The organism is Rothia koreensis, assembly GCF_004136575.1.
GTDB lineage: Bacteria > Actinomycetota > Actinomycetes > Actinomycetales > Micrococcaceae > Rothia > Rothia koreensis.
Genome location: NZ_NOIQ01000014.1, coordinates 1 through 55213, shown reverse-complemented (window position 1 = coordinate 55213; position 55213 = coordinate 1). Strand labels below are relative to the sequence as shown.

Annotated in this window: 58 protein-coding genes (1 of these 58 cut by a window edge); 25 read left to right on the top strand and 33 right to left on the bottom strand. The window is 63.2% G+C overall.

Annotated features, from left to right (window positions below; translation table 11 throughout):
* The 3 genes in view from EWU68_RS09715 to EWU68_RS09710 are tightly spaced (at most 9 nt apart) and all read right to left on the bottom strand, a layout consistent with a single transcriptional unit that may run on beyond the window.
* Positions 1-537, bottom strand: partial view of an anthranilate synthase component II gene (locus EWU68_RS09715; protein WP_129315934.1) — the 5' portion only. 102 nt of this gene lie to the left of the window's left edge; 537 of the gene's 639 nt are visible here — the first part of the coding sequence; the start codon lies at positions 535-537; its stop codon lies off the left edge, out of view.
* 9 nt (positions 538-546) lie between these two features.
* The gene (locus tag EWU68_RS13055; RefSeq protein WP_165162135.1) at positions 547-708 is read right to left on the bottom strand and encodes a hypothetical protein; all 162 of its coding nucleotides are present in this window, start codon (positions 706-708) and stop codon (positions 547-549) included.
* Positions 709-1410: a class E sortase gene (locus tag EWU68_RS09710; RefSeq protein ID WP_420852880.1), complete on the bottom strand. Its 702-nt coding sequence runs from the start codon at positions 1408-1410 to the stop codon at positions 709-711. It abuts the gene before it with no gap.
* A gap of 252 nt (positions 1411-1662) precedes the next feature.
* On the opposite strand from EWU68_RS09710, the gene EWU68_RS09705 reads away from it, so the two are divergent.
* Complete coding sequence (locus EWU68_RS09705; protein ID WP_129315932.1) at positions 1663-2163, top strand: cell division protein CrgA; 501 nt, start codon at positions 1663-1665, stop codon at positions 2161-2163.
* Entirely contained in the window at positions 2164-2547 is a 384-nt protein-coding gene (locus tag EWU68_RS09700) for a hypothetical protein (RefSeq protein ID WP_129315931.1), read from the top strand.
* Positions 2548-3206: 659 nt separating this feature from the next.
* On the opposite strand, the gene EWU68_RS09695 is transcribed toward EWU68_RS09700, so the two are convergent.
* The gene (locus EWU68_RS09695; protein WP_129315930.1) at positions 3207-3884 is read right to left on the bottom strand and encodes a spermidine synthase family protein; all 678 of its coding nucleotides are present in this window, start codon (positions 3882-3884) and stop codon (positions 3207-3209) included.
* Between the two features lie 141 nt (positions 3885-4025).
* Positions 4026-4565 carry a YceI family protein gene (locus EWU68_RS09690; RefSeq protein ID WP_129315929.1) on the bottom strand — a complete coding sequence of 180 codons (540 nt, stop codon included), beginning with the start codon at positions 4563-4565 and terminating at the stop codon, positions 4026-4028.
* Positions 4566-4805: 240 nt separating this feature from the next.
* Here EWU68_RS09690 and EWU68_RS09685 point away from each other — a divergent pair, with 240 nt between their 5' ends.
* Positions 4806-6419 (top strand): FAD-dependent oxidoreductase, encoded by a 1614-nt coding sequence (locus EWU68_RS09685; RefSeq protein WP_129315928.1) that lies wholly within the window; start codon positions 4806-4808, stop codon positions 6417-6419.
* Positions 6420-6506: 87 nt separating this feature from the next.
* Here the strand turns inward: EWU68_RS09685 and EWU68_RS09680 are convergent, their stop codons facing one another.
* On the bottom strand, positions 6507-7424 hold the full coding sequence (locus tag EWU68_RS09680) for a LysR family transcriptional regulator ArgP (RefSeq protein ID WP_129315927.1): 918 nt from the start codon (positions 7422-7424) through the stop codon (positions 6507-6509).
* 79 nt (positions 7425-7503) lie between these two features.
* On the opposite strand from EWU68_RS09680, the gene EWU68_RS09675 reads away from it, so the two are divergent.
* The 5 genes from EWU68_RS09675 to EWU68_RS09655 all read left to right on the top strand — a co-directional run bounded on the left by EWU68_RS09675 (position 7504) and on the right by EWU68_RS09655 (position 13518).
* Positions 7504-8274: a LysE/ArgO family amino acid transporter gene (locus EWU68_RS09675; RefSeq protein WP_129315926.1), complete on the top strand. Its 771-nt coding sequence runs from the start codon at positions 7504-7506 to the stop codon at positions 8272-8274.
* Positions 8275-9154: 880 nt separating this feature from the next.
* Positions 9155-10510, top strand: a complete 1356-nt coding sequence (locus EWU68_RS09670; protein WP_129315925.1) for a UDP-glucose dehydrogenase family protein — start codon at positions 9155-9157, stop codon at positions 10508-10510.
* A gap of 198 nt (positions 10511-10708) precedes the next feature.
* The gene (locus EWU68_RS09665) at positions 10709-11230 is read left to right on the top strand and encodes a flavin reductase family protein (RefSeq protein ID WP_129315924.1); all 522 of its coding nucleotides are present in this window, start codon (positions 10709-10711) and stop codon (positions 11228-11230) included.
* Between the two features lie 316 nt (positions 11231-11546).
* Positions 11547-12818 (top strand): acetylornithine deacetylase, encoded by a 1272-nt coding sequence (argE, locus tag EWU68_RS09660; RefSeq protein WP_129315923.1) that lies wholly within the window; start codon positions 11547-11549, stop codon positions 12816-12818.
* Positions 12819-12921: 103 nt separating this feature from the next.
* Positions 12922-13518 (top strand): TetR/AcrR family transcriptional regulator, encoded by a 597-nt coding sequence (locus EWU68_RS09655; protein WP_129315922.1) that lies wholly within the window; start codon positions 12922-12924, stop codon positions 13516-13518.
* Positions 13519-13593: 75 nt separating this feature from the next.
* Here the strand turns inward: EWU68_RS09655 and EWU68_RS09650 are convergent, their stop codons facing one another.
* The 3 genes from EWU68_RS09650 to EWU68_RS09640 form a co-directional block, all read right to left on the bottom strand.
* Positions 13594-15771 (bottom strand): glycosyltransferase family 39 protein, encoded by a 2178-nt coding sequence (locus EWU68_RS09650; RefSeq protein ID WP_238692414.1) that lies wholly within the window; start codon positions 15769-15771, stop codon positions 13594-13596.
* A gap of 34 nt (positions 15772-15805) precedes the next feature.
* Positions 15806-17209 (bottom strand): bifunctional glycosyltransferase family 2/GtrA family protein, encoded by a 1404-nt coding sequence (locus tag EWU68_RS09645; protein ID WP_129315921.1) that lies wholly within the window; start codon positions 17207-17209, stop codon positions 15806-15808.
* 351 nt (positions 17210-17560) lie between these two features.
* Positions 17561-18166, bottom strand: coding sequence for a hypothetical protein (locus EWU68_RS09640; RefSeq protein WP_129315920.1), 606 nt, complete (start codon positions 18164-18166; stop codon positions 17561-17563).
* Between the two features lie 212 nt (positions 18167-18378).
* On the opposite strand from EWU68_RS09640, the gene EWU68_RS09635 reads away from it, so the two are divergent.
* Both EWU68_RS09635 and EWU68_RS09630 read left to right on the top strand, forming a co-directional pair.
* Positions 18379-19137 (top strand): response regulator transcription factor, encoded by a 759-nt coding sequence (locus tag EWU68_RS09635; RefSeq protein ID WP_129315919.1) that lies wholly within the window; start codon positions 18379-18381, stop codon positions 19135-19137.
* Positions 19137-20690 (top strand): sensor histidine kinase, encoded by a 1554-nt coding sequence (locus EWU68_RS09630; protein WP_129315918.1) that lies wholly within the window; start codon positions 19137-19139, stop codon positions 20688-20690. Before EWU68_RS09635 ends, EWU68_RS09630 begins: the two co-directional genes overlap by 1 nt.
* Here EWU68_RS09630 and EWU68_RS09625 read toward each other — a convergent pair.
* On the bottom strand, positions 20676-21191 hold the full coding sequence (locus EWU68_RS09625) for a mycothiol transferase (protein ID WP_129315917.1): 516 nt from the start codon (positions 21189-21191) through the stop codon (positions 20676-20678). The two genes, EWU68_RS09630 and EWU68_RS09625, sit on opposite strands and share 15 nt — an antisense overlap.
* Positions 21192-21620: 429 nt before the next feature.
* On the opposite strand from EWU68_RS09625, the gene EWU68_RS09620 reads away from it, so the two are divergent.
* On the top strand, positions 21621-22685 hold the full coding sequence (locus tag EWU68_RS09620; protein WP_129315916.1) for a hypothetical protein: 1065 nt from the start codon (positions 21621-21623) through the stop codon (positions 22683-22685).
* A 134-nt stretch (positions 22686-22819) separates the two neighbouring features.
* On the opposite strand, the gene EWU68_RS09615 is transcribed toward EWU68_RS09620, so the two are convergent.
* The 6 genes from EWU68_RS09615 to EWU68_RS09590 form a co-directional block, all read right to left on the bottom strand.
* The gene (locus EWU68_RS09615; RefSeq protein WP_129315915.1) at positions 22820-23092 is read right to left on the bottom strand and encodes a GlsB/YeaQ/YmgE family stress response membrane protein; all 273 of its coding nucleotides are present in this window, start codon (positions 23090-23092) and stop codon (positions 22820-22822) included.
* A gap of 389 nt (positions 23093-23481) precedes the next feature.
* The gene (gene amaP / locus EWU68_RS09610) at positions 23482-24087 is read right to left on the bottom strand and encodes an alkaline shock response membrane anchor protein AmaP (RefSeq protein ID WP_129315914.1); all 606 of its coding nucleotides are present in this window, start codon (positions 24085-24087) and stop codon (positions 23482-23484) included.
* Positions 24084-24647 carry a DUF6286 domain-containing protein gene (locus EWU68_RS09605; RefSeq protein WP_129315913.1) on the bottom strand — a complete coding sequence of 188 codons (564 nt, stop codon included), beginning with the start codon at positions 24645-24647 and terminating at the stop codon, positions 24084-24086. Before EWU68_RS09605 ends, amaP begins: the two co-directional genes overlap by 4 nt.
* The gene (locus EWU68_RS09600; RefSeq protein WP_238692413.1) at positions 24644-25072 is read right to left on the bottom strand and encodes an Asp23/Gls24 family envelope stress response protein; all 429 of its coding nucleotides are present in this window, start codon (positions 25070-25072) and stop codon (positions 24644-24646) included. Before EWU68_RS09600 ends, EWU68_RS09605 begins: the two co-directional genes overlap by 4 nt.
* 2 nt (positions 25073-25074) lie before the next feature.
* Positions 25075-25257 (bottom strand): hypothetical protein, encoded by a 183-nt coding sequence (locus EWU68_RS09595; protein WP_129315912.1) that lies wholly within the window; start codon positions 25255-25257, stop codon positions 25075-25077.
* Positions 25258-25321: 64 nt separating this feature from the next.
* Positions 25322-25783, bottom strand: a complete 462-nt coding sequence (locus tag EWU68_RS09590; protein ID WP_129315911.1) for an Asp23/Gls24 family envelope stress response protein — start codon at positions 25781-25783, stop codon at positions 25322-25324.
* A gap of 185 nt (positions 25784-25968) precedes the next feature.
* On the opposite strand from EWU68_RS09590, the gene EWU68_RS09585 reads away from it, so the two are divergent.
* Genes EWU68_RS09585 through EWU68_RS09575 form a run of 3 tightly spaced genes read left to right on the top strand, consistent with a single transcriptional unit; the run spans position 25969 to position 27468 of the window.
* Entirely contained in the window at positions 25969-26550 is a 582-nt protein-coding gene (locus EWU68_RS09585; RefSeq protein WP_162421452.1) for an RNA polymerase sigma factor, read from the top strand.
* A complete protein-coding gene (locus tag EWU68_RS09580; RefSeq protein ID WP_129315909.1) occupies positions 26547-27098 on the top strand; it encodes an Asp23/Gls24 family envelope stress response protein in 552 nt (183 codons plus the stop codon). The genes EWU68_RS09585 and EWU68_RS09580 overlap by 4 nt, the downstream gene beginning before the upstream one ends.
* Positions 27091-27468 (top strand): hypothetical protein, encoded by a 378-nt coding sequence (locus EWU68_RS09575; protein WP_129315908.1) that lies wholly within the window; start codon positions 27091-27093, stop codon positions 27466-27468. The genes EWU68_RS09580 and EWU68_RS09575 overlap by 8 nt, the downstream gene beginning before the upstream one ends.
* Positions 27469-27529: 61 nt before the next feature.
* Here EWU68_RS09575 and hutH read toward each other — a convergent pair whose 3' ends face one another.
* The 4 genes from hutH to hutU are packed head-to-tail and all read right to left on the bottom strand — an operon-like array spanning position 27530 to position 32976.
* Entirely contained in the window at positions 27530-29104 is a 1575-nt protein-coding gene (gene hutH, locus EWU68_RS09570; protein ID WP_129315907.1) for a histidine ammonia-lyase, read from the bottom strand.
* Positions 29101-30111, bottom strand: a complete 1011-nt coding sequence (gene hutG / locus EWU68_RS09565; protein WP_129315906.1) for a formimidoylglutamase — start codon at positions 30109-30111, stop codon at positions 29101-29103. The genes hutH and hutG overlap by 4 nt, the downstream gene beginning before the upstream one ends.
* Positions 30104-31297 carry an imidazolonepropionase gene (gene hutI, locus EWU68_RS09560; protein WP_129315905.1) on the bottom strand — a complete coding sequence of 398 codons (1194 nt, stop codon included), beginning with the start codon at positions 31295-31297 and terminating at the stop codon, positions 30104-30106. Before hutI ends, hutG begins: the two co-directional genes overlap by 8 nt.
* Positions 31294-32976, bottom strand: coding sequence for a urocanate hydratase (gene hutU / locus EWU68_RS09555; protein ID WP_129315904.1), 1683 nt, complete (start codon positions 32974-32976; stop codon positions 31294-31296). The genes hutI and hutU overlap by 4 nt, the downstream gene beginning before the upstream one ends.
* 166 nt (positions 32977-33142) lie before the next feature.
* On the opposite strand from hutU, the gene hutC reads away from it, so the two are divergent.
* Positions 33143-33892, top strand: coding sequence for a histidine utilization repressor (gene hutC, locus EWU68_RS09550; RefSeq protein ID WP_238692412.1), 750 nt, complete (start codon positions 33143-33145; stop codon positions 33890-33892).
* 283 nt (positions 33893-34175) lie between these two features.
* Here the strand turns inward: hutC and EWU68_RS13435 are convergent, their stop codons facing one another.
* Entirely contained in the window at positions 34176-34298 is a 123-nt protein-coding gene (locus EWU68_RS13435) for a hypothetical protein (protein WP_274542745.1), read from the bottom strand.
* 265 nt (positions 34299-34563) lie between these two features.
* Between EWU68_RS13435 and EWU68_RS09545 the strand changes: the two genes are divergently transcribed.
* From EWU68_RS09545 to EWU68_RS09525, 5 genes are all read left to right on the top strand, one after another.
* A complete protein-coding gene (locus tag EWU68_RS09545) occupies positions 34564-35352 on the top strand; it encodes a hypothetical protein (RefSeq protein WP_129315902.1) in 789 nt (262 codons plus the stop codon).
* A 96-nt stretch (positions 35353-35448) separates the two neighbouring features.
* Positions 35449-36324, top strand: a complete 876-nt coding sequence (locus EWU68_RS09540) for a PRD domain-containing protein (protein ID WP_129315901.1) — start codon at positions 35449-35451, stop codon at positions 36322-36324.
* Positions 36325-36421: 97 nt separating this feature from the next.
* A complete protein-coding gene (locus EWU68_RS09535; RefSeq protein ID WP_238692411.1) occupies positions 36422-37417 on the top strand; it encodes a glycosyltransferase family 2 protein in 996 nt (331 codons plus the stop codon).
* 137 nt (positions 37418-37554) lie between these two features.
* The gene (locus EWU68_RS09530; RefSeq protein WP_129315900.1) at positions 37555-39102 is read left to right on the top strand and encodes a S8 family serine peptidase; all 1548 of its coding nucleotides are present in this window, start codon (positions 37555-37557) and stop codon (positions 39100-39102) included.
* A 449-nt stretch (positions 39103-39551) separates the two neighbouring features.
* Positions 39552-39740, top strand: coding sequence for a hypothetical protein (locus EWU68_RS09525; RefSeq protein ID WP_129315899.1), 189 nt, complete (start codon positions 39552-39554; stop codon positions 39738-39740).
* 705 nt (positions 39741-40445) lie between these two features.
* Here EWU68_RS09525 and EWU68_RS09520 read toward each other — a convergent pair.
* The 6 genes from EWU68_RS09520 to EWU68_RS09495 all read right to left on the bottom strand — a co-directional run bounded on the left by EWU68_RS09520 (position 40446) and on the right by EWU68_RS09495 (position 45354).
* Positions 40446-41318: a phage major capsid protein gene (locus EWU68_RS09520; protein ID WP_129315898.1), complete on the bottom strand. Its 873-nt coding sequence runs from the start codon at positions 41316-41318 to the stop codon at positions 40446-40448.
* 210 nt (positions 41319-41528) lie between these two features.
* Entirely contained in the window at positions 41529-42074 is a 546-nt protein-coding gene (locus tag EWU68_RS09515; protein WP_129315897.1) for a hypothetical protein, read from the bottom strand.
* Positions 42075-42551: 477 nt separating this feature from the next.
* On the bottom strand, positions 42552-42746 hold the full coding sequence (locus tag EWU68_RS09510; protein WP_129315896.1) for a hypothetical protein: 195 nt from the start codon (positions 42744-42746) through the stop codon (positions 42552-42554).
* Positions 42743-44296, bottom strand: coding sequence for an AAA family ATPase (locus EWU68_RS09505; RefSeq protein WP_162421450.1), 1554 nt, complete (start codon positions 44294-44296; stop codon positions 42743-42745). Before EWU68_RS09505 ends, EWU68_RS09510 begins: the two co-directional genes overlap by 4 nt.
* 480 nt (positions 44297-44776) lie before the next feature.
* Complete coding sequence (locus EWU68_RS09500) at positions 44777-45046, bottom strand: hypothetical protein (protein WP_129315894.1); 270 nt, start codon at positions 45044-45046, stop codon at positions 44777-44779.
* Positions 45047-45147: 101 nt separating this feature from the next.
* Positions 45148-45354 carry a helix-turn-helix transcriptional regulator gene (locus EWU68_RS09495; protein ID WP_129315893.1) on the bottom strand — a complete coding sequence of 69 codons (207 nt, stop codon included), beginning with the start codon at positions 45352-45354 and terminating at the stop codon, positions 45148-45150.
* Between the two features lie 136 nt (positions 45355-45490).
* Here EWU68_RS09495 and EWU68_RS09490 point away from each other — a divergent pair, with 136 nt between their 5' ends.
* The 3 genes from EWU68_RS09490 (at position 45491) to EWU68_RS09480 (ending at position 47797) form a co-directional block, all read left to right on the top strand.
* Positions 45491-46018, top strand: a complete 528-nt coding sequence (locus tag EWU68_RS09490; RefSeq protein ID WP_129315892.1) for a helix-turn-helix transcriptional regulator — start codon at positions 45491-45493, stop codon at positions 46016-46018.
* Complete coding sequence (locus EWU68_RS09485; protein WP_129315891.1) at positions 45996-47045, top strand: tyrosine-type recombinase/integrase; 1050 nt, start codon at positions 45996-45998, stop codon at positions 47043-47045. Before EWU68_RS09490 ends, EWU68_RS09485 begins: the two co-directional genes overlap by 23 nt.
* Positions 47046-47608: 563 nt before the next feature.
* A complete protein-coding gene (locus EWU68_RS09480; protein ID WP_129315899.1) occupies positions 47609-47797 on the top strand; it encodes a hypothetical protein in 189 nt (62 codons plus the stop codon).
* 705 nt (positions 47798-48502) lie between these two features.
* On the opposite strand, the gene EWU68_RS09475 is transcribed toward EWU68_RS09480, so the two are convergent.
* The 6 genes from EWU68_RS09475 to EWU68_RS09450 form a co-directional block, all read right to left on the bottom strand.
* On the bottom strand, positions 48503-49375 hold the full coding sequence (locus EWU68_RS09475) for a phage major capsid protein (protein ID WP_129315898.1): 873 nt from the start codon (positions 49373-49375) through the stop codon (positions 48503-48505).
* 210 nt (positions 49376-49585) lie between these two features.
* Entirely contained in the window at positions 49586-50131 is a 546-nt protein-coding gene (locus tag EWU68_RS09470; protein ID WP_129315897.1) for a hypothetical protein, read from the bottom strand.
* Between the two features lie 477 nt (positions 50132-50608).
* On the bottom strand, positions 50609-50803 hold the full coding sequence (locus EWU68_RS09465; RefSeq protein WP_129315896.1) for a hypothetical protein: 195 nt from the start codon (positions 50801-50803) through the stop codon (positions 50609-50611).
* Positions 50800-52353: an AAA family ATPase gene (locus EWU68_RS09460; protein ID WP_162421450.1), complete on the bottom strand. Its 1554-nt coding sequence runs from the start codon at positions 52351-52353 to the stop codon at positions 50800-50802. The genes EWU68_RS09465 and EWU68_RS09460 overlap by 4 nt, the downstream gene beginning before the upstream one ends.
* 480 nt (positions 52354-52833) lie before the next feature.
* Positions 52834-53103, bottom strand: a complete 270-nt coding sequence (locus EWU68_RS09455) for a hypothetical protein (protein ID WP_129315894.1) — start codon at positions 53101-53103, stop codon at positions 52834-52836.
* Between the two features lie 101 nt (positions 53104-53204).
* On the bottom strand, positions 53205-53411 hold the full coding sequence (locus EWU68_RS09450; protein WP_129315893.1) for a helix-turn-helix transcriptional regulator: 207 nt from the start codon (positions 53409-53411) through the stop codon (positions 53205-53207).
* Between the two features lie 136 nt (positions 53412-53547).
* Between EWU68_RS09450 and EWU68_RS09445 the strand changes: the two genes are divergently transcribed.
* Positions 53548-54075 (top strand): helix-turn-helix transcriptional regulator, encoded by a 528-nt coding sequence (locus EWU68_RS09445; protein ID WP_129315892.1) that lies wholly within the window; start codon positions 53548-53550, stop codon positions 54073-54075.
* Positions 54053-55102, top strand: a complete 1050-nt coding sequence (locus EWU68_RS09440; RefSeq protein ID WP_129315891.1) for a tyrosine-type recombinase/integrase — start codon at positions 54053-54055, stop codon at positions 55100-55102. Before EWU68_RS09445 ends, EWU68_RS09440 begins: the two co-directional genes overlap by 23 nt.
* Positions 55103-55213: the final 111 nt, after the last annotated feature.

Here is a 55213-nt window from a genome sequence, read left to right as displayed (position 1 = left end):
CAGCACCGATTCGGGGTGGAACTGCACCCCGTGGATCGGGGCCGTGCGGTGACGCACGCCCATGATGATGCCCGACTCGGTCCAGGCGGTGGCTTCCAGGACCTCCGGCAGGGTCCCGTCCTGGATCGCCAGCGAATGGTATCGGGTTGCCGTGAACGGGGTCCTGACCCCCGAAAAGACCGAGGTAGAGTTGTGGGTCAACCGGGACGTCTTGCCGTGCATGAGTTCGGGCGAATGGGTCACAGTCCCGCCGAAGGCCTCGGCAATCGCCTGGTGACCGAGGCACACCCCGAAGAGAGGTTTGTCGCGCTCGGTGGCCCAGTTGATGAGGTCGATGCAGACACCGGCCTCGGCGGGTGCGCCGGGGCCGGGCGAGAGCAGGACGCCGTCGTGCTGTTCGGCCAAGTCCCTGGCCTCGGCCGAGGTCAGATCGTCGTTGCGGATCACGGTGGTCTCCGCCCCGAACTGTTGGACGTATCCGACGAGGGTGAAGACGAAGCTGTCGTAGTTGTCCACCACAAGGATCTTGATGGTCATGGGATTCTCCTACTCGTCGACGGTCACATTGGGGCTCAGCGGGCTGTACTCGGCAAGCCAGGGAAACAGGTACTCCACCATGAGGCAGACCACCGCAACCACCAGAACAATCGCAATGATGATCCGGACCCACAAGGGACCTGGCATGTGGGCGAAGATCCAGCCGTACATCTATTTTCCGTCCTCTCCCACCTGGTCGGCAATCTCCGTGGGCGGGCCCTCCGCCTGGGGCCGCCATCCCTCATAGACAGCGTAGGCGATGATCCGTTCGGACGACCCGAAACGGGGGTTGCAACTGGTCAGCGTCATGAGTCGGTCCTGGGGTTCCGCCCCGGGGTTCCCGGGAACGGGGGCGGTCACGTCCGTGGCGGAGGGGAGCACGATTTCGTTGTTTCGGAAAACGTAGGTGTAGTAGCCCGAAGCGGTCCTGACGTAGATGCGGTCCCCGGCCACCAACTGGTCGATCTGGTCGAAAACCTTGCCGTTGGTCTGGCGATGTCCAGCCACGGCGAAGTTGCCCACGTCCCCCGGCATGGCGCTGGATTCGTAGTGCCCGATGCCCAAGGTGTCCAGGACGTCGCGTCCCGTTCCCTGCATGATCGGGCGTTCGTAGTCGTGCCCGAATCGCGGAATGTACATGATGCCGATGCCTTGCCCGTGGCCCGGGGCGGCGTCGACGACGGGGTTCTCCGAGTCGCCCTTCGTGTCTTCGGGCGGCGAGGAGCGGAAATCGTCCTTGAGGTGGGCGACGGCGTCGGCCTGCGTCCGGTCGGATTCCAGGTTGGTCCACCACAGCTGCCAGGCGACGAAAAGAACCAGCACGAGTCCGGCAGTGATGAGAAGCTCACCGAAGACCTGGACCACTGTTCCCACGACTCCGCCGCGACGTCGTCCGGCGCATTCGGGCCTCTCACGGGCCGACACGTCTACCTCCAGGCGCAGAATGTGTTGCCAAAATCATTGGGGCGAGCTGTGAATCCACCTGCCCGTATCGGCAACACCCTGGCGGATTGGTTAGACTCGACAATCAGGCGAACGGACGCCGAAGACGGGCCGTTGCGCGCAAGAATCATACCTGATGTGGACACCGCGGTCGTCGAACGCGGGATTCCAGGAGGACCGAGAATGGCCGAGGACAAGAACAACGGCGAGGACACGCCCACCGGCGGCACGTCGCCCGACAAGAAGGCCCGGCGCGGGCGCTTCGGATCGCGCCGCTCCGGCTCGAGCGTCGCGGGTTCTGCAACCGACGCCGCGTCGAACGACACCGGCGACGCCGTCGCCGAAACGGACCGCCAGACCACCCTCGTGGCCGACAAGCAGGACGAGACCGAGACCTCGGAGACCCGCTCGACCGCGAAATCCAAGCGGTCGCACGAGAGCGCCGAGGACGAGCGTCTCCGCAAGATCGCTGACGACATGACCTCCAACATCCGGCAGTCCTCGCCGACCCCCACGTGGTACATCGCGATCATGCTGGGCTTCATGATCATCGGGTTGCTGTGGATCATGACGTTCTACATCTCCAACCAGGCCCTCCCCATTCCGGACCTCAGTTTCTGGAACATCGCAATCGGCATCGGACTGATGATGATCGGACTCATCATGACCACCAGGTGGCGCTGAGTGGCCGTTGACCGGTCTCCCCTCGGCCCCGAGGACGAGCCGGAGCGTGACCCCGACGCGGTGGACGGCACCAGCGGCGGGACCGAGGACGGGCGCGGGGATGGGCGCGGCGGGACCGGCGGGACCGGCGACGGGCGCGGGGACGCGCGTGGGGATGCGCGTGGAGACGGGCGCGGCGACGACGTCGTTCGTGGCGACGAACCGGATCCCGGGCCGGTCGCTCACTTGAGGAGCGAGCCCGACGCGGATGCCGACGCCCACGCGCAGGAACCCCGACCCGACATCAGGGCCGCAAAAACCGAAACCCGACTCCGGCGGTGGGCTCTCCTCCTGCTCGTTCTGGTCCCGGCGATCTACTTCGTGATCCAGAAATTGGTTTCATAGCGGGTTTTGGCGCCGTCCTCGGGGTCGAAGTGGCAATTTCGTGTACTTCCAGGGCCGCCCCGCGGTCGAAGTGGCAGTCTTGTGCAGTTCCGGCGCCAGCCCTCCGTCGAAGTGGCAGCTTCGTGCACTTTCGGGGCCGAGGTGGCAACCACGTGCAGCTCCAGGACCGCCCCGCGGTCGAAGTGGCAGTCTTGTGCAGTTCCGGCGCCAGCCCCGCGGTCGAAGTGGCAATTTCGTGCACTTCCGGCGCCGAAGTGGCAATCACGTGCACTTCCGGCGCCGAGGTGGCAATTCCGTGCGGAAATCGGGCCTAATTCCGCACGGAATTGCCACTTCGCGGGCCGAAACGCACGTGATTGCCACCTCGCGGGGGTGAGCGCACAAAGCTGCCACCTCGCGGATCAGCGACGCACGTGATTGCCACTTCGCGGAGGGCAACGCACAATACTGCCGCCTCGCGGGCCAGGGGCGCACAATACTGCCACCTCGCGGGGTCAGAGCCGCACAAGATTGCCACCTCGCGGCCAGCCGGGGCCGAGGCCCGCCGGGGGTCTCGCCGCGGCGAGAGGCCGGGGGTCGCGCGGCCAGCCGGGGCCGAGGCCGGGGGGCGCAGCCGCGGCCGACCCCCCCCCCGCGAGCCCCGCGAGACCGAACCGGACTCAGGCGTTCAGGGCGGTGAACCCGGCGTCGATCGCCATGAACAGGGGGATCACCCAGAACACTGCCAGGACAAGGGGCGACGTCGAGCGTTTGAGTCGCAGCGTGGAGGTCACCGCGATGGCCAGAACCCCGAGGATCGCGACCACGGCCAGCAGCACCGGGGTCCCGGAAAAGACCATGGGGAGGTCGGCCCGCGACAGGACCGCGCCGGCGACGCCCATGACGATGGCGATTCCGAAGACGATGCCGAAGACCCATGCGTTGTAGATCGCGGTGCTCCCCCAGGCCGTCGTCGCCGTGGTGACCCCAACCAGCGCGACCAGAACGATCCAGCAGATCAGGGTGCCCATGTTGACCACGAGGTCGGTGCCCGTGATCCAGTCGCGGATCGCGTAGGAACCCACGAGCAGCAGGAGAACCTGCACGACGACGGGCAGGGCGATGTGGAGAATTCCTCGCTTCTCCGTGGACTTGGGTTCGAATCCCAAGGACCGCACGTAGCTTTCGGCGTCGCCGTACTCGTCCTCGGGGAACCGGTCGACGTCGTCGCACTGGGCGTGCACGGCGGAGAGACGGTCGGCGATCTCCTCCGACGTCGCCCCCGCGCTCCTGAGGCTCAGAACGAAGTCATCGACCCACGATCGGTGGGCTTTCGTCCAGTCTTCGAGCGTCGCCATGGCGAACCTCCGTCGGCGGGTCGGTCAATGTATCTCCTTCGACCGTAGCGCACGGTCGAGGACGCCCGAACGGCGCAAGGCCTCCCGCCTCGGAAGGAGGTCGGGAGGCCTTGCGCGGGCTGGGATGCCGTCAGGCTTTCATCACGCGGTCGGAGCCACGAATGCGACGTCGAGCGAGATCGTGACCTTGTCGGACACCAGGACTCCACCGGTCTCCAGGGCTGCGTTCCAGGTGATGCCGAATTCCTTGCGGGAGATCGACGCCGCCACCGAGAAGCCAGCGCGGGTCGCACCGAACGGGTCGACGGCGACGCCGCCGAACTCGCCCGTGAAGGACACGGGACGGGTCTCGCCCTTGATGGTCAGGTCACCGTTGAGGGTGAAGTCTTCGCCATCGGACTCGATCGACGTCGAGGTGAAGGTCATTTCCGGGTGGTTCTCGGTGTCGAAGAAGTCGGCTCCCTTGACGTGCGCGTCGCGGTCGGCGTTGCCGGTATCCAGGGATCCGACGTTCACGGAGGCGGTCACGGAGGATTCCTCGCCGACGTTGAGATCTGCGGAGACCTCGTTGAAGGTGCCGCGCACCTTCGAGATCCCTGCGTGGCGGACGGTGAACTCGACCTCGGAGTGAGCGGGGTCGAAGGTCCAGGTGCCGGGGGTGAGCTCGTTGAATGCGGTCATGGTGATGATCCTTTCTCGATCTGTGTTCGCCATTTACTTTACAAGTAAACCTTTTCCACCGTAACCCCCTGGCGTCGACATCTATTCCCGACCCCACGCGAGCTTTCCGTTGCGCGGCAGCGGCAAGTCATGACGGAAATTTTCCCTCGATGACGTCCGGGCCTCGACGCCGCCGCACACCTGTCACACCACGAGATTTCCATCTACCCTGTTAGGTACACCTAAACCGATGGAGGACATGTGACTACCGCACCCGTGTTTGAGCCCCGCGAAGAATCCGAGCAGTACGAGGCAGATCTCGTCGTGCTCGGTGCGGGCGGCACAGGAATTGCAGCAGCACTGGCCGCGGCCGAACAGGGAATCAGGGTTGTCCTGCTCGAAAAGGGCAACCGCCCGGGCGGGGCCGCGATGTTCGGCGCCACCGGCTTCGCCGCCTACGAGTCGGATCAACAGCGCGAGGCCGGCGAGACCTTCAGCGTGCAGGACGCCTTCCACGCGATCACCGAGTACAACCGTCACCGGTGCAACGAGAAATTGGTGCGCGCCGTCGTCGGACGATCGGGCGAAACCGTCTCCTGGCTCGAAGGGCACGGGCTCAAAACCACCCTGGCCGAGCACGACGACGCCCACGTCGCCCCGGTCCGCGCCGAAACGGGGATCCTGACGGCCCATCGCAACGCGCGCACGTACCACCGGTACGCCTCCAAATTCGGCGGGTTCAAGAAGATGCTGAAGTCCTTCGAAGCCATGGGCGGAACCCTCCTGACCGAAACCGCGGCGACCTCCATCGAGATCGGCGACGAGGGAGAAATCCTGGGCATCCGGGCCGACAAGACGGAGGCCGGAAAGCCGATCTCCACCCCGACCGCGCTCAGCAAGGACGCGACGGAGGATCTCGCCTCGGACGAAAACTCCGCCCCCATCCATGTCGACATCCGTGCGCGTGCCGTCGTGATCGGCACGGGAGGATTCGTCGGGAACCTCGAGCTGGTCCAGAAGGAACTCGGCCCCATTGACGCTTCGACCCTCCACTTCACCGGGGAACGCAAGTCCGTGGGAACCGGCCTGGACATCGCCTCTGCGGCAGGCGGCGTCGCGACCGCCGACCGGACCTTGGACATCCCGAGCTTCACGGTCCCCGGGCGCTTTTCCTCCCGCGCACTCGCAGTCCTCGCGAACCTTCCCTTGTTGTGGGTCAACACCGCAGGCAAACGGTTCATCGACGAGGCCGTGACCTATCGGTTCGGGCAGCGCGGGTCGGCGGTCTACCAGCAGGGCGGTCATTTCTGGATGATTCTGGATTCGGAAACGGTCGAGAAGCTGTCCTCGGACGGGCTCGATCTCTCGCCGGCCGAGGACCACGGCGCACCACTGCCTCCCGGGACCGTGGGCACTCCGGCCCAGCCGCAACTCGTGGAGGCCCTGGGCGAAGCCGTGGATTGCGGATCGGCTTACATGGGCACTTCCGTCGAGGAGTTGGCCGGCGCCGTCGGTTTCCAGGCGCAAGAGTTCGCCGCGACCGTCGACCGTTACAACGAAGCCGTGGAGAACGGCGACGACGACGAATTCTTCACTCCCGCCTCGATACTCCGCCACCGAGTGAGCGAGGGGCCGTTCTACGCCGTCAAGGTGGTCAACACCATCCGCGGGACGCTGGGCGGAATCCGTATCGACGAACGTGCCCGCGTTCTGGATGCGCACAGTGTTCCGGTTCCCGGCCTGTTCGCCGGCGGCAACGAAACCACCGGTTTCTACGGAGGCACGTACCCTCAGATCGACGGCCTGACCCTTGCCTTCGCGTTCAACTCGGGCCGCATCGCGGGCGAGACGGCCGCGGAGTACCTGAGTCGATAGAAGCACCTCACGCTGGCGCCGGGCACGCCGTGTCCGGTCGATTCGCTTCGCCCCGAGATGGGGGCAGCCCCGGAACGGCGTTCGCCGTCATTGGCGGAGGCGAGCGTGGGCCGTGGCCCTGATGGCTTCGGTGAGCGTCTGGAGCGCCGGCGAATCGATCGTCCACCGTTGCCAGTAGATGGGGATGTCGATGGGCCGGTCGACGAGCTTGATGAGCTCACCCCGTTCGAGCGCTTCCTCCGCCTGAAGGTCGGGCACGGCTCCCCACCCCATGCCCAGAAGAACCGAACGGTAGTACTGGGTCGATGAAGGGATGTACACGCGGGGAGCCTGCATCTGCGGCCTGAGACCGTGGCTCTCCGCGAGCAGCTGGACCATGTCATCGAGCATGATGTCCTTGCGCTCGAACTGGATCACCGGTGCCTCGCGAAGCCGCTGTTCCGTGAGCATGTGCGGGAGGCCGTCGGCCCCAGGAAAGAAGTGGTCGATGAAGTCCGGGGACGCGGCAATGAAGTAACGCGTGGATCCCAGGACTTCCACGGAACACCCCTGAACCGGTTGGGGATCCACGGTGAGCGCGCCCATGACCGATCCGGACCGCAGCAGGGCCGAGGAATGTCTTTCGTCCTCTCGGTGGACCTCGCAGTAGATGCGCTCGTCACGGGGCACCGAGGCGAGCGCGTCCAAGAGCCAGGTGGCCAGTGAATCCGAGTTGGACGCGATCGCGAGTCGCCGAGCCTGGTCCCCGCCGGTGAGTTCTCGTTCCGACTCCACGGTCAGCAGTTCGATCTGCTTCGCGAGCCGGAGGACCGTGGCCCCGGGGTCGGTGGGTTCGACAGGGTTGGACCGCCGGAGGAGGATCTGCCCACACGATTGCTCCATGGCCTTGATTCGTTGCGATACGGCGGACGCGGAGACCCCCAATACTGGTGCGGCTTCTTCGAAGGTTTTTTCTTCCACCACGGTGGCGAAGGTTCTGAGCTGCTCGGCGGTAAATCTCCTCATGGCCTCATCCTAAGATGATCTAAGGTATCCTGAAAAAGTTTAGCTGTACTGTTTCCTGCGGCCGTCCTACCGTGGTTCCATGACCATCGACTTCTCGCTGATTCTCCTGGGCCTCGGGACGACTCTCGCCCTCATCACGGCCATTGGCGCGCAAAATGCGTTCATTCTGAAGCAGGGGATCCTGGGACGCCCGATGATGCCGATCATCATCTTCTGCATCGCTGCCGATGCCCTGCTGTACGCGGCCGGCATCGGCGGAATGGGCTACCTGGTCCAGGAGGTTCCGTGGGTGCAGACCGTGCTGCTCTGGGCGGGCGTGGCCTTTCTGCTCGGCTACGGCCTGATGGCCGCCAAGAGGGCGATCTGGCCCAGCGGTGAGGCCTTGGTGGTGACGCCGCAGGACGCCATCGGGCCCGGCGCGAGAGTTCCTGACGAAGGTTCGACCGTCCAGGATCTCGAGCGAGACGAGGTCGACGCGACGCACCGGGGCGGCGTCGCCGTGAAGAGGCGCGCGAAGGCCCGCGCCCGTTCCACCGCTCGCAGGGCAACGACGTCGGAACCCAGCGTGCTGGCCCTGCTTCTCACCTGCGCCGCGATGACCTTTCTGAATCCGCACACGTACCTGGACACCATGGTGCTGATCGGGTCGGTCGGCAACCAACAGGGCGATCCGGGTCGGTGGCTCTTCTTCGTGGGAGCCGTATTGGGCTCAACCGTGTGGTTCTTCGCCCTCGGCTTCGGAGCGCGGCTCCTTCGCCCCTTCTTCGCGCGCCCCGGAACGTGGAGGATCCTCGACGGCTTCATCGCACTGCTCATGTTCTTCATCGCAGGTCACCTGATCCTGGGGTAGGCATCTGCCTCTTTCTCCTGTGACGCCGCGTGCGCTGCTGCCACGGGCGCCGTTCATGCCTGGAGTTTGAACGCTACTATGTTTATGTTCAAGGTATCCTTATCAGTTACATAGGAAAGATTAAGTAGTGTCTTTCTCCCACTCGCACACCACTCCTCCGGATTCCGACTACCGTCGCGTAGGCAGCGACCTCCTCTGCGCAGGAGCTCACTGGCTCGCCGCCCCCAAGGGGGATGAGCAGGGCGCGAATCGTGCCCTTGCGCTCCTCCGGTGAGGAATACCTGAAGGGCACTGTCATCCGTGTGAGCATCAGGAGAACCGCACTGGGGGCTGTCCAGGTTTCACTGGAACCTCCCGCCATCGCCGTGCGACACCTCCGATTGATATTCGAATGGCTCGGGCCTCATCGGGGCGGCACCCGACCATCGGCCCGACCGTCGTGGGTCAAGAACGGGCAATGAGCCTCCGGCTCTCATGGCAAATCCTGACGTGTGGCAGGTGTCGGGCCGAGGCCCCCAGCGCCACGAAGGATGCTGGTCAAGGATCAGCGAGGCCCCTGGCCCAGCGGCCGAGGCCAATCCCCTGGATGTGGGCTACAAGGCCGCGCGCCCTCCCCCTGCCCGACGAGAGAACCACCGTCCACGTGCAGTGCACGGACAACCCTTCAGGAAGACCCCCGGCAGCTCTGCACGTCGAGAAGTCCTGCCCTTCGGACCCCCAACGAGTGCACCACCGCCCCAGCGCCGCGATGCTCCTTCCGCAGACCTTCTGGGAGAGGTCACGGGCAGTTCAGCTCGCGTTCGTCTGGGCAAACCTACCGTGAAGCGTCGAGAGACCCGCCGGCCCGCGGCACGGGCCATCACATACAAGGAAAGCAGACATGAGAATCGCAATTTTTGGTTCGGGATACGTCGGGCTCGTGACCGGGGCCTGCCTTGCCGACGGTGGGCACCACGTCACCTGCATCGATGTCGATCGAACCCGTGTCGACATGCTCCGGTCCGGGGGCTGCCCCATCTGGGAGCCCGGCCTCGAGGACATGATCCGTGCCAATACGGCTCAGGGTCGCCTGAACTTCACGGACGACGCCGCCGAGGGGCTCCGCGATGCCCGAGTAGCTTTCATAGCAGTGGGAACACCCCAGAGCCCGGACGGTTCCGCGGACCTGACCTATGTCGACGCCGTGGCCCGTGACATCGGTCGGCTCACCGAGAATCGGCTCCTGATCGCCAACAAGTCCACGGTTCCGGTCGGCACCGCCGCGCGCGTCCAAGACATCGTGGACGATGCCTTGTCGCACCGCGAGAATCGCCCCACGATCACCGTGTGCTCCAACCCGGAGTTCTTGAAAGAAGGGGCCGCGATCCAGGACTTCAAGCACAGCGAGCGGATCGTGATCGGCACGTCGTGTCCGGAGGATGAGCAGACGATGCGCGACGTGTACAAGCCCCTCAACTGGCAACACGAGAAGATCCTGGCCATGGATGTCCCGTCGGCCGAGTTGACCAAGTATGCCGCGAACGCGATGCTCGCCACCAAGATCAGCTTCATGAATGAAATCGCGACCATCGCGGAGGCGACCGGGGCCGACGTCGAGAAGATCCGTGTGGGTATCGGATCGGACTCGCGCATCGGATACCCGTTCCTCTATGCCGGTGCCGGATACGGCGGGTCGTGTTTCCCCAAGGATGTCGCCGCGCTCGCCCACACCGCCCGGACCACGGGGTGTCAGCCGCGTATCCTCGACGCCGTCGACGCCGTGAACGTGACGCAGAAGGCGTCCTTGTTCCGCAAGCTGGCCAGGGCCGTACCTTCCCTCGAGGGTGCGACGGTGGCCGTCTGGGGCCTCGCGTTCAAGCCGAAGACCGACGACGTCCGGGAAGCGCCTTCCCTCGACCTGGTTCGTTCCCTCATCGAGGCCGGCGCCAATGTTCGGGCATACGATCCGGTGGCCATGGAGACCTTCCGGGCCGCCCTGGGCCGTCAGGCCGACCGGGTGGTCTTCACCGGCGGCAACCTGGACGCGCTCACCGGCGCGGACGCCTTGGCTATTTGCACCGAGTGGGAAGAGTTTCGCATGTTCGATCCCGATCGTCTCGCGTCCCGAATGCGTGGCCGAGTCATTGTCGACGGCAGGAACCTCTACGATCCGTCCCGCGTGGCAGAAGGCGGGTTCCACTACATCTCGGTCGGACGTCGGGAAGCGGAACCGACGGTTTCCGCCGATGCCCGGTAACGGCCGACGACGCCGCAGCCCCTCGCGCGAGGAGCCAACCCCCAGCATCCGAGACCGCGCGAATTCACACTGCGGTCACATTGGGAGATGAGACGTAAGAATACGTCTTCGCCTGCGTGGCGCCGGACGGCCGCTCTATCGTGAGACGAAAGGCAGGCCTAGCGGGAATCTGGAGCGAACCCGCTGAAAGGATGATCGATGACTGACGCGAGTCCAGAGAACAGGGAGACCATCTCCGAGATCTTCAAGGAGATCTTCGGGCACCACCCCGCGGGCGTCGCCATCATTACGGCCACCGACGAGGAAGGGCCGGTGGGCCTGACCGCCTCGTCCGTTTCCTCCATATCCGCCGACCCCGCCATCCTGGGGTTCTCCCTGGCCGCTCGGCGCGGGTCGGCGGCTCACATAGCCGACGCAGACACCTACCTGGTTCACCTCCTGGACGCGGAGAACGTGGAACTGGCCAAGACCTTCGCGACTCACGGCGCGCCCCGCTTCGGCGACGTCATGAACTGGGAGACCCTGCCCACCGGTGAACCCTTGCTCACGGACGTGAGCCGTGTGCTCCGGTGCCGCACCCTGACGCAGGCCCAGGCCGGCCCCGCCCTGGTTTTCACCGCCGAGGTCATCGAAGCCGCACGGAACGACGATCCGGGAACTCCCTTGGTTTATCACCGAAGAGCATTCCATTCTTTGGGCGAACACTCATACATAATTTAGTTACTGTCCAGTCCGCTGTCAGGAAAAATATTTTCTCCGTAATTTGTTGAAATAATTATTGTGGTCGCTCGCGGACAGGCTAGCTTTGTGGGGCTGGGTTGCTCGTGTGCACAGTGCGGCAATTCGGTGAGATGCGGTCAGACCCCCATAGACCGATCGCGTCATTCAATCACCGAAAATCACTACGGCATCTGATCCCCCAATTTTGATGCCGTCGGCACACGGCAACCCAGCGCTTCTCTTCGAGCAGCGAGGCCCTCGCCATCGCACGAAACGAACTTCTTTCCGCCGGCGAGCCACGGACTAGGCTGGGCCTATGGGCGTTGACAAGGTTTCCACTGAACAGACCGTGCACACTTCCGGGCCGGCGGCCCTCCCCTCCTCCTTCGAGCAGATCGACCGGCTCCTCCGTTTTCCCACGGTGAGTGAGACCTCGAATCTCGACCTGATCGAGTACATCGAGGAGCAGTTCGAGCGCCATTCGATCCCGACACACCGCACGTATTCCGACGACGGCGAGCGAGCCAATCTTTTTGCGACCGTCCCGGCCGCCGACGGTCGCACGAGTGGCGGCGTGGTCCTGTCCGGCCACACCGACGTCGTTCCGGTCGAGGGCCAACCGTGGGACACGGATCCGTTCGTGCCGACCATCAGGGACGGCAAGCTCTACGCCCGCGGCGGCGCCGACATGAAATCCTTCATCGGCGTCGCGCTCTGGCTGCTTCCGCGCGTGGTCGAGCAGGAACTCTCCGACCCGATTCACTTCGCCTTCACCTATGACGAAGAGCTCGGATGCCTGGGCGCGCCCCGCATGATCGAGGAATTCGTGGAACGCGGCGTCCGGCCCCAGTACGCGATCGTGGGCGAACCGACGCTGATGAACATTGTGGTGGCCCACAAGGCACCCCAACGCGGCCGCCTGACGTTCCGCGGCGTCCCCAAGCACTCTTCCCTGGCACCCCTGGGAATCAACGCCGTGAGGCACGCCGGCGAATTCATCCACTTCTTCAACGGGCTGGTCGACGACCTGCGGGACAACGGCCCCCGGAAGGAAGGCTTCAACATCACCTACACCACCGGAGGCGTGAACTTCGCGCAGGGAGGATCGGCCTACAACATCGTGGCCGATCGTTGCGTGCTGGAATACGACTTCCGGATTGTCCCCGGCATCGACCCGGACGACCTGGCCGAACGCATCCGCGAGTACCTCCGCACCACCGTCGAGCCGGCTCTCGAACAGGAGATCGACCGCGTGCGCTCGTTCGGTGGTGCGGACGAGAAGGCCCTGGGCAAGGTCGGTGTGGATTTCGAGCTCCTGGCTCAGGTCCCCGCGTTGAATACCGACGCCGATGCCCCGATCGTGAAATTCGCCGAAGAACTCGGCGCGGTGCTCGATGGCGGCGGCGAGTCGCCGTATGTCTCCTACGGGACCGAAGGCGGTCAATATTTTGCCGCCGGAATTCCGGCCATCGTGTGCGGCCCCGGGTCCATTGCTCAGGCCCATACGGAAAATGAATGGGTCGAGTTGTCCCAGATCGAAGCCTGTGAACGGTTTATGATAGAAATCTTGAAAAAATCGAAGGCGTAAACCGACCGGCCTCACCGTTCAATGCGTGCCGCGCGAATAGCTTTTTATCGAAGAATATTGGCCGGGGAGGGTGCAGACATCACACATATTCGGAGGAGATGACATGCCCCGGAAACGGCGTATGGAACACGAACAAGCACGCGAACTGATTCTCGGAACGGCGCTGAAGGCCTTTGCCCATCAAGGATTTCACAGCACCACGATGGATGAGATCGCGGAGACCTCGAACCTGTCCAAGCCGTTCCTGTATCGATATTTCAAGAGCAAGGACGATCTGTACCTGGCCGTTATCGAGGACTGCTCCGAACAGTTCCTGTCCATGATGTACACGCCTCTCCACGCGGACTTGGCCTCCGAAGAGCGCACGGAAAGTTCCATCCACGTCCTGACCGATTTCGTGATCCAGGAGCCCGATCGGTACACGATCCTGTTCGAGTCGGACATGCTCAACACCAAGGCGGTCGACCAACGCGTCGGAAAGTTGCGCGATCGTCTCGTCGACACCCTCACCGAGGTTCTGCGCGAGGAATCGAAATTCACGGAGGAAGCCGCCTGCCGTCTCTGCGCGGAGGCCATCATCAGTGCGGCCCTGACGGCCTCGAAGGTGATTTCCACCGCCGAGACTCCCGAAGAGCAGAAGAGGCTCAGTGACGTTCTGGTCCGCTTCACCTGGGGCGGCATCAAGCACATGGACGACTGACCGACCAGCGGCCGCCCGCCTCCCGGCCCCAGAGCGAACCTCGGGGGCCGGGAGGCGACGCGACCTGCGCGGCTCTTACTTTTCCTTGGTCAGGTCGTAGACCGTCGTGCCGCCGACGGTCGAGGCCTCGTAGTGGGCCTTGACCCATTCCTGGATTTCGGAGGACGACGACTCCCCCATTCCGCCGCCGCCCATGCCGCCGGCCACGAAGTACCGGATCCGTCCGTCATCGACCATGGACTTGAACTCGTCGACGGTCGGGTAGGGGTCGGACCCCATCCAGCCGCCGATGTCCAGGACCTCGGTATCCGAGGACAGCATGTAGCTCGCGGCACTCGTCGCGCCGACCGTCGCGGCGGAGTATTCCGTCCCGGCGTTCTTGAGAAGGTCGGTGAGCTCGCTGTTCGCTTCTTCTCCGCCCATTCCGCCGCCGTTGGCTCCGCCACCGGGTTGCGAGGACTGGCCCTGTCCATCCTGTTGGGCACCCTGCCCCTGTCCTGCCTGTTGGTCCACCTGATTCTGGCCGTCCTGGCCGACGCCCTGTCCTTGGCCTCCTGCGCCATTCTGAGGGCCTCCGGCGCCTTGGCCCATTCCGCCCTTCTCGCCCGCGGCCGAGGGGCCCGACGTCGGAATCGACCCATTGTGCGCATTGCCGACCGTGGCCAGGGCCCAGGCTCCGGAGCCCAGACCGCCGAAGACGAGGGCCGCCACCGCCAGAACCGCTGCGCCGCGTCGGACCGAGCCGGTCCCGGACCTCGGCAGTCCCACGAAAATCAGGACGGAAGTCACCGAGCCGCCGATCAGAAGCACCCACCGGAGCCACGGCAGCCAATCGGGGGCCTCGCGCTGCATCAGGGCGAAACTCCAGATGACGGTCGCCAGCAGAGCAAGAGCGGCGGTTCGCCGGGTCACCGAGTTCCGCCGTCCTCGCCAGAATTCGGCGACGCCGATGCCGACGATTGCGGCCACCGCAGGAGACAGAACCACCACGTAATACGGGTGGATGGTCCCTTCCATGAAGGAGAAGACCCCGGCGTTGACGATCAGCCAGCCGCCCCACACGATGAGTGCTGCCCGCGTGTCGTCGGTCCGCCGCGCGCGGCGCGTCAGCCAGAAGCCGGCGACCAGAATGATCACCGCGGCCGGAATCAGCCAGGAGATCTCGGCGCCGAACCCGGAATTGAACATGCGGAAGATTCCGACGTCGCCGCCGAACATCGTGCCGCCGCCGGGCCCGCCGCCACCGGGGGCTCCGCCCGCCGCGGCCCCGGCCGCCGCGCCGCCACCGGCGGTCTCCGCGGCCTGGTCACTCGCGCCGCCCGGCGCGCCCCCGCCACCGGAATTTCCGAAGATCCTGGCCAGGCCGTTGTAGCCCATGACCAGCTCCCAGAACGAGTTCGATTCCGTTCCGGCCATGTACGGACGTGATCCCTCGGGCCACCACGCGAAGACTGCCGCATAGGCACCCACGGGGAGGCACACGCCGATACCGGCCACGACGACGTCGCGGATCTTTCGCAGCCAGCCGGCTTGGGCCGCGATCGCGAAAGCCACCACGAGAGCCGGAATGGTCATGAACCCCTGAAGCATCTTGACCAGGAACGCCAGGCCGAGGATCAGCCCGGCCCCGAGCATCCACCCAGCCGATGCGAACCTCGCGGCGCGGTCGGACTGGATCGCGCGGATCGTGAAGTAGGCTCCCAGCACCAGGCAGAGCGTCAGCATGGCATCCGGGTTGTTGAACCTGAACATCATCACGGCGACCGGGGTGAGGGTCAGCGTCGATCCGGCGACGAGCCCCGCGATCTTGCCGTTGGTCCGCCGGACGGCCAAGTACAGGACCCACACCGTGGCGATTCCCATGAGGGCCTGCGGGAGCAGGACCGTGAAGGAACTGAAGCCGAAGACGCGGGCGAAGAGGGATGGTATCCAGTAGGCCGCCGGGGGTTTGTCCACCGTGATGCCATTGTTGGCATCCAGTGACCCGAAGAGCATAGAGGTCCACGAGGTGCTCCCGGCTCTGACCGTTGCTGCGTAGAAACTGTTCCCGTAACCGGAAATCGTCAGATTCCAGAGGTAGACAGTCGTCGCAGCGACCATCATCGCCGCGATGGCGGGGTTGATCCAGGCGGGCTCCCCGGGTTCCCTTCGAAAGAGTATGGGCCGACGGCGCGGCACGGGGTCGGCGTTCGGCGCCTCCGCGGTCGGTGCGGTCCTGGTCATGGCATGTCTGGTGATAGTTGAAGGAGTCATCGCATTCCTGGGTCGGTCGATTCGGGCGGGCCGGTTACGCGGCGGTCCGCGCGGCGTCGTCGGCTTCGTTCGTGCGCTTGGATTCCGCATCGGGGCGGAAGACCCACCACCGGAACATGAGGAACTTCAGCAAAGTGGCCATCAGGTTGGCCATGACCAGCGCGCCCGTCTCGACGACGGCGTGATCGCCCCGCAATTGGTGGACGCCCCACAGGGCCCCCGAAGTCAGTGCCCATCCCAGCCCGAAGACGAGCAGGCCCTGGACGTGATGGGTCATGGCCTTGTTCCGGCCGGTCACACCGAAGGTGAAGAACCTGTTGACCCCGGTATTGGCCACGGCCGTGATCAGCAGCGCGGCAAAATTGGCCCATTGCGCGCCCAACGCCGAACGGAGAAGCAGGAAGACCACGATGTAGGCGAGGGTCGATCCGACTCCGACGACGCAGAACCTCACGACCTGGCCGAAGAGATTGTTCGTCTGGCCGGCGATCGCGCCGCGGCCCAATTCCTCACGCAGCGCCGAGATCGGGATCCTGCCGTTGGCCATGGCCGCGGAGAGTCGAACCATGCCTTTGAGGTCGTCGGTGGCGGTTCTGACGACGTCGACCGAGCTGTCGGGGTCATCCGTCCAGTCCACGGGAACCTCGGCAACGCGCAGGCCGATTCTCTCGGCAAGCACGAGCATCTCGGTGTCGAAGAACCACGCGCCGTCGCCGGTGTGGGGGATGAGCTGACGGGCGACGTCGGCCCGAATGGCCTTGAACCCGCATTGTGCATCGGAAAAGTGGGCGCCCATGAACGTGCGGAGCAGGAGATTGTAACTACGAGAAATGAATTCCCTCTTGGCGCCCCGCACCACCCGGGCGTTACGAGCGAGCCGGCTCCCGATCGCGAGATCGGAGTGACCGGTGAGCAGTGGTGCCACCAGCGGCTGAAGGGCGGCGAGGTCGGTCGAGAGGTCCACGTCCATGTACACGAGGACGGCGGCGTTGGGCTCGCTCCACACCCGCCGGAGGGCGTTGCCTCGCCCTTTTTCGTCCAGGTGCACGACCCGCACGTGGGGCAGTTCCCGGGCGAGCCGCTCCGCGATCACCAGGGTCTGGTCGGTCGAGGCATTGTCCGCGACCGTGACGGAGAAGGAATAGGGAAAATGTCCTTCCAAGTAGTTGCCGAGCCTGCGGATGCAGGTCTCGATGTCCTTCTCCTCGTTGTATACCGGGATGGTGATGTCCAGGACGGTTTCGGAGGCGTCCGTGTCAATTGCCCGCCGACCGATGTCTGTGATTCTGGACGACGCCGCGGGCGAAGTTACTGCCCGGTCGGATTCCGGGGGAGTTTTTCCTCCGAGGCGGTCCAAGGGCTCCGTGGTTGCCGTGGGCTCCGTGGGATCGAGAGTGCGGCTGCGGCCTGTCGTTGCGCTGCTGGTTGATGTGATCATGCATCCAACGGTTCACGTCGGACTTATGTCGTCGATGGGGCTCTGCTGTGCCGCTCCTGTGACTGATTCCGAGGGGCTCCGGGGGGGGGCGCCTGGCCAAACGGACTGTGGACAGAGAAGAGGCCCGTGTTTGGGGGAACCACAACCACAAACACGGGCCTCTTCGACCCCGAGCGTACCTTAAAAGTTTAAAACTTCATAAGGCCCTAGGGAGAGGGCTCGGGGCGATGAGCGTACCGACCGGTTACCCAGCGGTACAAGAATTATCTCCGGTCACCAACCCTATCGCAAGATCTTCACCGGCGCATCGTCTCCGACGAATGAAACTGCATGCAATACACCACGGAGTATTCACGCCCCGGTGCCGCCCGAGCCCGCGGGCTTCTGCCCGTCCGCTCCGCCACCTGGTGGATCGCCGGCACCCGGTGCCTGCTTCGACCCGCCTCCCGGATCATTGCCGGCGCCGGAACCGCCGTTGGCACCATCCCCGTCGGTGTCGCCGTCAGCAGCGCCGCTCTCTCCGTTGCCCTGTCCGGGGGCGCCCTGACCGTTCGTCGAACCGCCTGCGCCGGTCGAGCCCTGTCCACCCGCATCGGCCTGACCGCCGTCGCCGCCGTCTTGCCCAGAGCCTGCGGCGTTGCCGGAACCGCCGGAACCTTGGGCATCGCTCGCCCCCTGAGTTTCTCCGGCCTGTTGGGAATCGGACGAGGTCTCCCCCGCCGTGGAGAGCCCGTATGCTGTTGCCGTTGCACCCCCGGTGACGGCGAGCGCGAGCGCAGCCGTGGCCACCGCCGTCTTGGCCGTGCTCGCGGGACCCTTCGGGATTGCCGCCCCACGGTACTCATTCCATTCCGAGGCGGGGGCTCCCCACGCGGGCCGGCCAGCGGCGGGTGTGGCCGGGTGCGTCGTCCGATCCGGATGGACGTTCCATGATGTGTTCATTCTCTTCGAGGTCATGTACAGCCTTTCTGTCGACCGGATGGCCTTCCGCCTGGTCGTCCTGGCGGCCGATCCAGCGGGTCATCCGGTAGGTCCTCGACCCGTTGGTCCCCGACTCTTTCCCTGCATCTTGTGAATGGCCTGTGTCCGGTCGAAGGCGTGTCTGTGAGCTCCGGGAATTCGCGCTTTCGGCCTCCCGGCATGCCGTCTGCGGGATTATTCTTGGAGCCATGAGCCAATCCCCTTCGTCCTCCTCGGCCGCGCAGGTCGCCAAGAACCTTCCCTTGCTGGAGCACCCGGACGGCAGTCCGATTCGTGCCCTCGTGGTCGACGACGAAGCCATGCTCGCCGAACTCGTCGGCGTCGGTCTCCGCATGATCGGCTGGGACGTCCGGCAGGCGGGCGACGGCCCCTCCGCGCTCGATACGGCCCGCCGGTTCCTGCCCGATGTGCTGGTGCTGGACATCATGATGCCGGGCTTCGATGGGCTCGAGGTACTGTCCCGCATTCGACGCACCCAACCCGAGGTGCCGTGCCTTTTCCTCACGGCCAAGGATGCCGTGGACGATCGGATCGAGGGCCTCGCGGCCGGCGCGGACGACTACGTGACCAAGCCCTTCTCGATGGAAGAGGTCATGATCCGCCTGCACCGCCTGGTCCAGCGCTCCGGGGTGGCGGCGGCCGACGACGCCGAGCTCGTGGTCGGAGACCTCGTGCTCAATCAGGACACCCGGGAGGTCACGCGCGGTGGGGAAGAGATCCAATTGACGGCGACCCAGTTCGACCTGTTGCGGTACCTCATGGAGAACCCTCGGCGGGTCGTCTCGAAGGCACAGATCCTGGACAACGTGTGGAAGTACGATTTCGGCGGCCAGGCCAACATCGTCGAGTTGTACATCTCGTATCTCCGCAAGAAGATCGACGTCGGCCGCGACCCGATGATCCACACGGTCCGGGGCGCCGGATACGTCATCAAGCCGGCGGTGTGATGCGGCAGGCCACCGGCAGGGACAGCGATTCGACGACTCCTCGGAGGGGCCGCGCGTGGCGCCTGAGAACCCGACTCATCCTGATCCTGATGCTGCTCCTCGGGCTGGCCAGCATCGTGATCGGTGTCGTGAGCTACGGGGCCATGAACGCGACGCTGACCAATCAACTCGGTTCCCAGCTGACGGAAGCCTCGGATCGGGCCACGAATTTCTCGGGCGTCCGACCGGGCGACGCCGGCGACGTCCCTCAAGGGGCACCCAATCCCCTGAACGCGCCCGGACAGGCGGCGGGAACGCTCAACGCAAGGATCGACGACGGCCGGTTCCTCGCGGGCGGCATCCTGGACACGGGCGGATCCGTGGTGAATCTGACCGACTCGGATCGCGAGGCCCTGAAGAATCTCGAGCCCGGGAGTCCGGCCACCAAGGTCGATCTGTCGAAGGGCAAGTACCTGGTGGTCTCCGACGTCGACCACACGGGCCAGGTGGTCGTGACCGGACTGCCCCTCAAGAATGTTCAGCGAACCCTGAATATTCTGGTCGCGATCATGGTGGGAGTTTCGGTTGCTGCTCTGCTCCTGGTGGGTTTGTTGGGGTCGGTCGCGGTCAGACGCACCATGAAACCCCTCGAGCGCGTGTCGGCGGTTGCGACCAGTGTGTCGAGGCTCGACTTGGAGTCGGGGCAGCTTCCTGGTGCCAGCCGCGTGGCCCGCAGGGACGCCCACCAGGACACGGAGGTGGGCGCCGTCGGACATGCCCTGAACCGGATGCTCGACAACGTGGGCGCCGCGCTCACGGCTCGGCAGAAGTCCGAGGACCGGATGCGGGAGTTCATCGCCAACGCCTCGCACGAGCTTCGCACGCCGCTCGCCGCGATCCGCGGTTACTCGGACCTTCTGAAGTGGACCGAGGACTTCACCCCGAATGGGGAGAAGTCCCTGGCCCGCATCGACTCCCAGTCCCAACGCATGTCAGGACTCGTGGAGGATCTGTTGCTTCTGGCCCGGCTGGACGAAGGCCGCCCGCCGGAGAAGGAGGCGGTGGACCTGACCGAACTCGTGGTCGAGAACGTTTCGGACCTCCAGGTCGCCGCGCCGGACCACGAATGGGAGCTGGCCCTGCCGGAGGAGCCCGTCACGATCCGGGCGGACCGGAGGCAGATCCAGCAGGTCCTGTTGAATCTGCTCTCGAACGCCCGCAAGCACACGGACCCGGGAACTCGGGTCTCCACGGGGCTGTACGCCTCGGCAAACCACCGCGACGCGATCCTGAGGGTCGCCGACGACGGCCCCGGGATCGATCCGGAATTCCAGGACAAGATCTTTGCGCGGTTCGCGCGTGCCGACCAGGCGCGATCCGGCGAGGTCGGCACCTCGGGCTTGGGGTTGCCGATCGTCAAGGCGATCGTCGAGGCCCACGCCGGCACCGTCTCCTTCACCTCTCGGCCGGGGAACACCGAATTCGAGGTGAGGCTGCCGCTGCTGCTCGAGGCCGAGGACTCTGACGAGAACGACACGACCACGAGCGGGATGGGACCGTCACCGGAAGACTGAGGCGTCCATCCCGGTGACGTAGGTGGCCTGCCCCAGATGCTGCAGGGCGTCCTCGGTGACGCTGACCAGGCGGGCGCCCCGGCTGACCGGAGGATCCCACTGCTCGTCGATGATGTCGTCGAGGTCAGCGGGGCCCAACGTATCGATGTAGTCCTGCTCGGCCGCGACCACGGCGTCGAGGTGCTCAAAGAGGAGGCCGGCATCGTCGACGACGATGGAACGTGCCCTCTCCGCCGACTGGCCGAAGCCCAATTCGTGCGGTTCCAGATCCAGCCCGAATCGTTCGTCGAAGTTCTGCGAGACCCAGACGGTCTCCTGCCCGGACAGGGCGCTGACCTGCTCGTCGATCTCGCGCGCGGTGTGCCAGAGCAACCATGCGACCGAATTGTCGTGCTCGCCGGGATGGACATTGAGCATCTCATCCCTGACTCTGTCCTTGAGCCGGGCGGCGACTTCGGACGGACGGTTGGCCAGATCCTTCAAGAGTTCGATCGCATCCATGGTCTCGACCCTACGCTCCGCCGCACGGGACCGTAACCCCTCGCCGCGGGTGCCCCAACAAGGCTCCGAGAAGTGCATTTGCCCAGGTCAGAGCGGATTCATTAGAATAAATAGTGCTCGAGCGGCGTGTTGGCTCAAGAGCCGCTCGGGGGTTACCCCGGGCAGAGATCTTGTACGCTTCACCTGCCCGGGTACCGGGCCGGTACTGAAGCTGTTGCTTTCGTACCGGCCCCTCACTTGACCGCCACCCAACGGCGGAAACGGCAAATCCCCCTCATTCCGTGATGCAGTGCCGGGAACCCCGTGCGATGCTGCTGCCATGGAGCGCCCGGACATCACCGCGTGCCGCACCCTTCGCTTTTCGCAGGACCCGAATTATCCTGGCGACCAACAAGCCTGCCCTGACCAGGGAATAGAGGAGCTGAATTCTTGAGTACACCATCCGATTCGAAACCGAGCATCCTCGTGGTCTCAGATCCGGGGGTCCCGACCGCAAGGATCAAACACTTCCTGCCGGACATCCAAACCGAGCTGAACACGGTGGTCGGCCACGAGGTCGACATCAAACACATCAAGCATCTGATCCCGATCACCCCGGAGAACCAGATCACCAGCGACCTCGACCTCCCCGACGACGCGCGCGACATCGACTACGCCGTCCGGATCCTTCTCACCGAGATGCCCCTGCACCACGGCAGGCACCCCGTGGTCGCGCAGATCGATTTCGACCGCGGCATCCTGGTGGTTTCCTGCCCGCCCATGGGAATGCTCTACCCCCGACGCCGCCTCGTGAGCACCATTGGCCGCGGTGTGGAGTCCTTGATCCAGAATTCCACGTCCGACGGCGAACACGTCCAGAACTGGAACGAATGGAGCAGCGAGGGCGATGACTCGTTCACGCGGCTCTACTCCAACACGTGGACCGGCGTTCCCCGCACGATCTTGGGCATGGTGCGCTCCAATCGACCCTGGAAGACCGCGCCCAAGCTCTCCAGCGCGCTGACGGCGGCCTCCGCGGCCGGGGCGTTCGGCATCTTCTACAACTCGATCTGGCAGATGGCGGAGTCGCTGTCCAGTCTGAGGATGGCGATCATCACGCTGGTCGCGATCTTGGTCATGACCACCTGGCTCATCCTCCGCAACCAGCTGTGGGACAGGCCGATCCACGACCGTCTCGCCCGGGTCGTCGCCCTCTACAACATCTCCACGGTGGTGACGCTGGTGATTGCGATTTCGATCCTCTACATCGCCTTGTTCATTCTCATTCTGCTCGGCGGCCTCGTGGTGATCAGCCCCGGATTCATGCAGGAAACGCTGGGGATCCCCACCCAACCGGGGAATTACTTCAACATCGCGTGGCTCAGCGCGTCCATGGGCGTCATTGCGGGTGGGCTGGGATCCGGATTCGACTCCGAGGCCGACCTGCAACAAATGACCCACGGACGCCGCGAACGCCAGCGGGTTCTGAGCAAGGACAAGGACGAAGACGACTGAGTCCCGGTGCCTCAAGAGAGCGGGTCGACGGCCTCCCAGCGACACCGCTCGGGCCGCGGCCCAGGTTTTGAACACACAAAGAGGGGCGGACTGTGAACAGTCCGCCCCTCTTCCGGTTCAGAGAAAGCTTCGGGCTATGCCTTGTTCTTCCGACCGAAGATCAGGCCCCAGATGAAGAGCACGATCAACGAGCCGACGAGGGCGAGAATCCATGTGGTCAATGAGAAGAACCCATTGCCGTGGACGCCGAAGATGGCGCCGCCCAACCAGCCGCCCAGCAGGCCGCCGACGATGCCGAGGATCATCGTGACGATGATCCCGCCACCCTGGCGCCCCGGCATGATGAGCTTGGCGAGAGCGCCGACGATAATTCCAATAACGATCCAGCCAATAAAACCGAGTCCCATGATATATACCTTTCGCGAGCAATTATATGTTTCTGGTGTTGGCTCTCTTTCAAGGATACCTGGTCAGCCCCGAACAACAATAGTCCAAAATTCACGCATTGCTCCGGCCGAATATATACTCCGGAAATCACATGAATATTGAGACAAAATGTGGTGCCGAGTTCGATGGAGTACGCAACCCGTCGGTGCGCCTGATACGCCCGGAAATCCGCCCGAAAAGGGGCAGAAAACCGGAACATCAAGGACACAGGAAAGGCCTGCGGGTTGGAACCCGCAGGCCTTGTCATCTGCCCGATACCGGGCTCCGGAGTCGTGGAGTCCCCCAATACTCCCCGGCCGGGCGTGCCGCGAGCGCCACGCCCGGTCCAGGAAACTCCACGACTCGACCCCTACTGCAGCTTGACCTGTCGCTTGGACCGCGACTGTCGGGAGACGGCGTAGACGATCCCGACGCTGCCCAGGGGGCTGCCCAGCGCGGACTTCACCGAGGGAAGCACCTGTTCTCGGATTTCCCGTGTGACATCGGCGAGGTCGGCACGCTCGTTGACCGTGACGTCCAGGACGAGATCGGCATTGGTTCGCTGGCCCTTGAGGCCTGCCTTCGCGTCCGTGACGTACGTCAGGTCTTCGAGGTGCGCCGCCACCGCATCGGTGATGACTTTGGGCTCCACCTGCGTGAATCCGCGCTTGGGATCCTTGTGGAAGCGGAACGTCGAGGCCTTCTCGCTCCTCGGGATCTGGCGGACGAGCCACCAGAGCGCAAGGATCACGAGGACTGCACCCGCCACGATGAGCACGGGCGCGAGCCAGGTTCCGTCGAGCGCGGACGATGCTCCCTGGAAGGGCTTGCCGGATGGGCCCCAGTGCCCGCTCGAGGCGCCGGAGGAGGCCAGCAGTCCCGCGGCCACGATTCCCCACAGCACGCCGGCCGCGAGAAGGACCACGCCGATGATCGCGAGCCATGTTCTGTTGAATGATCCAGCGGTTTTCTTCATGACACGTCCTTGCTCTGTGCGCTGACCCGCACCTTCGGGAATCGTGTGAGATCCGCCGATGCGAGTCGCTCCTCGACCGCGGCCTTGACCTCGCCCACGAGTTCGGAACTCTCGTGCAACGGCGTCGTCACGCGAACGATCACGGTCTTGGCCGTGGCCGATGATTTGACTCCCGACACGCCGTCGATCTGGGCCGCCGCGGATGAGGCCAGCGTGGCCAGACCTCGGTTGCCGATCACGGCCTCGATCGGAGCGCCGCTGTAGTCAGCGTCCACCTGCTGCCTGTTCAGGCGTGCCGCGTTGAACCCGCCGGGCAATACTGCGCACAGGAGCAGGACGAGTCCGAGAACCACGGCAACAGCGGCCGCGCCCCACCCCCAGGGAGAGTTCCAGGAGGCGGAGGATGCGGAATCCGCGGCACTGCTCAGCTGCGGCCACCACTGTCCCGTGGACAGCTTCTGGATCCCGGCCCACAGCAGGCCAACGCCCACAATCAGCACAAGGACCAGCACCACGACGGATGGTATGGCGCGAGAGGGGCGCCGTCGAAGTGATTTCACAGCAATACCCTTTCCTTCCGGCCCCGTTGAGGCACGAGGTACGTGACCCTGATATCCACCTGCCGGACGTCGACGCCGGCCAGGTCGGACACTCTGCGCACGAGAGTCTCTCGGACTCTTTCGGTTGTTTCCTCGATGGGAAGCGGGTACTCGATGCCCAGATCCACGCTCAGTACGGCGATCGAACCGGTCAGTTCGACCCTGACACGCGGCCGGGAATCCAGATCCGCGTGGCTTCCCACACCGAGGAAACCTCCCTCTCGACCCCCGATACCGGGGATCTCCGAGGCGCATTGCGCGGCGATCTTCTCGACCACACGGTCCGCGATGACGAGACCCCCGCGGCTCTCCGCCGATGAGGAACCGTCAGCCGACCCTGTGTCCTCGCGATGGGACGGAGCCGGCCGATGTGCGCTGGCCATCATCTCTACCTCCTGTCAGAGCCGCGGCCCGTCATGGAGCGAAGATCCAGCCGACCCTCCAGGAAGAGCCCGACGGCCGCACCGATCACGGCGAAGACGGCGGAGACGAGGAATGCGAAGAATCCGCCGAAGAAGGCGATCGCGCCCAACGCCAGACCGACGATGAGTCCCAATTGGCTCGGTTTCATGCTGATATCCCTTTCCATGGTGCGAGGGCAGGCCCCGAAGCCTCGGCTCCGGGGCCCGTTCTCATTACTGGAGTTCGCGGTCGGTGGAGTCCTTGTCGTCGTCCTCCTCGTTCGGGAGGTGGACGTCGGTGACATCGATGTTGACCTCGATGACCTGCAATCCGGTGGCCTGCTCGACCGTGCGGATCACGTTGCGACGGATGCCGTCGGCGACGTCGACCACGGAGGTGCCGTACTCGATGACGATGCTCAGGTCGATGGCCGCCTGCTTCTCGCCCTTCTCGACGGAGACGCCGCCGGAGACGTTGGTCTGCGATCCGGGGATGCGCTCGGAGATCGAATCGAAGGCGCGGCGGGCAGCGTTGCCCATCGAGTAGACACCGGGGACCTCGCGGGCGGAGACTCCGGCGAGCTTCTGCACCACGGTGTCGTTGATGGTCGTGTTGCCCTTGGACGTCTGCAACGGGCTGTTCCGCTCGGCCTCATTGCCCTGCTGTGCGGTCTTGACGTTGTTTTCGGTAGCCATGATTTCTAACTCCCTAAGTTCTGGTCGAAACGGGCTTGTACTTATACTGACGGGCCGCGTGCGGATTCGTCACGAAGTTTTTCGAAGTTTTTTCGGGGTGCAGTTTCCCCGGCCATTCTGGAAGTATGGTCCGTGAGGGATACGGCCGATTGCGGCAAAAAAATGGATCGACGTCGAGGGGGACTATGAGTTCGGACAGGAATGGCTCTTCCGAGCGCATCACCACGCTCGTTCTCCGCGCACAGGACGGCGACGTTGATTCCTTTGAACGACTCGTGGACACCTACCAGGCGCCGCTGTTGCGATTGGCGTTCCGCATGCTCGGGAATCGGGCCGATGCGGAGGACGTCGCCCAGGAGTCCCTCATGAACGCGTGGGTCAAGCTCGACCTCCTGGAGACCCCACAGGCCTTCCCGACGTGGCTGTACCGGCAGGCCGTGAACAAGTGCAGGGACATCCTCAGGTCACCGCGGCGCGATTCCACGGTTCCGATCGACGAGGCACCCGAGGGAAATCCCGTGTGGACGGATACCCGGGCGTCCTCGGATCCGCAGCGCGCCGCGGAGAACAGTTCGAGCATGGACGCCCTGTCGGCGATGTTGCAGAAGCTCCCTGCCGAGCAACGCGCCTGCTGGATTCTCCGGGAACAGACGGAACTTTCCTACGGCGAGATATCGCAGACGCTGGCGATCCCTGAAGCCACGGTGCGGGGCCGTCTGGCGCGAGCACGCAAGACGTTGGCCAACGAGATGAAGGAGTGGCAATGACGGACGACGAGTCACTCGAGTGCGGGCGCACGGTCGAGTCGGTGTGCGAGACCGTCGACTCCGAGCCCGATGCCCACCAACGCGACTGCCCCTACTGCGGCGAGGTCCGCGAGCGATTGAAACAACTCGATCGCTTGGCCCGCGAGGCGAAGGAGGCGGACAGTTCCCTGGAGATCGAGCCGCATGTTCGACGCCGCATCGTCGACTTTGCCCGTAGCAATCTTCGCCGCGGAGCGGACATACCGGTGCATCGCGAACCTGCGGCGACCGTCTCCTTCAGCGAGATGCTGATCGCCCGCACAGCACGTGAAACGGTGGACACGTTCCCGGGCTTCACGGCGCGCCGGTGCAGGGTCAGGACCATTGCGACCCCCGATCACGGCCACCAGATTCTGGGCCTCTCGATCGGTGTGGTGATGGCCCCGGACGCGGTGGTCGAGAATCTCGACCGGAACGTTCGCGACGCCGTCATCGACGCAGTGGCCCGCAAACTCGGCGCTCACGTGGCCGAAGTCGACTTCACGGTAGAGGATGTGCACTATGACTAGTCATCACTCGACGGGTTCTCCGGTTTCCCCGACAGAGGAGGCCGGATCGACCGACCTTCTCGCAGAGGTGGCCCGGACGGTCGACGCGGTGCCCGGCGTCGCGAGGCGGGAGCCCAGCGTCGGCGATTTTCTGCGGACACTGTGGAAGAAGTCGACGTCGGCGGAAGACCAGGCTCCCGACACACAGGGACTGCGCCTGGACCAGGTGGACGGGAAGGCTTCGCTCACGGTTGCCGTGTGGGTGAGTCGCGAGGCACCGGGCAACCCCTTGATGGTTTCCCAGGAGGTGGCCTCCAGGGTCAATCACACGCTCATTGAGCGCGGTATCGCACCCGGTTCCCACCAGATCATCGTTCGCGAGACCGAGTAGGCGCCTCCGGGGCGACGCGTCCGACACTCGGTGGAGCGAGCGCCGGACGCGCCGTGACGGGTTACTGGAGCCTGCCCGTGACCGATTCGACGACGTCCAGAAGGGCCCCGGAGGAGACGAGCTGGACGACGCTCTCGATTTCCGGCGCGAGGAACCGGTCCGTGCCCGGTCCCTGGACCCCGGACGCCCGGATGGCTGCGATGACGCGGGCCGTTGCCGGCGATGCCTCGGGTTCCCGCAGGTCGATGCCACGCGCGGCCGTCAGGATCTCGATCGCGAGGACCCGGGTCAGACCGTCGATGGCCTTGCGCAACTTGCGCGCGGCGGACCAGCCCATCGAGACGTGGTCCTCCTGCATGGCCGAAGACGGTATCGAATCGACCGAGGCCGGATTCGCGAGACGCTTCAGCTCGGAAACCACGGCCGCCTGAGTGTACTGGGCAATCATGTGGCCGGAGTCGACACCGGCGTCGTCCGCCAGGAACGGAGGCAGGCCCCGGTTCCTTGCGGCGTCGAGGAAACGGTCGGTGCGGCGTTCCGAGATGGAGGCGGCGTCGGCAACGGCGATCGCCAGGAAGTCCAGCACGTAGGCGACGGGTGCGCCGTGGAAATTGCCGTTGGACTCGACGCGACCGTCCAGGGTGACCACGGGGTTGTCCACCGCCGAGGCGAGTTCGCGGCCGGCGACCATGCGAGCGTGCTCGATCGTGTCCCGGGCCGCGCCGGCCACCTGGGGCGAGCACCGAAGGGAGTAGGCATCCTGGACGTAGGTGCAGTCATCGCCCTTGTGGCTGAACACGATTCCGGAATCGGCGAGGATCGCGGCCATGTTCGCCGCGGAGGCTGCCTGACCGGGGTGCGGGCGAAGCGCCTGGAGGTCTGCTCGGAACACCCGGTCCGTGCCGAGCTGCCCCTCGACCGACATTGCCGCGGCCAGGTCGGCCAACCTCATCAGGCGGTCCAAATCGGAGATGGCCAGGACCAGCTGCCCCAGCATGCCGTCGGTGCCGTTGATGAGGGCGAGGCCTTCCTTCTCCGCAAGTTCCACGGGCTCCAGACCGGCCTCGGAGAGGGCTTCGGCCGAGGTCGTGAGCTCTCCGTCCCTGGTCCTGACGGGCCCTTCGCCGATCACGGCGAGCGCGCAGTGGGCCAGGGGCGCCAGGTCGCCTGAGCAACCCAGTGATCCGTATTCGTGCACCACGGGGGTGATTCCTGCCGAGAGCATTCCGGCGTAGGCCTGCGCGACCTCGGGGCGAACCCCGGTGCGTCCCGTGGCCAGAGTGGACAGGCGGAGCAGCATCAAGGCCCGGATGACTTCGCGCTCGACTTCGGGACCAGACCCTGCGGCGTGCGAGCGGATCAGGCTCCGCTGGAGCTGGCGCCGCATGTTCTGCGGGATGTGGCGGGTCGCGAGCGCACCGAATCCGGTGGAGACCCCGTACACGGGACGTTCGAAACCGGCCAGTTCACGAATCCGCGCGCTCGATTCGGCGATGGCCTCGAGAGCGTCGTCGGAGATGCGCACCGGGGCATCGTGACGCGCGACGTCGACGATGTCCTGGATGCTGACGGGGCCGACGCCGACGACGACTTCGTGCCGGCCCTGCTCCCCGTGGCTGTGCTGGTTTTCGCTCATTGCTCCTCCTGCTTGTGCGCACTCGTGTTCTGCGCGGTGGTGGCGATTCGGTGGACCAGGCGCGCGGCGCTGCGTGCGGTCCGGCCGTCGACGTCGTACTTCGGGTTCAGCTCGGCGACGTCGCACACGGCGAGCTTGCCGCTCGCCGCAACGATGTCGCAGGCCAGTTGGACGATCTCGAGCGGAACACCGTAGGCCGCGGGGGCGCTGACCCCTGGGGCGGTCGATGCCGGGAGGCCGTCGAGGTCGATGGTCAGGTACACCAGGTCCACGCCGTCCAGGAAGGATTCGACGAAACGGCGGACTTCCGGTGAATTCGTGACGGAGCAGTCTTCATCGAGCATGTACTGGACACCGTACTTCTCGGCGGTGTCGAAGAGGATCTGCGTGTTGCTCGGCTGGCTGATCCCCAGGACGGCGTACTGCATCGACGTGCCGGCCGCTTCCTCGGCTTCGAGCATCTGGCGGAACGGGGTGCCCGACGAAGGGACCGGGTCGAAGCGGAGATCGAAGTGGGCGTCCAGGTTCAGAACACCGAGTTTCTTGCCCTTCCGAACGACGGAGTTCGAGACGCCTTGGTAGGTTCCGAACGCGATCTCATGGCCGCCGCCCAGGACGATGGGTAGCCGACCCTCGTCCAGCAGCGTGGTCACGGCCGCGCCCAAGCGCTCCTGGCCTTCCTCCATCCGGTCGTCCGTGACGGCGACCGTGCCTGCATCCCAGGCCCGGATCTCGGAGTCCTTGCCGGCTACGGCGAGCCCGCCGAGGGCTCCGCGCAACGCCTTCGGGCCTTCCGATGCGCCCCGACGTCCCTTGTTGCGTTCGACGCCCTCGTCGCTCGAGAAGCCGAGGAAGACGACGCCACCCCGATCCTCCGTGCGGGCTCCCTCGTAGGGGCGCACCACCTGGTGCCACCGGAGGTGTTCGGTGCCCTGACCGTCGGTTCTCCCGGTCCAGGCGGGCGCGGGCTCGTCGACGCGCAGTTCGGGTGCCGTGCTGTCAGTCATGCTTGACCTCCGATGCCGAGTACTTGAGCCGACCTGCCTGCCACACCGACGAGATCAGGGGAACCCCCGGGCGATACGCCAGGTGAAGATGGTTCGGCGCGTCGAGGGCCATGAGGTCGGCCCGCGCGCCCGGGCGCACGACTCCGACATCGTCCCGTCGGAGCGCGCGGGCACCGCCGGCCGTTGCGGCCCAGACTGCCTCGTCGGCGGTCATGTGGAGGTCCCGCACGGCAATGGCGATGCAGAACGGCATGTTGGTGGTGTAGCTGGTTCCGGGGTTGCAGTCCGCGCCGAGAGCCACGGTGACCCCGGCGTCGATCAGTCCGCGTGCATCCGGATAGGCATTGCGGGTCGAGAAATCGGCTCCGGGCAGGAGCGTGGCCACGGTCTCGCTTCCGGCGAGGGCCTCGATGTCCTCGGAATCGATGTGGACCACGTGGTCCACGGAGGCCGCGCCGAGCTCCACCGCGAGCCGGACGCCCGGCCCCTGATGCAGTTGATTCCCGTGGACGCGGGGGGTGAGCCCGTGATCGATGCCTGTCTGGAGGACGCGGCGCGACTGGTCCTCGTCGAAGGCACCCTGTTCGCAGAAGACATCGATCCACCGGGCGAGCGGTGCGCACCGGGGAATGATCTCCTCGCAGGCAACCCGCACGTATTCCTCGGTATCTCCTTCGTATTCCGGGGGCACCACGTGGGCCGCGAGCAGGGTGACCTCGTCCGTCAGCGACCGTGCGACCTCGAGGCTGCGCAACTCGGCCTCGACCGATTGACCGTACCCGGACTTGCACTCGACCGTGGTGGTTCCCGAACGCAGCGATTCGTCGAGCAGGCGACGCATGTTGGCCCGGAGTTCCTCTTCGGAGGCCTGACGGGTGTGTTTGACCGTGCCGCGGATGCCGCCGGCGGTGTACTTCTCGCCGGCCATCCGCGCCGCGAACTCTTCCGACCGGTCCCCGGAGAACACCATGTGGGAGTGCGATTCCACGAAACCGGGCAGGACGGCCCTGCCGTGGAAGTCGTGCTTGGCATCCGTGGACGGGGCCTCGGCCGCTGGCCCGACCCAGACGACGGCGTCGTCCTCGATGACCACGGCCGCCTCGTCCACGATCCCGAGCTTTCCCCGCCCGAGCCCGGGGTCGTTGGTCACGAGTTCGGATATGCCTGTCAGCAGAGTCGATGTCATGCATTGCCTTCCGTCATCGGGATGCGGACGCCGCGCTCCTCGGCAACGTTTGCCGCGTGTTCGTATCCCGCGTCCACGTGGCGGATCACGCCCATCCCGGGGTCATTGGTCAGAACCCGTTCGAGCTTCTGCGCTGCCAACTCGCTGCCGTCCGCGATGCACACCTGGCCGGCGTGGATGGAACGCCCCATGCCGACACCACCACCGTGGTGGATCGAGACCCACGATGCCCCGGAGGAGGTGTTGACCAGCGCGTTGAGCAGGGGCCAGTCCGCGACGGCGTCCGAACCGTCCTTCATGGCCTCGGTCTCACGATACGGCGAGGCCACGGATCCGGAGTCAAGGTGGTCGCGGCCGATGGCGACGGGGGCCGAGAGCTCACCGTTGGCCACCATTTCGTTGAATTTGAGGCCTGCGCGGTGACGCTCGCCGTAACCGAGCCAGCAAATCCGTGCGGGAAGGCCCTCGTAGGCGACCTTTTCTTCGGCCATCGTGATCCAGCGACGCAGGTGGTCGTTCTCCGGGAAGAGCTCCAAGAGCGCCCGGTCGGTGGCCTCGATGTCCTTGGGGTCCCCGGACAGCGCCGCCCAGCGGAACGGGCCCAGGCCTTCTTCGAACAGCGGGCGAATGTAAGCGGGCACGAAGCCCGGGAACTCGAAGGCACGATCGTAGCCGGCCTTGCGGGCCTCGTCCCGGATCGAGTTGCCGTAGTCGAAGACCTCGGCGCCGCGGTCCTGGAACTCGACCATGGCCTGCACCTGTGCGGCCATCGACTCGCGGGACTTCTTGGTGAACAGCTGGGGGTCGCGCTGCGCCTCCTGCTTCATCTCGGCGAACGGGATCTCCGTGGGGAGGTAGGCCAGCGGATCGTGTGCGGAGGTCTGGTCGGTCACGATGTCGATCGGGGCGTCGCGCTTGAGGAGCTCGGGGAAGATCTCCGCCGCATTGCCTTCCAGGCCGATGGACAACGGCTTCTTGGCGTCACGGGCCTCGATGGCCAGCTCCAGGGCGTGGTCCAGATTGTCTGCCTTGACGTCCAGGTACCGGTGTTCGATGCGGCGGTCGATGCGCGTGACGTCGCAGTCCACGCAGATCGCAACGCCCTCGTTCATCGTCACGGCCAGAGGCTGGGCCCCGCCCATTCCGCCGAGCCCAGCGGTCAGCGTGATGGTTCCGGCAAGTGTCCCGTCGAATCGTTTGCGGGCGACGGCGCCGAAGGTCTCGAAGGTTCCCTGAAGAATTCCCTGGGTTCCGATGTAGATCCAGGAGCCCGCGGTCATCTGGCCGTACATCATGAGGCCTTCGGCCTCGAGCTTGCGGAAGTCCTCCCAGTTGGCCCAGTCGCCCACGAGGTTGGAGTTGGCGATCAGCACGCGAGGGGCCCACTCGTTGGTCCGGAAGACGCCGACCGGCTTGCCCGACTGGACCAGAAGGGTTTCATCCGACTTCAGGGTCTTCAGCGTGCGGACGATGCCGTCGTAGGCCTCCCAGGTGCGGGCAGCCTGCCCGGTGCCGCCGTAGACCACGAGGGCATCCGGATGCTCGGCAACCTCGGGATCAAGGTTGTTCATGAGCATGCGCAGAGCGCCTTCCTGCTGCCACCCCAGGGTGTTGAGTTCGGTTCCGCGAGGCGCAGAAACCGGGCGGGCCTGGTGCTCGGGCGAAGAAACCTCGTGCATGTCGTTTTCTCCTTACGGCTGATACGGGGCATCCTGGGCACGTGGCCCACGGACACCAGCTCGATGGGACGCTTCCGGCGTCACCTCGATGCAATGTGGATCACAAAAGTTCTATACGTCGTATAATCCTGTATATACAACCCGATGTCAAGCAGACGAGGAACCTGTGGATACCCAAGAGCTCACGAGGTCGTACCTCGCCCAAGGAACGCACAGCGGGCCGGCCTACCGCCGAATCATGGAAGCCATCGTCACCGGCGTCGAGTCCGGAACGTGGTCGGCCGGCGAACAGGTTCCTTCCGAGAACGAACTCGTCGAAGCCCTCGACCTCTCGCGCATGACCATCAACCGCGCCTACCGGGAACTCACCACGGAGGGCGTGCTCAAACGCGTCCGCGGCGTCGGCACCTTCATTGCCGATTTCAAGATGCCGTCGTCCCTGGTCGAGATCCGTAATATTGCGGACGAAATCCACGAGCGAGGCCATTCCCACCGCACCGACGTGTTGTTCGCGCGGGAAGAGACCGTTGAGGAGGACGCCCCTTGGCTGTCCGCGGAGGGGATCACGGGTACGGTGTTCCACTCGCTCGTCGTCCACTACGACAACGACGCTCCCCTGCAAATAGAGGATCGTTTCGTCGCCCCCTCGGAGGCGCCGGACTACCTCGACCAAGACTTCACGACCACCACTCCGAATGACTACCTCACGCGCGTGGCCCCGTTGGTCAGGGGCAAGCACATCGTCGAGGCGGTTCTGGGAACCAACGAGGAATGCCGCCTCTTGGAGATCGACGCGTCCGAACCCTGCCTTCTGGTTCGACGTCGCACCTGGTCCAAGGACGGCCTGGTCAGCCTGGCCCGACTCGTGCAACCGGGGTCCCGAGGCCGACTGGAAGGGGAATTCGGGCAGTCCTGAGGCCAGCCTCCTGCCATCGGCTGACGCCGCGGCGTCCGCATCGTTTCGGGCCCTGCAGCTCAGACAATCCGGTAACCACCGTTTCTCCGGAAGACTGTTTGACCGCAATGCAGGAGAGCATCATGACGACGACGTGTGCGCCTGGAGGGAGAATTCTGAGGTAACCCCTAGTGGAGCGGTTTCATATGCGCGCTGATCAATGCACCTTCGTCGCGAACAGGGGCGGAGGGAAGAATCATCGCGTGGACTTCAAGCACGTCATCCACGGAAAGAGGGTAGTGGCTCACCGGTCCTCGAGGAGCTTGTTCACTCCGGCAAGACGTGCTTGCGAATCCTCGAGGAGCTGCCGCTTCTCCTCAATAGTGAGCCCCCGCGAAGTATCAGTCCCAGGATGCTGTGCTGCCATGCCGTGATCCTTTCGTCTGGGACGATTCCACGGCCAAGGCTCGGACCAGGATACCGTTCGCAGCAAGAAACAGCGACAACGGACGAAGGCTGCAATGTCCTCAGCTCACCGCGCCGAGGACCACCCCGCCGAACTCGTGGAGCCGGTCGGAGTAGCGTCGTCAGAATAGCCAAACCGGCCCTGACAAGGCACGCCATGGCCCGCCCCAGGTGTATTCGAAGCCTTTCGACTGTGTAGGGTGGAGCACAATTCTGGAAGGAGAGCCATGGCCGATTCTCGCGAGCCGAAACCCAAGAAGTCCGCGACGTCCGACTCCGCGTCTCGACCGGGCAGAGACACATCGTCCCGCCCCGCATCCCCCGGGCCCGAGAGCGCGGGGACTGCACCCGCCGACAAGTCCGCAACGTCCCAGACGTCCGGCGGACCGAAAAAGCCCTCACGATCCGACGGGCCCGGCAAGTCCGGCGGATCCGGCAAGTCCCAGTCCCCTCGCGGATCCGGCAAGTCCCAGGCGTCCGGTCGCAAACGGTCGAACCGCAAGGCATCGAAGCAGACCGGATCCCCCAAGTCGCCGGGCCCGGCCCAGACGCGCAACAAGGCCGGCACCACGGCGGGAAACAACCGGACGGAGCGGCCCGCGGCGTCGTCGAAGGCGAACGGTGGAGCCGCCGAACCCTCTCAGGAACAGGGCAAACAGGCTCCGCAGGAGCGTCCCAACAACGCCAAGGGCCCTGGCACGTCGGCCGCCGCCGCAGCGGCCGCCAGCTCGACGTCGAGTACGGGAGATGCCGGCACGGCGAACACCGGTGCAACCGGCAAGAACCAGGCCGCGACGCCTCGGAACGGCGGGAACCAGACAGCCGCACCCGGGTCGGGTCAGGGCAAGAAATCCGCGGGCACACCTCAGAACAAGCGCCCACAGGAGCCCCGCCGCCCCAAGTACCCCGGAAGCACAACCAGCAAGGTTTTGTTGACCGGCCTGCTCGTCATCGGTTTCGCGCTATTGATCGCGGTCCTGGTGATTCTCATCGGATTCCCGCTCATGGAGTTCTGAAGAACGCACTGACAATCCTCTGCCCCGCCGTAAGATGAACCGGGAAGCGGCGGGGCACACAACTTCCACCGCGCCGGGAGGAAGGAAGACTCAAGGATGCGAATCCACCGCATTTACAACAACAATGTGGTCCTCGCATGTGAAGATTCCGGCGACAATGTGGTCATGATCGGCCGAGGCCTGGCTTTCGGCAAAAAACGGGGAGACCCCGTGGACCCGGACAGGGTCGAACAAAGATTTGTCCCCGAAAATCAGGGGGAAGATCATCTCACGGCCCTCTTGTCCGATATCCCTGCCGATGTCCTGTCCGTGGCGACGGAACTCGAGACCATGGCGAGGGAACACCTGCAGTCGGACATTTCCCATTCCTTCATCCTCCCGCTCGCCGACCACATCAATTACGCCCTGGTTCGCGCGAGGGACGGGCTCCGCATCGAATACCCGTTGAGCGTCGAAGTCGGTCAGCTGTATCCGAAAGAAGTCGCCTTCGGGAAAAAAGCCATTCGCGTGATCAACGAGCGCTTCGATTCGGATCTCCCCGAGGACGAGGCGACGCCGCTGGCCCTGCACCTGGTCAATTCCCAGTTCGCGACCGCTGACCTCGTGAAGACCTTCAAAATGACGGAAGTCTTCGCCCAGATCTTCGAGATCATTTCCTCCGCCTACGGGTACCAGGTGAATCAGTCGCACCTTTCCGTGGCCCGATTCGTGACCCACCTGCGCTACCTCTTCGTCCGCGCCGAGCAGGGGAAGGCCACCAGGGCCCAGGACGCTGCGTTTCCTGCCGTTCAGGACGCCGTCCGCCGTGGATACCCCCGAGCCTACGACTGCGCCCACAAGGTGTCCCTGCTCCTGCAAATGCATATGGACCAGGAGCTGACGGAGGACGAGCACACCTATTTGACGATGCATATCGCTCGACTCGCCACGGACCTGTGGGGCGAAAGCTCGTCGGCGCACCATGCTTCCTGAGCCGTGGCGTCGGCGACAGATTCTCGGAAGACCCATTGGCAACCTTAGAATATGAGGGCGATCCTGCGCCTTCAGCGCTCCCGACAGAAGGAAGACCGTGACTTCACCCCAGAGCCCTCGGACATCCGTCATCATGCCGGTCTACAACACGGAGAAACGCGTTGTCTCGGCGATCACCTCAGTTCTCGCCCAGACCGACCCGGACTTCGAGCTGCTGGTCATGATCGACGCCTCCCCGGACCAGTCGTCGGAGACAATTCATCGATTCCTGTCCGAGAACCCGGACTCCCGCGTCAGGGTCTTCGACAATCGAACCAACCTCGGCGTCTCCGGGGTTCGCAATCAGGCGCTGGACGAGGCAAAGGGCCGATGGGTCACGTTCATCGACTCGGACGACCGCTACCGTCCGAATTTCCTGTCCACCATGCACGCTTTCGCCCAGACGCACGACGCCGATCTGGTGGTCTGCGGGCACACCCTGGTGAGCACGGACGGGTCCCACCGGGACCGTTCGGCCGGATCAACGGGAGTGCGCACAGGGAAGCAGGCCGGCCTCGAACTCCTCGAGGACAACCTGACGCCGTATGTCTGGGACAAGCTGATCTCCGTTGATGCCATCACGGACGTCCGTTTCCCCATGGACATTCACCGGGCCGAGGACGCCGTCTTCTGCCTGGGGGCGTACACCGGCTCGGAACGGACGGCCGTGATTGAGCCCTCCCTGTACGAGTACACGGTCGACGCGAACTCGGCGACATGGGGGAAGGTCGTACCGGTCGAGGAAAGCGACAGGCTCCTGGAACACCTGAGCCAACAGGCCGGGCACCTGCTGAACGAGCCGCAAGGGCTCAGTGCATTCAAGATTTCCTGCATACTGACCTACCTCAACAATGCCCAACAGGCCATTGGTCTCGACAAGGCGGAGGGAGGCGAGATCATTTCCCAGTGCCAACGCAGAATTTCCTGGAATCAGATCGCGGCCGCCCTCCGAATCAAGCCTGTTTTCGGGTTCGCCGGAATTCTGCTCAAAGCCTCTCCCGCCGCCTATCGCCGGCTCTACGGCACGTACGTCCGGCGAATGTACGGTATTTGAGCCCGAGTCCTTAATTGACAAGAGACAAACCCTGAACAAAAATTTTGCGGGAGACCCCACTCACCCCCGAATTCCCGGGTGGGGCCTCGACACTCGATTCATCACTCCATCTCTCGCACCTTTGACCAAGGGTTTACATGCGCACATATCGCACTGTGGCCGGAATCTGCCTCGTGGCAGGCATCGCCATCTCAACCGTTCCTTCCGCCTACGCCGCTCCCCCGAGCGGACCGACGAATCAGCAACAATCCCAGGTCAAGTCGTCGGGTGATTCTTCACTCGCCCAGGCTTCTGGCCAGGCCGAGGACACCCCCTCGACCGTCGAACCGACCACGGATCGCCTGGTGGTCAAGTTCAAGGATTCCACGCCGGAGGACACCAAGTCCCAGCTCCTGCAGAAGACGGACGACGTCGCCCCCTCCGAAACCTCGAAGCTTCTCAAGACGACGGCCAACCAGTCCGACGTCGTGCAGATGTCCAAGAAGCTGGATGCAACCGCGCAGGACGAGGTCGTCTCGAAACTCGAGGAAGATCCCGCGGTGGAGTATGCGGAGCCGGACAGGATCGTCAAGAATGCGGCGTCGTCGTACCCCAGTACCCCGAATGACCCCATGTACTCGCCGAACCAGTGGAACCTGAGAACCATCGGCGCCTCTGGAGCCTGGCAGCACGCGACGGGCGCCGGTCAGACGATTGGCGTGGTTGACACCGGAATCACGGACCACCCCGATCTCAACGCGAAGGTCACCGGCGGATACGACTTCGTTTCGCCCGACTACGACAGGGACGGTGCGAACGGTCGCGATGGGGACCCGAGCGACCCCGGGGTGCTCAACGCTTCGGAGAACTGGCACGGGACCCACGTCGCCGGGATTGCCGGGGCATCAACCAACAACGGCATCGGGATTTCCGGCGTCGCCCCCGACGCCACCATCGAACCCGTCCGCGCGCTCGGCATCGGGGCATCCGGTTACGAATCGGATTTCGCCGATGCCATCACCTGGGCCTCGGGTGGAGCCGTCGCGGGAGCGCCGGCCAACCCCCATCCGTCGTCCGTGGTCAATTTTTCGGCCGCCTGGGACGGGCAGTGTTCGGCGACCATGAAGTCCGCCGTCGATGGCGCCCACGCGCGGAATGTTCCGGTCGTCGTCGCCGCCGGAAATGCAGGGGTCAACGCGAACGATGTGACACCGGCGAATTGTCTCGGTGCGATCGTCGTCGGGGCCTCCGCCTCGACCGACGTCATGACCGGGTACTCGAACTGGGGTCCGATGCTGGATGTCCTCGCGCCGGGCGGGACCACGGGTGCGGACATCTACTCGACGTACAACACCGGCAACGAGTCGCCCGCGCAGGCCAGCTACGGTCCCCTCAACGGGACCTCGATGTCAGCACCGCACGTCGCCGGCGTCATCGCCCTGATGAAGCAGCGCGACCCGGGGCTGGACGTGGAGAGCATCCGGAACACCCTGGTCAGCACCGGGGCCGGCGTGAACGGGTACTCACGCATCAATGCGGAGGCGGCCGTGAGCGCGGTCGAGTCGGTCGACAGCGGACCCGTGGTGGTCAACGGGATCAAGGAGCTCTACGACGCCCAGGGAGGGGCCGCGAAATTCGGGACTCCCAGGAACAACGAGAGCGGCGGACTGGTGGACGGCGGTGTCTTCCAGGAGTTCAGCAACTAGCCGCGTGATGTGGTTGAGTTTGGTAGTTGCCCCGTGTTTTCGGTGGTTCTGTCCGTGACATTGTGTTGTACATGGTGGGGGAGATTTGGTGGTTCTTGAGGCACGCTAGGGGTAGAAGTAGGGGTAACACCTCACCAAACCCTCGTGAATCACGAGGATTCCCGCGAGGGTGCTCACCGGACCCTTCTCAACCGATCGGTTAAGAACTTTTCCGGGCCGCCACGAAAAACTCCGGCCGGTCCAGGAAACACCTGAACCGGCCGGGGTACTCAATGGAAGGGAGTGGTAGTGACGATAATAGTTATCCTGTCCGCAACCCTCCTGGTCCTCAAGATCGCACGAGAAGTCATCGGGCTTATCCGAGACCTCCGCGAACCCAAGGGCTAAGGGTCTGGGGAGTCGAGCCACCACTCGGCTCCCTGGTCCTTCCAATCATGAAGGAGTCAACCATGAAAAACAAGACCACCGCTATAACGTTCGGTGCAGTCATGACTGCACTGTCCTGCGCAACTCATCAGCCCGTGTGGCTGACCGTCATAATAGCGGCACTGACCGTCGTGTTGGCCGGTGTCATAACAGTGCGGACGCTGATCGGTCTTGCTACCTCGCCCTGTAAGCCTTCTGCCGACAAGCATTAGAGCAGTAACGACGTCCCTTCCGTCCGACAACCTCAGCACCACACGTGGAACACTCCGTTACAGTTCTGGGAACACTCGCTGCGTACAATGCCACCCGGCACCGCTCAGAGCAATAGACATGTATACGCTTCTTGTTAGGTCGCACCAGACACGGCGTCCCGCATTGTTCACAATCGCCCGGAATGTACCCATCGGTGAACTGCGGGAACTCAACACCCACCACACCCGGCCAGTTCTCCAACAAGGGCCGCTGTCGACGCTCTGACAAGCACTCAACACAGACAGGCACCACGGCCCTGCGTGTCTTCCTGCCACGCCAGGAGCGCTTCTCAGACTCACGGATAACCACTTGCTCCGGTACTGCACGCCGGTCAGTGGTGAAGAGGTGCCCGCAGAGGGGGCATGCGTCTGTTCTCATGACCGTAACGTTACAGTAAGACCAACAATGAATTCGACCTGAGCGCAGCCCAAAGCACAAAAATGTCAGCTCTGACCGCCACCAGCGCCCTCGGCAACACGAACCAAACGCCACAAAATCCACCCCGGCCCCTGTGGTCCTGAAAAGCCCGGGGGGACCTATCAACGCCCGGGAGGGGCGCCGCAGGGCGCTGGGGACCGGATGCCCCCTGGGGCCTGCGCCCACTGGACCTGGACACGATGGAGGCCGCGCCCCTCGAGTGGAGGGGCGCGGCCTGACAAGGGGGCTTACTTGGTGGTCGTTGCCTTCTTCGCGACGGTGACCTTACCCAGTCGCTTCGGGTGCATGACCGCCCAGCCGAGACGGAAGATCACACGCAGAGCGATCGAGTCGCTGTGGAACAGCACCTGATCGGAGGATGCAACCTCGACGGGCGAGACAGCTGACGGGACCGCGCTCGGGTCGATGACGACCAGCTCATCCTCGGCCACAGCCGGTGAGGTGACGACGGGGACTCCGAAGAGGGACTTGCCCATGTCTTCGGTTCCGGCACCGAGCAACGAGGAGTTGAGGTCTTTGCCTGACTTCAGGTTCCTCAGTTTCCCCCAGGCCAGCGGGTGTGCGACAACGATTCCGGCGGTGCCGCCATTGGATTCGATCTGCGCGATGACGTCCGCGATCGGGTCGAGTTTGTCAGTGACGTTGCCGCCGTCGATGATGCCCGGGGTGTTTGCCAGGCCGGTCAGCGGCACAGTCTCGCTCGCGGTATGTGACATCAGGGCGTTGTTCGCTTCCTTGGTCACGGCTCGCATGGACGAGTCGGACATCAGCTGCGCGTTGACGCCGCCGTTCTCGCGGTACAGCTCGGAGGACAAGAAGATCATCTGGGTGATCTTCTTGGTGTGGATCAGTGTCTGGGACAGGGCCGGTTCCTGGAGGTTGAGGTATGCGGCCTCGTCGCTGAATGCTGCGGGGGAGTCATCCACCCAGGGGACGAGGACGGAGCCTCGGTCGGTTCCTGCTTTGGTGTCGACGACGGTGGTGGCGTTGAGGATCAGGGCCTCTGGGATCGCGTCGGTTGGGGCGAATGCGGTGCGGTCGGGTGACCAGGCTGCTGCGCCCTTGGTTGAGGTTTCGATGCTTTCGCTAGGGGTAGCCATGTGATGTGCCTACCTTTCTGGACGGCGATATAGGTAGGGCCGCCCGTTAGAAACTTGAGTGTTTTCTAATCGCGGCGGCTCCTGGCCGTTCCAGCGATACCCCGCCTGGGGGTGATCGTGTACGGAGGTTCGTAGGCGCCCGGCCGGAAATGCCTCGTACAGTGTTTATTATACAGCATTTCTTTGGCCGGGCATCTATTTATTCGGTTTTTATAAGTCCCTGGGCTTGAATGCGTCTGCCAGTGAATTCTGCATTTTCACTTGCTTATGTTGTCCTTGTGCTGTGACAACCGGTCCACGGGGCTTTAGGTCGAACTCTTGGACAATATCGGTGGCCGTCTGAGCGACCTTCTCGCTGTCAACGTCGCCGTCTTCGGTCATGAACTGTTTGGGGTCGTCTGATAGTTTCCAGAACAACTTTCCGGGCAGGTGCTCGGGCAGCTGGGCTTCGACGGAAGAGCGCAGGAGGGTCTCGCGTTGGTTGGTGATCGTCTCCAATTGGGCTTGAGTCTCGCGCAGCTGGCGGCGGTATTTGGTGGCTTCTGCTCGCAGTTTCGATGCTTGGCCTTCGTCGTCCGGGCCGTCGTCGCCGGCCGTATCCTCGCCTGGGTGCTCCATGGCGGTGTCTGCGTTGTCTTCCGTGGTGCTTGGGTCTTCGGTGGGCTCCTGACTGGTGTCAGCGGCCTGGTCGGCTTCGGCCTGTCTCGCCGTTTCGTTCTGTTCGACCTCGGTGTTGTTTGAATCGGTGTTTGCCATGATGCGTTATCTCCTTATCTACTCTCGAGGGTGAGTGCGCGGACTTCGCCTCGTGTGTGCCCTACGGCTTTCATTTGCCCTGTCGGTTGCCCGTGCTGGTCGAGAGAGTCGTAGCGGCATGCGGTGCACACGGCTTCTGGTGCTCCTTCTACGGGCTCGGGGACGTGTTGCTGGAAAACGAGCCCGCAGAGTGTTCCCCACTGTCTTGGGGATAGTTTGATTGGCCCTTCTTCCGCTGGTGCTTCGAGAGTGTAGGTTCTGTGGTAAACAGTGATTGGTAATTCTGCGGGGGTTATCATTTCTTCTGCCTTCCTCATGACTGGCATCCTTGCCTGAAACAAGCTCTGGATTGCCAAAATTGTTTTTCCTGCTCGAGGCGGTGGTTTTCGCGTTGAAGGCGACGATTCTCTTGCAACAAGATCGCGACCAGGGTGGCGGGGTCAGGTTGCTTGGTCGGTTTCTTCCAGTGGTATCCGGTCATTGGTTCTCGTTTTCGTAGGTTTCGAGCAGATCGATCATCCGGTCCGAGAACGCGGCTACGTGCTGGTAGGGGATGAAGGCTTGGATGTATTGGCCGCGCATGATGACGACACCGCGTGTGGCTTCCTCGCGGGGGTTCCAGGTGTAGTCACGGACACGTATCCGGGTGTCTTTCTCGCGTTCGTGTCTCACGCTGCGTCTCCTTGTCTTTTTGCCTCGACGTCGAGGCGGCGTTGTCTGAGATCGATGTGGTGTTGGCACCATTCGTGTCCGGTGGCTGCGTCTCGGGTGCAGTCCATCTTGGTGCAGGTCACCGGACCGCTCGAAGGTGTCACTGTTTCGCCCGAAGGGGTCGAAGGTGTCACGTTCTGAGTGCATGACACCTTGGTGACACCTTCGGGACTGACCTTCGAAGGGGTCACTTGCTCTTGTGCGCTGACATCTTTGACACCTTCGACACCTTGGGGTGTTCGAGTGACACCTTCGGGCGGTTCGTGGGTTCCGGGCTCGGTGCTCGAAGGTGGCACTGTTTCGACCGAAGGTGGCGAAGGTGGCACTTCCTGAGTACACGCCACCTTCGTGCCACCTTGGGTATCGGATGTGGAAGGTGGCACGACCTCGTACGTGCTGCCACCTTCGCCACCTTCGCCACCTTGGGAACTTTCGGTGCCACCTTCGGGGTCGATCTGCCAAACCCATCCAGCGCCGAAAGATGATTTGACCGAGAGGATTCGCGGACTCTTCGAACGCCTGCGTGCGTCCTTGATCTCGTTGGTGGAAAACCCCTCCGCGAGACCGGCCTTGATTACCGCACCGGCCTTGGCCTCCTGGGCCTCGGTATTGACCAGGAAGTCGTACACGAACTGTTGGGCCGCGTTGCGGTCCTCTTGGTCCTCCTCGGCCAGGGAATCCCGGTTGATTAGTTCCCCGACCGTGACCTCTGAGGCACCGAGGAACCGGACTTTGCCGACATTCGTGTTCCCGTCCTCAGTCGGTACGTCGACCGATTCCAGAACGAACTTCCACGAGCCGCGCCCGGTCCCGTAGTTGTTCTTATCCTGGGTGAGGATTCGTTCCCCGGTTTCCGGGTCGGATGCGAAGGCCAAGTAGGAACGGGTGAGGTCTCGCCAGGCGTGCGAACCTGACAGCTTCGCTCCGACGTTGCCCGCGCCCTTGCCGAAATGGTTGATCAGGATGATCGCTAGGTCGTGTTCTTGGGCTAGGGCCATGAGTGGGCCGTAGGATCGGCGGACGTCTTGGACCTTGTTCATGTCCCCGTCCATGAGGTTCGGGGCCGGGTCGATGATGACCATCCGCGCCCCGGTCTCCTTCACGGCTTCACGCAGCAGACCGAGGTCTACCGGGAAGATCAACTCCCGTTCGCGTGTGAATGATTCCGTGATCGTGGCGGCCTGGACCTGGGCTACACGTGACAGGTCAGCCCCTGCTGCCATCAGACGCGGGACCATTACAGTCGGCCAGTCGTCCTCGGGGCCGAAGATGATTACGTTCTCTTTGGACCCGTACAGATCACCGGGAAGCGTGCCCTGGGTCAGTTGCGCTGCCAGGTCCAGCATGAAGGTGGATTTTCCTTCGCCACCGATACCGGCGGCTATGGTCCCGGTTCCGAGTGGGATGACGCCGGCTCCGTCGTGTGCCCAGAGCCACCGTTGACGGTGGGGCTGAATCATGTGGGCGTAGGTGACCCGCAGCTCGGTTCGGGCTTCGTCGTATGTGTTCAAAAGATTCTTGTCCTTCCCGTGAAGGGGATACAGAGAAAAGGGTGTGTGGTGCCAGGCCAGGGACGATGTTTGTCCCCGGCCTGGCTTGTACACGGGATGATTAGGCGGCTGCCGCCAGTAGGACCGGCTCATGAGTCGGTGGGATCACAGTCGGCCACGGGCCGGACTGATCTACTACCGGCTGCGGTTTCGGCTGCCATCGCCCCGTAAGGGATTCCGGCAGCTCCGGCCGGAGACGTCGCCGGTCCCAGTGGGGCCGCTCCCACGGGTACGCCGGCCGCGCTCCGAGGTCGGTGGCGAACGATTCCGCACGATGCAGTGCGTCGGTCTCCAGCGCCTCATGGACAGCTTGTTTCCCTTGGGCCTGCCCGATGACGGTCCCGGTCAGGTACGCACCCTGCACGATGGCATCAGGGCTACTGAGGCACATCTGCGCATGGTTTGCGATCGTGGCCGGGACACTGGCAAGGAAGTCGATGGTCATTGATTGACCTCCGTCCCTCCGGGCAGCTGCGCTTCGATGCGGTGGAGCCAATTGCTGGCTTCGGTGATTGCTTCCCTGATTTCGGGGAGAGTGCCTTCGATGACTCCGACTTGGAGGTTGAACAGTGGAGTGAGGCCGGTGCCGTTGTGGGGCAGGATGATCTCTTCGGCGTCGACCCACCGGCCGGTGTGTTCGTTTGCGAGGAAGATAGCGTCCTCGCCCTCGTGCTCCTGACGGAAGCGGGCGGGAATGGTAGCCTTGGGCATAGTTCCTACTCTTTCGCGAGTGGTTTCGTGGGCGTCCTTCTCACTGTCTTTGCCGCCAAGCTGTGCAGTGTGAAGGGCGCTTTTTTCGTGTCTGGGGGTGCTCATGCGGTCTCCTGTCCGTTCTGTTCTGCGAATTGCTGATCGATCCATTCGAGGACTTGTTCGCGACGGAAGACGCGGCGTCCCATGATGAGCGCGGAGGGCGGTGCGGTGCCGTTGTGGATTGCCCACCTGAGGCTGGCTTCTGACTTGCCGACGAGCGGGGCCGTGTCCTTGATTGAGATGAGCGGGCTTTCGCTCTGATGCATTTGATACTCCTAGTTGAGTTGTGTAGTCCGGTGCTGGACCAGTAGTGATACTGAATCACGACTGTACGCTAGTTGTCAATTAGTATCGATATCGGAACGCAAGCGCCAACGCCTCTCGATCAGTAGACTCGACTCCATGAGCACCCAGACAACAGATCCCCTGATTGGTGAGAATCTCGCTCGACTGCGAGGCGAAATCTCACAAAAGACCTTGGCTAAAGAGATGTCGGATCGAGGCTTCAAGTGGGCATCGTCGACAGTTTTTAATATCGAGCACGGCGAAAGGTCATTGCGTCTCGTCGAGGCGCTAGAGCTCGCGAAACTGTTGAAGGTGGAACTGTCGGACTTCTTCGATATACCTGCCGACGTTGGCCCCGCAAGAAAGGTCCAGGACCTCTATTTAGAGGTTGCTCGCCATTGGACGGTAGTGAAAGACAGTGTTTCTTCCCTGCTGGAAGCGCGGGGGAGGTTGCAGTCTGCGGTGAATGATTGCCTGAGTCGTGCCCCTGAGTCAGACAGGCCGAATACGCTGCGCCGTGCCGCTGATTTCGGACAAGGGCAACTGGATTCGGCCACTGTCGACAGCGCAGTCACGAGGGGTCACACGGACTATTCAGCTTCTCCGGGCTGGAAGCGGATCAATGCCGACACCTCGGAAGGATAAGAACGGTCTCTACCGTGTCCGCTGGACCGACCGCCAGGGCAAGCAGCGAGAGACGACTGCAAAGACCTATCAGGACGCTGTAGAGAAGTACCAGGAAAAGATAGCCGCCAGAGTCTCCGGGCGCGAGGTCGAACCGCTCAAAGGCCGTGTAACGGTCAAGCGATGGTGCGAACGGTGGTTATCGTCCTATGCGCTCCATGCTCCTAGTACGCGGAAGATGGGTGTCACTCATTGCAAGGTCATCGTGGGCATGCTTGGGTCGCGGCGGTTGTCGTCATTGCGACCGGATGATGTGCGCGAGTGGGTTGGTCAGCTACACGACCGGGGCTATTCGCGGTCCTATATTTATGCGCTGCATAACCGGCTCTCTCAGATTCTCGGAGACGCCGTGCATGACGGGTACCTTGCAAGGAATCCGTGTTCGCGGCGGACGTCGCCGGGTCCAGCTAAGTCGGTGCCGTATGTCATCACCACAGAACAGGTGTGGGCGTTGTATGACGGTATGCCGGAATATTCCAGGTCGGCTGTCCTGCTCGGGGCGTTTGCTGGTCTGAGGATTGCGGAGGCGGCTGGGCTGCGTCGTCAGGACGTAGACCTAGAGAACGGCGTCGTGAGACCGACTCTCCAATATGGGGGTGTGCCGTTGAAGACTGCGGACTCGAAGGCGTCAATTCCGATACCCCTGGAGCTGGCAGGGATGTTGAGGGAGAACTTGGAGCAGGTGCCGGGGTGGACGATGGTGGTTCCGGGTCGGCTTGGCCGGGGTATTTCGCCCGCGCAGATCGAGGCTCATTTCAAGAGTGCGCGTGCGGCTGTCGACGGCTTGCCGACCGGAAAGCTCCGGTTTCACGACCTGCGGCACTATTATGCGTCTCTGTTGATTCAGCAGGGGCTCGATGTGAAGCGTGTACAGCAGCGCCTACGTCATTCGAGCGCGAAGATCACCCTCGACACGTATGGTCACCTGTTCGAGGATGACGGCGAGGCTACACGGTCTGCTATTGGGTCAGCTATGCGTAGACGTTGACCCGCTTACTAGGGGTAAATGGGCATATTTTAGGGGTAGCCAAAATGTGCTCATCGTTGCTATTGCAGGGAAGTACGGTTGTTCTTTGGTGGTAGCTATTAGTTCAGCAACTAGCCGCGTGATGTGGTTGAGTTTGGTAGTTGCCCCGTGTTTTCGGTGGTTCTGTCCGTGACATTGTGTTGTACATGGTGGGGGAGATTTGGTGGTTCTTGAGGCACGCTAGGGGTAGAAGTAGGGGTAACACCTCACCAAACCCTCGTGAATCACGAGGATTCCCGCGAGGGTGCTCACCGGACCCTTCTCAACCGATCGGTTAAGAACTTTTCCGGGCCGCCACGAAAAACTCCGGCCGGTCCAGGAAACACCTGAACCGGCCGGGGTACTCAATGGAAGGGAGTGGTAGTGACGATAATAGTTATCCTGTCCGCAACCCTCCTGGTCCTCAAGATCGCACGAGAAGTCATCGGGCTTATCCGAGACCTCCGCGAACCCAAGGGCTAAGGGTCTGGGGAGTCGAGCCACCACTCGGCTCCCTGGTCCTTCCAATCATGAAGGAGTCAACCATGAAAAACAAGACCACCGCTATAACGTTCGGTGCAGTCATGACTGCACTGTCCTGCGCAACTCATCAGCCCGTGTGGCTGACCGTCATAATAGCGGCACTGACCGTCGTGTTGGCCGGTGTCATAACAGTGCGGACGCTGATCGGTCTTGCTACCTCGCCCTGTAAGCCTTCTGCCGACAAGCATTAGAGCAGTAACGACGTCCCTTCCGTCCGACAACCTCAGCACCACACGTGGAACACTCCGTTACAGTTCTGGGAACACTCGCTGCGTACAATGCCACCCGGCACCGCTCAGAGCAATAGACATGTATACGCTTCTTGTTAGGTCGCACCAGACACGGCGTCCCGCATTGTTCACAATCGCCCGGAATGTACCCATCGGTGAACTGCGGGAACTCAACACCCACCACACCCGGCCAGTTCTCCAACAAGGGCCGCTGTCGACGCTCTGACAAGCACTCAACACAGACAGGCACCACGGCCCTGCGTGTCTTCCTGCCACGCCAGGAGCGCTTCTCAGACTCACGGATAACCACTTGCTCCGGTACTGCACGCCGGTCAGTGGTGAAGAGGTGCCCGCAGAGGGGGCATGCGTCTGTTCTCATGACCGTAACGTTACAGTAAGACCAACAATGAATTCGACCTGAGCGCAGCCCAAAGCACAAAAATGTCAGCTCTGACCGCCACCAGCGCCCTCGGCAACACGAACCAAACGCCACAAAATCCACCCCGGCCCCTGTGGTCCTGAAAAGCCCGGGGGGACCTATCAACGCCCGGGAGGGGCGCCGCAGGGCGCTGGGGACCGGATGCCCCCTGGGGCCTGCGCCCACTGGACCTGGACACGATGGAGGCCGCGCCCCTCGAGTGGAGGGGCGCGGCCTGACAAGGGGGCTTACTTGGTGGTCGTTGCCTTCTTCGCGACGGTGACCTTACCCAGTCGCTTCGGGTGCATGACCGCCCAGCCGAGACGGAAGATCACACGCAGAGCGATCGAGTCGCTGTGGAACAGCACCTGATCGGAGGATGCAACCTCGACGGGCGAGACAGCTGACGGGACCGCGCTCGGGTCGATGACGACCAGCTCATCCTCGGCCACAGCCGGTGAGGTGACGACGGGGACTCCGAAGAGGGACTTGCCCATGTCTTCGGTTCCGGCACCGAGCAACGAGGAGTTGAGGTCTTTGCCTGACTTCAGGTTCCTCAGTTTCCCCCAGGCCAGCGGGTGTGCGACAACGATTCCGGCGGTGCCGCCATTGGATTCGATCTGCGCGATGACGTCCGCGATCGGGTCGAGTTTGTCAGTGACGTTGCCGCCGTCGATGATGCCCGGGGTGTTTGCCAGGCCGGTCAGCGGCACAGTCTCGCTCGCGGTATGTGACATCAGGGCGTTGTTCGCTTCCTTGGTCACGGCTCGCATGGACGAGTCGGACATCAGCTGCGCGTTGACGCCGCCGTTCTCGCGGTACAGCTCGGAGGACAAGAAGATCATCTGGGTGATCTTCTTGGTGTGGATCAGTGTCTGGGACAGGGCCGGTTCCTGGAGGTTGAGGTATGCGGCCTCGTCGCTGAATGCTGCGGGGGAGTCATCCACCCAGGGGACGAGGACGGAGCCTCGGTCGGTTCCTGCTTTGGTGTCGACGACGGTGGTGGCGTTGAGGATCAGGGCCTCTGGGATCGCGTCGGTTGGGGCGAATGCGGTGCGGTCGGGTGACCAGGCTGCTGCGCCCTTGGTTGAGGTTTCGATGCTTTCGCTAGGGGTAGCCATGTGATGTGCCTACCTTTCTGGACGGCGATATAGGTAGGGCCGCCCGTTAGAAACTTGAGTGTTTTCTAATCGCGGCGGCTCCTGGCCGTTCCAGCGATACCCCGCCTGGGGGTGATCGTGTACGGAGGTTCGTAGGCGCCCGGCCGGAAATGCCTCGTACAGTGTTTATTATACAGCATTTCTTTGGCCGGGCATCTATTTATTCGGTTTTTATAAGTCCCTGGGCTTGAATGCGTCTGCCAGTGAATTCTGCATTTTCACTTGCTTATGTTGTCCTTGTGCTGTGACAACCGGTCCACGGGGCTTTAGGTCGAACTCTTGGACAATATCGGTGGCCGTCTGAGCGACCTTCTCGCTGTCAACGTCGCCGTCTTCGGTCATGAACTGTTTGGGGTCGTCTGATAGTTTCCAGAACAACTTTCCGGGCAGGTGCTCGGGCAGCTGGGCTTCGACGGAAGAGCGCAGGAGGGTCTCGCGTTGGTTGGTGATCGTCTCCAATTGGGCTTGAGTCTCGCGCAGCTGGCGGCGGTATTTGGTGGCTTCTGCTCGCAGTTTCGATGCTTGGCCTTCGTCGTCCGGGCCGTCGTCGCCGGCCGTATCCTCGCCTGGGTGCTCCATGGCGGTGTCTGCGTTGTCTTCCGTGGTGCTTGGGTCTTCGGTGGGCTCCTGACTGGTGTCAGCGGCCTGGTCGGCTTCGGCCTGTCTCGCCGTTTCGTTCTGTTCGACCTCGGTGTTGTTTGAATCGGTGTTTGCCATGATGCGTTATCTCCTTATCTACTCTCGAGGGTGAGTGCGCGGACTTCGCCTCGTGTGTGCCCTACGGCTTTCATTTGCCCTGTCGGTTGCCCGTGCTGGTCGAGAGAGTCGTAGCGGCATGCGGTGCACACGGCTTCTGGTGCTCCTTCTACGGGCTCGGGGACGTGTTGCTGGAAAACGAGCCCGCAGAGTGTTCCCCACTGTCTTGGGGATAGTTTGATTGGCCCTTCTTCCGCTGGTGCTTCGAGAGTGTAGGTTCTGTGGTAAACAGTGATTGGTAATTCTGCGGGGGTTATCATTTCTTCTGCCTTCCTCATGACTGGCATCCTTGCCTGAAACAAGCTCTGGATTGCCAAAATTGTTTTTCCTGCTCGAGGCGGTGGTTTTCGCGTTGAAGGCGACGATTCTCTTGCAACAAGATCGCGACCAGGGTGGCGGGGTCAGGTTGCTTGGTCGGTTTCTTCCAGTGGTATCCGGTCATTGGTTCTCGTTTTCGTAGGTTTCGAGCAGATCGATCATCCGGTCCGAGAACGCGGCTACGTGCTGGTAGGGGATGAAGGCTTGGATGTATTGGCCGCGCATGATGACGACACCGCGTGTGGCTTCCTCGCGGGGGTTCCAGGTGTAGTCACGGACACGTATCCGGGTGTCTTTCTCGCGTTCGTGTCTCACGCTGCGTCTCCTTGTCTTTTTGCCTCGACGTCGAGGCGGCGTTGTCTGAGATCGATGTGGTGTTGGCACCATTCGTGTCCGGTGGCTGCGTCTCGGGTGCAGTCCATCTTGGTGCAGGTCACCGGACCGCTCGAAGGTGTCACTGTTTCGCCCGAAGGGGTCGAAGGTGTCACGTTCTGAGTGCATGACACCTTGGTGACACCTTCGGGACTGACCTTCGAAGGGGTCACTTGCTCTTGTGCGCTGACATCTTTGACACCTTCGACACCTTGGGGTGTTCGAGTGACACCTTCGGGCGGTTCGTGGGTTCCGGGCTCGGTGCTCGAAGGTGGCACTGTTTCGACCGAAGGTGGCGAAGGTGGCACTTCCTGAGTACACGCCACCTTCGTGCCACCTTGGGTATCGGATGTGGAAGGTGGCACGACCTCGTACGTGCTGCCACCTTCGCCACCTTCGCCACCTTGGGAACTTTCGGTGCCACCTTCGGGGTCGATCTGCCAAACCCATCCAGCGCCGAAAGATGATTTGACCGAGAGGATTCGCGGACTCTTCGAACGCCTGCGTGCGTCCTTGATCTCGTTGGTGGAAAACCCCTCCGCGAGACCGGCCTTGATTACCGCACCGGCCTTGGCCTCCTGGGCCTCGGTATTGACCAGGAAGTCGTACACGAACTGTTGGGCCGCGTTGCGGTCCTCTTGGTCCTCCTCGGCCAGGGAATCCCGGTTGATTAGTTCCCCGACCGTGACCTCTGAGGCACCGAGGAACCGGACTTTGCCGACATTCGTGTTCCCGTCCTCAGTCGGTACGTCGACCGATTCCAGAACGAACTTCCACGAGCCGCGCCCGGTCCCGTAGTTGTTCTTATCCTGGGTGAGGATTCGTTCCCCGGTTTCCGGGTCGGATGCGAAGGCCAAGTAGGAACGGGTGAGGTCTCGCCAGGCGTGCGAACCTGACAGCTTCGCTCCGACGTTGCCCGCGCCCTTGCCGAAATGGTTGATCAGGATGATCGCTAGGTCGTGTTCTTGGGCTAGGGCCATGAGTGGGCCGTAGGATCGGCGGACGTCTTGGACCTTGTTCATGTCCCCGTCCATGAGGTTCGGGGCCGGGTCGATGATGACCATCCGCGCCCCGGTCTCCTTCACGGCTTCACGCAGCAGACCGAGGTCTACCGGGAAGATCAACTCCCGTTCGCGTGTGAATGATTCCGTGATCGTGGCGGCCTGGACCTGGGCTACACGTGACAGGTCAGCCCCTGCTGCCATCAGACGCGGGACCATTACAGTCGGCCAGTCGTCCTCGGGGCCGAAGATGATTACGTTCTCTTTGGACCCGTACAGATCACCGGGAAGCGTGCCCTGGGTCAGTTGCGCTGCCAGGTCCAGCATGAAGGTGGATTTTCCTTCGCCACCGATACCGGCGGCTATGGTCCCGGTTCCGAGTGGGATGACGCCGGCTCCGTCGTGTGCCCAGAGCCACCGTTGACGGTGGGGCTGAATCATGTGGGCGTAGGTGACCCGCAGCTCGGTTCGGGCTTCGTCGTATGTGTTCAAAAGATTCTTGTCCTTCCCGTGAAGGGGATACAGAGAAAAGGGTGTGTGGTGCCAGGCCAGGGACGATGTTTGTCCCCGGCCTGGCTTGTACACGGGATGATTAGGCGGCTGCCGCCAGTAGGACCGGCTCATGAGTCGGTGGGATCACAGTCGGCCACGGGCCGGACTGATCTACTACCGGCTGCGGTTTCGGCTGCCATCGCCCCGTAAGGGATTCCGGCAGCTCCGGCCGGAGACGTCGCCGGTCCCAGTGGGGCCGCTCCCACGGGTACGCCGGCCGCGCTCCGAGGTCGGTGGCGAACGATTCCGCACGATGCAGTGCGTCGGTCTCCAGCGCCTCATGGACAGCTTGTTTCCCTTGGGCCTGCCCGATGACGGTCCCGGTCAGGTACGCACCCTGCACGATGGCATCAGGGCTACTGAGGCACATCTGCGCATGGTTTGCGATCGTGGCCGGGACACTGGCAAGGAAGTCGATGGTCATTGATTGACCTCCGTCCCTCCGGGCAGCTGCGCTTCGATGCGGTGGAGCCAATTGCTGGCTTCGGTGATTGCTTCCCTGATTTCGGGGAGAGTGCCTTCGATGACTCCGACTTGGAGGTTGAACAGTGGAGTGAGGCCGGTGCCGTTGTGGGGCAGGATGATCTCTTCGGCGTCGACCCACCGGCCGGTGTGTTCGTTTGCGAGGAAGATAGCGTCCTCGCCCTCGTGCTCCTGACGGAAGCGGGCGGGAATGGTAGCCTTGGGCATAGTTCCTACTCTTTCGCGAGTGGTTTCGTGGGCGTCCTTCTCACTGTCTTTGCCGCCAAGCTGTGCAGTGTGAAGGGCGCTTTTTTCGTGTCTGGGGGTGCTCATGCGGTCTCCTGTCCGTTCTGTTCTGCGAATTGCTGATCGATCCATTCGAGGACTTGTTCGCGACGGAAGACGCGGCGTCCCATGATGAGCGCGGAGGGCGGTGCGGTGCCGTTGTGGATTGCCCACCTGAGGCTGGCTTCTGACTTGCCGACGAGCGGGGCCGTGTCCTTGATTGAGATGAGCGGGCTTTCGCTCTGATGCATTTGATACTCCTAGTTGAGTTGTGTAGTCCGGTGCTGGACCAGTAGTGATACTGAATCACGACTGTACGCTAGTTGTCAATTAGTATCGATATCGGAACGCAAGCGCCAACGCCTCTCGATCAGTAGACTCGACTCCATGAGCACCCAGACAACAGATCCCCTGATTGGTGAGAATCTCGCTCGACTGCGAGGCGAAATCTCACAAAAGACCTTGGCTAAAGAGATGTCGGATCGAGGCTTCAAGTGGGCATCGTCGACAGTTTTTAATATCGAGCACGGCGAAAGGTCATTGCGTCTCGTCGAGGCGCTAGAGCTCGCGAAACTGTTGAAGGTGGAACTGTCGGACTTCTTCGATATACCTGCCGACGTTGGCCCCGCAAGAAAGGTCCAGGACCTCTATTTAGAGGTTGCTCGCCATTGGACGGTAGTGAAAGACAGTGTTTCTTCCCTGCTGGAAGCGCGGGGGAGGTTGCAGTCTGCGGTGAATGATTGCCTGAGTCGTGCCCCTGAGTCAGACAGGCCGAATACGCTGCGCCGTGCCGCTGATTTCGGACAAGGGCAACTGGATTCGGCCACTGTCGACAGCGCAGTCACGAGGGGTCACACGGACTATTCAGCTTCTCCGGGCTGGAAGCGGATCAATGCCGACACCTCGGAAGGATAAGAACGGTCTCTACCGTGTCCGCTGGACCGACCGCCAGGGCAAGCAGCGAGAGACGACTGCAAAGACCTATCAGGACGCTGTAGAGAAGTACCAGGAAAAGATAGCCGCCAGAGTCTCCGGGCGCGAGGTCGAACCGCTCAAAGGCCGTGTAACGGTCAAGCGATGGTGCGAACGGTGGTTATCGTCCTATGCGCTCCATGCTCCTAGTACGCGGAAGATGGGTGTCACTCATTGCAAGGTCATCGTGGGCATGCTTGGGTCGCGGCGGTTGTCGTCATTGCGACCGGATGATGTGCGCGAGTGGGTTGGTCAGCTACACGACCGGGGCTATTCGCGGTCCTATATTTATGCGCTGCATAACCGGCTCTCTCAGATTCTCGGAGACGCCGTGCATGACGGGTACCTTGCAAGGAATCCGTGTTCGCGGCGGACGTCGCCGGGTCCAGCTAAGTCGGTGCCGTATGTCATCACCACAGAACAGGTGTGGGCGTTGTATGACGGTATGCCGGAATATTCCAGGTCGGCTGTCCTGCTCGGGGCGTTTGCTGGTCTGAGGATTGCGGAGGCGGCTGGGCTGCGTCGTCAGGACGTAGACCTAGAGAACGGCGTCGTGAGACCGACTCTCCAATATGGGGGTGTGCCGTTGAAGACTGCGGACTCGAAGGCGTCAATTCCGATACCCCTGGAGCTGGCAGGGATGTTGAGGGAGAACTTGGAGCAGGTGCCGGGGTGGACGATGGTGGTTCCGGGTCGGCTTGGCCGGGGTATTTCGCCCGCGCAGATCGAGGCTCATTTCAAGAGTGCGCGTGCGGCTGTCGACGGCTTGCCGACCGGAAAGCTCCGGTTTCACGACCTGCGGCACTATTATGCGTCTCTGTTGATTCAGCAGGGGCTCGATGTGAAGCGTGTACAGCAGCGCCTACGTCATTCGAGCGCGAAGATCACCCTCGACACGTATGGTCACCTGTTCGAGGATGACGGCGAGGCTACACGGTCTGCTATTGGGTCAGCTATGCGTAGACGTTGACCCGCTTACTAGGGGTAAATGGGCATATTTTAGGGGTAGCCAAAATGTGCTCATCGTTGCTATTGCAGGGAAGTACGGTTGTTCTTTGGTGGTAGCTATTAGTTCAGCAAC

What these genes read in the sequence shown, in the direction of transcription:
- EWU68_RS13055 (WP_165162135.1), bottom strand. Translation starts at nt 708, where the DNA reads ATGTACGGCTGGATCTTCGCCCACATGCCAGGTCCCTTGTGGGTCCGG.
- EWU68_RS09705 (WP_129315932.1), top strand. Translation starts at nt 1,663, where the DNA reads ATGGCCGAGGACAAGAACAACGGCGAGGACACGCCCACCGGCGGCACG.
- EWU68_RS09695 (WP_129315930.1), bottom strand. Translation starts at nt 3,884, where the DNA reads ATGGCGACGCTCGAAGACTGGACGAAAGCCCACCGATCGTGGGTCGAT.
- EWU68_RS09690 (WP_129315929.1), bottom strand. Translation starts at nt 4,565, where the DNA reads ATGACCGCATTCAACGAGCTCACCCCCGGCACCTGGACCTTCGACCCC.
- EWU68_RS09680 (WP_129315927.1), bottom strand. Translation starts at nt 7,424, where the DNA reads ATGAGGAGATTTACCGCCGAGCAGCTCAGAACCTTCGCCACCGTGGTG.
- EWU68_RS09675 (WP_129315926.1), top strand. Translation starts at nt 7,504, where the DNA reads ATGACCATCGACTTCTCGCTGATTCTCCTGGGCCTCGGGACGACTCTC.
- EWU68_RS09670 (WP_129315925.1), top strand. Translation starts at nt 9,155, where the DNA reads ATGAGAATCGCAATTTTTGGTTCGGGATACGTCGGGCTCGTGACCGGG.
- EWU68_RS09665 (WP_129315924.1), top strand. Translation starts at nt 10,709, where the DNA reads ATGACTGACGCGAGTCCAGAGAACAGGGAGACCATCTCCGAGATCTTC.
- argE (WP_129315923.1), top strand. Translation starts at nt 11,547, where the DNA reads ATGGGCGTTGACAAGGTTTCCACTGAACAGACCGTGCACACTTCCGGG.
- EWU68_RS09655 (WP_129315922.1), top strand. Translation starts at nt 12,922, where the DNA reads ATGCCCCGGAAACGGCGTATGGAACACGAACAAGCACGCGAACTGATT.
- EWU68_RS09650 (WP_238692414.1), bottom strand. Translation starts at nt 15,771, where the DNA reads ATGACTCCTTCAACTATCACCAGACATGCCATGACCAGGACCGCACCG.
- EWU68_RS09645 (WP_129315921.1), bottom strand. Translation starts at nt 17,209, where the DNA reads ATGATCACATCAACCAGCAGCGCAACGACAGGCCGCAGCCGCACTCTC.
- EWU68_RS09640 (WP_129315920.1), bottom strand. Translation starts at nt 18,166, where the DNA reads ATGACCTCGAAGAGAATGAACACATCATGGAACGTCCATCCGGATCGG.
- EWU68_RS09635 (WP_129315919.1), top strand. Translation starts at nt 18,379, where the DNA reads ATGAGCCAATCCCCTTCGTCCTCCTCGGCCGCGCAGGTCGCCAAGAAC.
- EWU68_RS09630 (WP_129315918.1), top strand. Translation starts at nt 19,137, where the DNA reads ATGCGGCAGGCCACCGGCAGGGACAGCGATTCGACGACTCCTCGGAGG.
- EWU68_RS09625 (WP_129315917.1), bottom strand. Translation starts at nt 21,191, where the DNA reads ATGGATGCGATCGAACTCTTGAAGGATCTGGCCAACCGTCCGTCCGAA.
- EWU68_RS09615 (WP_129315915.1), bottom strand. Translation starts at nt 23,092, where the DNA reads ATGGGACTCGGTTTTATTGGCTGGATCGTTATTGGAATTATCGTCGGC.
- amaP (WP_129315914.1), bottom strand. Translation starts at nt 24,087, where the DNA reads ATGAAGAAAACCGCTGGATCATTCAACAGAACATGGCTCGCGATCATC.
- EWU68_RS09600 (WP_238692413.1), bottom strand. Translation starts at nt 25,072, where the DNA reads ATGATGGCCAGCGCACATCGGCCGGCTCCGTCCCATCGCGAGGACACA.
- EWU68_RS09595 (WP_129315912.1), bottom strand. Translation starts at nt 25,257, where the DNA reads ATGAAACCGAGCCAATTGGGACTCATCGTCGGTCTGGCGTTGGGCGCG.
- EWU68_RS09590 (WP_129315911.1), bottom strand. Translation starts at nt 25,783, where the DNA reads ATGGCTACCGAAAACAACGTCAAGACCGCACAGCAGGGCAATGAGGCC.
- EWU68_RS09585 (WP_162421452.1), top strand. Translation starts at nt 25,969, where the DNA reads ATGAGTTCGGACAGGAATGGCTCTTCCGAGCGCATCACCACGCTCGTT.
- EWU68_RS09580 (WP_129315909.1), top strand. Translation starts at nt 26,547, where the DNA reads ATGACGGACGACGAGTCACTCGAGTGCGGGCGCACGGTCGAGTCGGTG.
- EWU68_RS09575 (WP_129315908.1), top strand. Translation starts at nt 27,091, where the DNA reads ATGACTAGTCATCACTCGACGGGTTCTCCGGTTTCCCCGACAGAGGAG.
- hutH (WP_129315907.1), bottom strand. Translation starts at nt 29,104, where the DNA reads ATGAGCGAAAACCAGCACAGCCACGGGGAGCAGGGCCGGCACGAAGTC.
- hutG (WP_129315906.1), bottom strand. Translation starts at nt 30,111, where the DNA reads ATGACTGACAGCACGGCACCCGAACTGCGCGTCGACGAGCCCGCGCCC.
- hutI (WP_129315905.1), bottom strand. Translation starts at nt 31,297, where the DNA reads ATGACATCGACTCTGCTGACAGGCATATCCGAACTCGTGACCAACGAC.
- hutU (WP_129315904.1), bottom strand. Translation starts at nt 32,976, where the DNA reads ATGCACGAGGTTTCTTCGCCCGAGCACCAGGCCCGCCCGGTTTCTGCG.
- EWU68_RS13435 (WP_274542745.1), bottom strand. Translation starts at nt 34,298, where the DNA reads ATGGCAGCACAGCATCCTGGGACTGATACTTCGCGGGGGCTCACTATT.
- EWU68_RS09545 (WP_129315902.1), top strand. Translation starts at nt 34,564, where the DNA reads ATGGCCGATTCTCGCGAGCCGAAACCCAAGAAGTCCGCGACGTCCGAC.
- EWU68_RS09540 (WP_129315901.1), top strand. Translation starts at nt 35,449, where the DNA reads ATGCGAATCCACCGCATTTACAACAACAATGTGGTCCTCGCATGTGAA.
- EWU68_RS09530 (WP_129315900.1), top strand. Translation starts at nt 37,555, where the DNA reads ATGCGCACATATCGCACTGTGGCCGGAATCTGCCTCGTGGCAGGCATC.
- EWU68_RS09525 (WP_129315899.1), top strand. Translation starts at nt 39,552, where the DNA reads ATGAAAAACAAGACCACCGCTATAACGTTCGGTGCAGTCATGACTGCA.
- EWU68_RS09520 (WP_129315898.1), bottom strand. Translation starts at nt 41,318, where the DNA reads ATGGCTACCCCTAGCGAAAGCATCGAAACCTCAACCAAGGGCGCAGCA.
- EWU68_RS09515 (WP_129315897.1), bottom strand. Translation starts at nt 42,074, where the DNA reads ATGGCAAACACCGATTCAAACAACACCGAGGTCGAACAGAACGAAACG.
- EWU68_RS09500 (WP_129315894.1), bottom strand. Translation starts at nt 45,046, where the DNA reads ATGCCCAAGGCTACCATTCCCGCCCGCTTCCGTCAGGAGCACGAGGGC.
- EWU68_RS09495 (WP_129315893.1), bottom strand. Translation starts at nt 45,354, where the DNA reads ATGCATCAGAGCGAAAGCCCGCTCATCTCAATCAAGGACACGGCCCCG.
- EWU68_RS09490 (WP_129315892.1), top strand. Translation starts at nt 45,491, where the DNA reads ATGAGCACCCAGACAACAGATCCCCTGATTGGTGAGAATCTCGCTCGA.
- EWU68_RS09485 (WP_129315891.1), top strand. Translation starts at nt 45,996, where the DNA reads ATGCCGACACCTCGGAAGGATAAGAACGGTCTCTACCGTGTCCGCTGG.
- EWU68_RS09480 (WP_129315899.1), top strand. Translation starts at nt 47,609, where the DNA reads ATGAAAAACAAGACCACCGCTATAACGTTCGGTGCAGTCATGACTGCA.
- EWU68_RS09475 (WP_129315898.1), bottom strand. Translation starts at nt 49,375, where the DNA reads ATGGCTACCCCTAGCGAAAGCATCGAAACCTCAACCAAGGGCGCAGCA.
- EWU68_RS09470 (WP_129315897.1), bottom strand. Translation starts at nt 50,131, where the DNA reads ATGGCAAACACCGATTCAAACAACACCGAGGTCGAACAGAACGAAACG.
- EWU68_RS09455 (WP_129315894.1), bottom strand. Translation starts at nt 53,103, where the DNA reads ATGCCCAAGGCTACCATTCCCGCCCGCTTCCGTCAGGAGCACGAGGGC.
- EWU68_RS09450 (WP_129315893.1), bottom strand. Translation starts at nt 53,411, where the DNA reads ATGCATCAGAGCGAAAGCCCGCTCATCTCAATCAAGGACACGGCCCCG.
- EWU68_RS09445 (WP_129315892.1), top strand. Translation starts at nt 53,548, where the DNA reads ATGAGCACCCAGACAACAGATCCCCTGATTGGTGAGAATCTCGCTCGA.
- EWU68_RS09440 (WP_129315891.1), top strand. Translation starts at nt 54,053, where the DNA reads ATGCCGACACCTCGGAAGGATAAGAACGGTCTCTACCGTGTCCGCTGG.